This window comes from Orlajensenia leifsoniae (assembly GCF_004570845.1).
Classification (GTDB): domain Bacteria; phylum Actinomycetota; class Actinomycetes; order Actinomycetales; family Microbacteriaceae; genus Orlajensenia; species Orlajensenia leifsoniae.
In genome coordinates this window covers 561974-618270 of record NZ_SPQZ01000001.1, presented here as the reverse complement: position 1 = coordinate 618270, position 56297 = coordinate 561974, and the positions used below count along the sequence as shown (strand labels likewise).

At 67.3% G+C, this 56297-nt stretch carries 55 protein-coding genes (2 of these 55 running past the window's edge); 31 read left to right on the top strand and 24 right to left on the bottom strand.

All coding sequences use genetic code 11. The features are described from left to right. From E4M00_RS03045 to E4M00_RS03010, 8 genes are all read left to right on the top strand, one after another. Window positions 1-177 carry the final stretch of a hypothetical protein gene (locus E4M00_RS03045; protein WP_135119009.1) on the top strand. It extends 252 nt beyond the left edge of the window, so 177 of the gene's 429 nt are visible here — the last part of the coding sequence; its start codon lies off the left edge, out of view; it ends in the stop codon at window positions 175-177. A gap of 32 nt (window positions 178-209) precedes the next feature. Further along, window positions 210-653 (top strand): VOC family protein, encoded by a 444-nt coding sequence (locus E4M00_RS03040; protein ID WP_135119008.1) that lies wholly within the window; start codon window positions 210-212, stop codon window positions 651-653. Between the two features lie 17 nt (window positions 654-670). Then, the gene (locus tag E4M00_RS03035) at window positions 671-1147 is read left to right on the top strand and encodes a hypothetical protein (protein ID WP_135119007.1); all 477 of its coding nucleotides are present in this window, start codon (window positions 671-673) and stop codon (window positions 1145-1147) included. Window positions 1148-1415: 268 nt separating this feature from the next. After that, window positions 1416-2870 (top strand): dihydrolipoyl dehydrogenase family protein, encoded by a 1455-nt coding sequence (locus E4M00_RS03025; protein ID WP_135119005.1) that lies wholly within the window; start codon window positions 1416-1418, stop codon window positions 2868-2870. Continuing rightward, window positions 2863-3600: an alpha/beta fold hydrolase gene (locus E4M00_RS03020; RefSeq protein WP_135119004.1), complete on the top strand. Its 738-nt coding sequence runs from the start codon at window positions 2863-2865 to the stop codon at window positions 3598-3600. Before E4M00_RS03025 ends, E4M00_RS03020 begins: the two co-directional genes overlap by 8 nt. An 894-nt stretch (window positions 3601-4494) precedes the next feature. Next, window positions 4495-4902, top strand: coding sequence for a hypothetical protein (locus tag E4M00_RS17785; RefSeq protein WP_167756799.1), 408 nt, complete (start codon window positions 4495-4497; stop codon window positions 4900-4902). Between the two features lie 161 nt (window positions 4903-5063). Next, a complete protein-coding gene (locus E4M00_RS17780; protein WP_167756798.1) occupies window positions 5064-6242 on the top strand; it encodes a low temperature requirement protein A in 1179 nt (392 codons plus the stop codon). Between the two features lie 14 nt (window positions 6243-6256). After that, on the top strand, window positions 6257-6916 hold the full coding sequence (locus tag E4M00_RS03010; RefSeq protein WP_135119002.1) for a Bax inhibitor-1/YccA family protein: 660 nt from the start codon (window positions 6257-6259) through the stop codon (window positions 6914-6916). 15 nt (window positions 6917-6931) lie between these two features. Here the strand turns inward: E4M00_RS03010 and E4M00_RS03005 are convergent, their stop codons facing one another. The 6 genes from E4M00_RS03005 to E4M00_RS02980 all read right to left on the bottom strand — a co-directional run bounded on the left by E4M00_RS03005 (window position 6932) and on the right by E4M00_RS02980 (window position 16112). Then, window positions 6932-9772 (bottom strand): helix-turn-helix transcriptional regulator, encoded by a 2841-nt coding sequence (locus E4M00_RS03005; RefSeq protein ID WP_167756797.1) that lies wholly within the window; start codon window positions 9770-9772, stop codon window positions 6932-6934. A 30-nt stretch (window positions 9773-9802) separates the two neighbouring features. Continuing rightward, window positions 9803-10240, bottom strand: a complete 438-nt coding sequence (locus tag E4M00_RS03000; RefSeq protein ID WP_275668150.1) for a nuclear transport factor 2 family protein — start codon at window positions 10238-10240, stop codon at window positions 9803-9805. An 8-nt stretch (window positions 10241-10248) separates the two neighbouring features. Further along, on the bottom strand, window positions 10249-11025 hold the full coding sequence (locus E4M00_RS02995; RefSeq protein WP_240036805.1) for a VOC family protein: 777 nt from the start codon (window positions 11023-11025) through the stop codon (window positions 10249-10251). 173 nt (window positions 11026-11198) lie between these two features. Continuing rightward, window positions 11199-12833 carry an ABC-F family ATP-binding cassette domain-containing protein gene (locus E4M00_RS02990; RefSeq protein ID WP_135118999.1) on the bottom strand — a complete coding sequence of 545 codons (1635 nt, stop codon included), beginning with the start codon at window positions 12831-12833 and terminating at the stop codon, window positions 11199-11201. 556 nt (window positions 12834-13389) lie between these two features. After that, window positions 13390-14799 carry an aldehyde dehydrogenase family protein gene (locus E4M00_RS02985; protein ID WP_135118998.1) on the bottom strand — a complete coding sequence of 470 codons (1410 nt, stop codon included), beginning with the start codon at window positions 14797-14799 and terminating at the stop codon, window positions 13390-13392. A 707-nt stretch (window positions 14800-15506) separates the two neighbouring features. Further along, window positions 15507-16112, bottom strand: coding sequence for a GntR family transcriptional regulator (locus tag E4M00_RS02980; RefSeq protein ID WP_338033184.1), 606 nt, complete (start codon window positions 16110-16112; stop codon window positions 15507-15509). 205 nt (window positions 16113-16317) lie between these two features. Here E4M00_RS02980 and E4M00_RS02975 point away from each other — a divergent pair, with 205 nt between their 5' ends. From E4M00_RS02975 to cls, 9 genes are all read left to right on the top strand, one after another. Then, window positions 16318-17022 carry an alpha/beta fold hydrolase gene (locus tag E4M00_RS02975; protein WP_135118997.1) on the top strand — a complete coding sequence of 235 codons (705 nt, stop codon included), beginning with the start codon at window positions 16318-16320 and terminating at the stop codon, window positions 17020-17022. Between the two features lie 90 nt (window positions 17023-17112). Beyond that, window positions 17113-17535, top strand: coding sequence for a hypothetical protein (locus E4M00_RS02970; RefSeq protein WP_135118996.1), 423 nt, complete (start codon window positions 17113-17115; stop codon window positions 17533-17535). Window positions 17536-17678: 143 nt separating this feature from the next. Further along, window positions 17679-18104 (top strand): VOC family protein, encoded by a 426-nt coding sequence (locus tag E4M00_RS02965; protein WP_056165603.1) that lies wholly within the window; start codon window positions 17679-17681, stop codon window positions 18102-18104. Window positions 18105-18115: 11 nt separating this feature from the next. After that, on the top strand, window positions 18116-18757 hold the full coding sequence (locus E4M00_RS02960) for a winged helix-turn-helix transcriptional regulator (RefSeq protein ID WP_135118995.1): 642 nt from the start codon (window positions 18116-18118) through the stop codon (window positions 18755-18757). Between the two features lie 59 nt (window positions 18758-18816). Then, complete coding sequence (locus E4M00_RS02955) at window positions 18817-19227, top strand: TOBE domain-containing protein (protein ID WP_135118994.1); 411 nt, start codon at window positions 18817-18819, stop codon at window positions 19225-19227. A 47-nt stretch (window positions 19228-19274) separates the two neighbouring features. Continuing rightward, the gene (gene modA, locus E4M00_RS02950) at window positions 19275-20075 is read left to right on the top strand and encodes a molybdate ABC transporter substrate-binding protein (protein ID WP_135118993.1); all 801 of its coding nucleotides are present in this window, start codon (window positions 19275-19277) and stop codon (window positions 20073-20075) included. A gap of 5 nt (window positions 20076-20080) precedes the next feature. Continuing rightward, a complete protein-coding gene (locus E4M00_RS02945) occupies window positions 20081-20902 on the top strand; it encodes an ABC transporter permease (protein WP_135118992.1) in 822 nt (273 codons plus the stop codon). Further along, window positions 20899-21981 (top strand): sulfate/molybdate ABC transporter ATP-binding protein, encoded by a 1083-nt coding sequence (locus E4M00_RS02940; protein ID WP_135118991.1) that lies wholly within the window; start codon window positions 20899-20901, stop codon window positions 21979-21981. The genes E4M00_RS02945 and E4M00_RS02940 overlap by 4 nt, the downstream gene beginning before the upstream one ends. A 205-nt stretch (window positions 21982-22186) precedes the next feature. Beyond that, window positions 22187-23659 (top strand): cardiolipin synthase, encoded by a 1473-nt coding sequence (gene cls, locus E4M00_RS02935; protein WP_135118990.1) that lies wholly within the window; start codon window positions 22187-22189, stop codon window positions 23657-23659. On the opposite strand, the gene E4M00_RS02930 is transcribed toward cls, so the two are convergent. Beyond that, window positions 23554-25044, bottom strand: coding sequence for a serine/threonine-protein kinase (locus E4M00_RS02930; protein WP_135118989.1), 1491 nt, complete (start codon window positions 25042-25044; stop codon window positions 23554-23556). The two genes, cls and E4M00_RS02930, sit on opposite strands and share 106 nt — an antisense overlap. Window positions 25045-25167: 123 nt before the next feature. On the opposite strand from E4M00_RS02930, the gene E4M00_RS02925 reads away from it, so the two are divergent. The 3 genes from E4M00_RS02925 (at window position 25168) to E4M00_RS02920 (ending at window position 26261) form a co-directional block, all read left to right on the top strand. Then, complete coding sequence (locus tag E4M00_RS02925) at window positions 25168-25674, top strand: MarR family winged helix-turn-helix transcriptional regulator (protein WP_240036804.1); 507 nt, start codon at window positions 25168-25170, stop codon at window positions 25672-25674. A gap of 115 nt (window positions 25675-25789) precedes the next feature. Continuing rightward, a complete protein-coding gene (locus E4M00_RS17775) occupies window positions 25790-25954 on the top strand; it encodes a hypothetical protein (protein WP_167756795.1) in 165 nt (54 codons plus the stop codon). Between the two features lie 52 nt (window positions 25955-26006). Continuing rightward, complete coding sequence (locus E4M00_RS02920) at window positions 26007-26261, top strand: DUF6458 family protein (RefSeq protein WP_056165619.1); 255 nt, start codon at window positions 26007-26009, stop codon at window positions 26259-26261. 87 nt (window positions 26262-26348) lie between these two features. Here E4M00_RS02920 and E4M00_RS02915 read toward each other — a convergent pair whose 3' ends face one another. Next, window positions 26349-27152, bottom strand: a complete 804-nt coding sequence (locus tag E4M00_RS02915) for a DUF1206 domain-containing protein (protein ID WP_240036803.1) — start codon at window positions 27150-27152, stop codon at window positions 26349-26351. Window positions 27153-27465: 313 nt separating this feature from the next. Between E4M00_RS02915 and E4M00_RS02910 the strand changes: the two genes are divergently transcribed. Beyond that, window positions 27466-27669 carry a cold-shock protein gene (locus E4M00_RS02910; protein ID WP_055821513.1) on the top strand — a complete coding sequence of 68 codons (204 nt, stop codon included), beginning with the start codon at window positions 27466-27468 and terminating at the stop codon, window positions 27667-27669. A gap of 103 nt (window positions 27670-27772) precedes the next feature. Here the strand turns inward: E4M00_RS02910 and E4M00_RS02905 are convergent, their stop codons facing one another. Together E4M00_RS02905 and E4M00_RS02900 are read right to left on the bottom strand one after the other, a co-directional pair. Next, the gene (locus tag E4M00_RS02905) at window positions 27773-28495 is read right to left on the bottom strand and encodes a glutamine amidotransferase (RefSeq protein WP_135118987.1); all 723 of its coding nucleotides are present in this window, start codon (window positions 28493-28495) and stop codon (window positions 27773-27775) included. Window positions 28496-28499: 4 nt separating this feature from the next. Further along, window positions 28500-29201, bottom strand: a complete 702-nt coding sequence (locus E4M00_RS02900) for a LysR family transcriptional regulator substrate-binding protein (protein ID WP_135118986.1) — start codon at window positions 29199-29201, stop codon at window positions 28500-28502. Window positions 29202-29397: 196 nt separating this feature from the next. Here E4M00_RS02900 and E4M00_RS02895 point away from each other — a divergent pair, with 196 nt between their 5' ends. Then, on the top strand, window positions 29398-29778 hold the full coding sequence (locus E4M00_RS02895) for a DUF5997 family protein (RefSeq protein WP_135119211.1): 381 nt from the start codon (window positions 29398-29400) through the stop codon (window positions 29776-29778). Window positions 29779-29818: 40 nt separating this feature from the next. On the opposite strand, the gene E4M00_RS02890 is transcribed toward E4M00_RS02895, so the two are convergent. Next, window positions 29819-30484, bottom strand: coding sequence for an alpha/beta hydrolase (locus E4M00_RS02890; RefSeq protein WP_135118985.1), 666 nt, complete (start codon window positions 30482-30484; stop codon window positions 29819-29821). A 121-nt stretch (window positions 30485-30605) separates the two neighbouring features. Between E4M00_RS02890 and E4M00_RS02885 the strand changes: the two genes are divergently transcribed. Next, window positions 30606-31145, top strand: coding sequence for an NUDIX hydrolase family protein (locus tag E4M00_RS02885; RefSeq protein ID WP_055908706.1), 540 nt, complete (start codon window positions 30606-30608; stop codon window positions 31143-31145). A 36-nt stretch (window positions 31146-31181) separates the two neighbouring features. On the opposite strand, the gene E4M00_RS02880 is transcribed toward E4M00_RS02885, so the two are convergent. The 5 genes from E4M00_RS02880 to E4M00_RS02860 all read right to left on the bottom strand — a co-directional run bounded on the left by E4M00_RS02880 (window position 31182) and on the right by E4M00_RS02860 (window position 36943). Then, window positions 31182-32474, bottom strand: a complete 1293-nt coding sequence (locus tag E4M00_RS02880) for a hypothetical protein (RefSeq protein ID WP_135118984.1) — start codon at window positions 32472-32474, stop codon at window positions 31182-31184. A 150-nt stretch (window positions 32475-32624) separates the two neighbouring features. Beyond that, the gene (locus E4M00_RS02875; protein WP_135118983.1) at window positions 32625-33563 is read right to left on the bottom strand and encodes a nucleoside hydrolase; all 939 of its coding nucleotides are present in this window, start codon (window positions 33561-33563) and stop codon (window positions 32625-32627) included. A gap of 3 nt (window positions 33564-33566) precedes the next feature. Beyond that, the gene (locus E4M00_RS02870) at window positions 33567-34058 is read right to left on the bottom strand and encodes a GNAT family N-acetyltransferase (protein WP_056165637.1); all 492 of its coding nucleotides are present in this window, start codon (window positions 34056-34058) and stop codon (window positions 33567-33569) included. Window positions 34059-34185: 127 nt separating this feature from the next. Then, window positions 34186-35739, bottom strand: a complete 1554-nt coding sequence (locus E4M00_RS02865; protein ID WP_135118982.1) for a DEAD/DEAH box helicase — start codon at window positions 35737-35739, stop codon at window positions 34186-34188. A 574-nt stretch (window positions 35740-36313) separates the two neighbouring features. Further along, window positions 36314-36943: a DUF1684 domain-containing protein gene (locus E4M00_RS02860; protein WP_135118981.1), complete on the bottom strand. Its 630-nt coding sequence runs from the start codon at window positions 36941-36943 to the stop codon at window positions 36314-36316. A 60-nt stretch (window positions 36944-37003) separates the two neighbouring features. Here E4M00_RS02860 and E4M00_RS02855 point away from each other — a divergent pair, with 60 nt between their 5' ends. Then, window positions 37004-37459 carry an EVE domain-containing protein gene (locus E4M00_RS02855; RefSeq protein ID WP_240036802.1) on the top strand — a complete coding sequence of 152 codons (456 nt, stop codon included), beginning with the start codon at window positions 37004-37006 and terminating at the stop codon, window positions 37457-37459. Window positions 37460-37481: 22 nt separating this feature from the next. On the opposite strand, the gene E4M00_RS02850 is transcribed toward E4M00_RS02855, so the two are convergent. Then, a complete protein-coding gene (locus E4M00_RS02850; protein ID WP_135118980.1) occupies window positions 37482-37991 on the bottom strand; it encodes a hypothetical protein in 510 nt (169 codons plus the stop codon). 65 nt (window positions 37992-38056) lie between these two features. Between E4M00_RS02850 and E4M00_RS02845 the strand changes: the two genes are divergently transcribed. Next, complete coding sequence (locus tag E4M00_RS02845; RefSeq protein ID WP_135118979.1) at window positions 38057-38653, top strand: hypothetical protein; 597 nt, start codon at window positions 38057-38059, stop codon at window positions 38651-38653. Here E4M00_RS02845 and E4M00_RS02840 read toward each other — a convergent pair. From E4M00_RS02840 to E4M00_RS02830, 3 genes are all read right to left on the bottom strand, one after another. Then, entirely contained in the window at window positions 38641-39261 is a 621-nt protein-coding gene (locus E4M00_RS02840) for a CGNR zinc finger domain-containing protein (RefSeq protein WP_135118978.1), read from the bottom strand. The genes E4M00_RS02845 and E4M00_RS02840 overlap by 13 nt on opposite strands. An 85-nt stretch (window positions 39262-39346) precedes the next feature. Further along, window positions 39347-39844, bottom strand: a complete 498-nt coding sequence (locus E4M00_RS02835; RefSeq protein ID WP_135118977.1) for a SprT-like domain-containing protein — start codon at window positions 39842-39844, stop codon at window positions 39347-39349. A 50-nt stretch (window positions 39845-39894) separates the two neighbouring features. Then, window positions 39895-41061: a PQQ-dependent sugar dehydrogenase gene (locus E4M00_RS02830; protein WP_135118976.1), complete on the bottom strand. Its 1167-nt coding sequence runs from the start codon at window positions 41059-41061 to the stop codon at window positions 39895-39897. Window positions 41062-41116: 55 nt separating this feature from the next. Here E4M00_RS02830 and E4M00_RS02825 point away from each other — a divergent pair, with 55 nt between their 5' ends. The 3 genes from E4M00_RS02825 to E4M00_RS02815 are packed head-to-tail and all read left to right on the top strand — an operon-like array spanning window position 41117 to window position 43403. After that, a complete protein-coding gene (locus E4M00_RS02825; protein WP_135118975.1) occupies window positions 41117-41881 on the top strand; it encodes a LamB/YcsF family protein in 765 nt (254 codons plus the stop codon). A 53-nt stretch (window positions 41882-41934) separates the two neighbouring features. Then, window positions 41935-42540, top strand: coding sequence for a 5-oxoprolinase subunit B family protein (locus E4M00_RS02820; protein ID WP_240036799.1), 606 nt, complete (start codon window positions 41935-41937; stop codon window positions 42538-42540). Continuing rightward, window positions 42537-43403, top strand: coding sequence for a 5-oxoprolinase subunit C family protein (locus E4M00_RS02815; protein WP_135118973.1), 867 nt, complete (start codon window positions 42537-42539; stop codon window positions 43401-43403). Before E4M00_RS02820 ends, E4M00_RS02815 begins: the two co-directional genes overlap by 4 nt. 4 nt (window positions 43404-43407) lie before the next feature. Here E4M00_RS02815 and E4M00_RS02810 read toward each other — a convergent pair whose 3' ends face one another. Continuing rightward, a complete protein-coding gene (locus E4M00_RS02810; protein WP_240036797.1) occupies window positions 43408-44292 on the bottom strand; it encodes a hypothetical protein in 885 nt (294 codons plus the stop codon). Continuing rightward, window positions 44289-46889 carry an ATP-binding protein gene (locus E4M00_RS02805; protein ID WP_135118972.1) on the bottom strand — a complete coding sequence of 867 codons (2601 nt, stop codon included), beginning with the start codon at window positions 46887-46889 and terminating at the stop codon, window positions 44289-44291. Before E4M00_RS02805 ends, E4M00_RS02810 begins: the two co-directional genes overlap by 4 nt. 117 nt (window positions 46890-47006) lie before the next feature. Here E4M00_RS02805 and E4M00_RS02800 point away from each other — a divergent pair, with 117 nt between their 5' ends. Further along, entirely contained in the window at window positions 47007-48701 is a 1695-nt protein-coding gene (locus tag E4M00_RS02800; protein WP_135118971.1) for an NAD(P)/FAD-dependent oxidoreductase, read from the top strand. A gap of 28 nt (window positions 48702-48729) precedes the next feature. On the opposite strand, the gene E4M00_RS02795 is transcribed toward E4M00_RS02800, so the two are convergent. Both E4M00_RS02795 and E4M00_RS02790 read right to left on the bottom strand, forming a co-directional pair. Continuing rightward, window positions 48730-49614: a spermidine synthase gene (locus E4M00_RS02795; protein WP_135118970.1), complete on the bottom strand. Its 885-nt coding sequence runs from the start codon at window positions 49612-49614 to the stop codon at window positions 48730-48732. 92 nt (window positions 49615-49706) lie between these two features. Further along, on the bottom strand, window positions 49707-50432 hold the full coding sequence (locus E4M00_RS02790; protein ID WP_135118969.1) for a spermidine synthase: 726 nt from the start codon (window positions 50430-50432) through the stop codon (window positions 49707-49709). 286 nt (window positions 50433-50718) lie between these two features. Between E4M00_RS02790 and rpoB the strand changes: the two genes are divergently transcribed. Next, window positions 50719-54210, top strand: a complete 3492-nt coding sequence (gene rpoB / locus E4M00_RS02785) for a DNA-directed RNA polymerase subunit beta (RefSeq protein ID WP_056165667.1) — start codon at window positions 50719-50721, stop codon at window positions 54208-54210. 46 nt (window positions 54211-54256) lie between these two features. After that, on the top strand, window positions 54257-56297 hold the 5' portion of the coding sequence (locus E4M00_RS02780) for a DNA-directed RNA polymerase subunit beta' (RefSeq protein ID WP_056165669.1). It continues 1877 nt past the right edge of the window; 2041 of the gene's 3918 nt are visible here — the first part of the coding sequence; the start codon lies at window positions 54257-54259; the stop codon falls past the right edge of the window.

Genomic DNA, 56297 nt, shown 5'->3' with positions numbered 1-56297 from the left:
GGCCCCGGTGGCGGCTGGGTCTTCCAGCTCACCCCAATCGTCGGCGGCACCCAGATCGACGTGGAACTGACCCGCACCCCCACGGCCTTCTCCGGCAAACTGCTCGCCGCACTGCTGCCGATCGTGGGTCCATCCACATTGGCGAAGTCCTTCCGCCAGCCTCTGAAAACCAAGTAGCCGGCCACCGCCGCCACGAGATCGGAAAAAGCATGGAACTGAAACTCGAAGTCGTCGTCATCCCTGTCGCGAACGCGGACCGCTCCAAAGCGTTCTACAAGCAGCTCGGGTTCCGACTCGATGCGGACTTCGTGTCCGCGAAAGGATTGCGAGTCGTCCAGGCCACGCCCCCGGGCTCCGAGGCGTCGATCATCTTCGGAGCGCATCTCACCGACGCTGCGCCGGGGACCGCGGACGGTCTTCACCTCATCACCGACGACATCGTCGAGGCGAGAGACGAGCTGCTTCGCCGGGGTGTAGCAGTCAGCGACCTCTGGCACGACGCTGATGGTGTCTTCCACTGGGCTGGGGAGACGAATCGTATCCCCGGACCGCACCCAGACAGGGACAGTTACGGTACCTACGCGTCTTTCGCCGACCCCGACGGCAACCGATGGACGCTTCAGCAGATCGTCACCCGGGCGCCCGGGCGCTGAACGAGACGAGCGACGACATGAACCTCATCGACCGCATCCTCGGACGTAAAGCAGACCTGGTACAAGAGCAGCCGCCGGAAGGCCCGACCCGCCAAGACGCGCTGGCGGTCCAGCAATACGAACGAATGCTGCGCACCGCCCCAACGTCCACCATCGAGCAGGTCCACATTGACGCCTTCGAAAAGCTCACCCCCGCCCAGCTGGACCTGCTGTTCGACCGCTTCACCGCAGCCGCACCTAGCAGGACCGAACGACCCGCCGACGCCCACCCGCGCAGCCTCGCACGCTCTGCAGCCCAAACGGAGGTGCGTAAGCCCGGCACGCTCAGACGCATACTCGGCGGCAACCCGGACAACCCCGGCGCGGACGCCTGGATGCAATCCTCACTCCTCTACACAATCGCCGAATACTCACTCGCGTCGGCTATCTGGGTCGATTGGGACGCCGGGAGCTCCGGCCTCGGTGGCTGGGGCGACCTGGGGGACTGGTGGTGAGGCGCGCGAACCTGCCGGAGCCACTCCCGGCACGCCCCGAAATCGATCCAAGAAGGATGACGGCGCCCAGAACGCAGATGACGAACCTGACCGAAGAACAAATCGGGGCGCTGCTTCAGAGCCTTCTCACCCACGCTGCCACCGCGCACGGCACGTACGAAGCCGAGCAACTCGCCGGCCGATACGACGAACAGTGGGCTGCGTGGTACGCCGACCACATGACTCATGGGCTCGCTGCAAGGGATTACACAATCGGAAAGGCTGACTCATGAGACACCTCCACGTGGACGTTGTCGTGATCGGTGGCGGCCCTGTCGGTGAGAACGTCGCCGACAGGGCCGTGCAAGGCGGGCTCGAGACCGTCATCGTTGAGCAAGACCTGGTCGGAGGAGAATGCTCCTACTGGGCGTGCATGCCGTCCAAGGCGCTTCTTCGTCCTGGCCAAGCGCTGCGCGCCGCCCAGGCGGTGCCCGGCGCCGCCGAAGCCGTCACGGGCACGTTGAACGTGCCCGAAGTGCTGCGGAGGCGTGACGCATTCGCCCACAACTGGTCCGACACCGGCCAAGTGCGGTGGCTTCAGGGTGCGGGCATCGGACTCGTTCGCGGCCGCGGACGCATAAGCGGAGAGCGCGAAGTGACCGTCACCGCCGACGGCGAAGCCGTGGTCATCAGCGCTCGTCATGCTATAGCGATCGCAACCGGATCCATCGCGAGCATGCCCGACATTCCAGGGCTCAGTGCCGCACGACCCTGGACGAGTAGAGAAGCAACAAGCACACACAGCATCCCCGCAAGCCTCGCCATCATCGGAGGTGGCGTGATCGCCACCGAAATAGCGACAGCGTATTCATCCCTCGGGGCAGATGTGACGATCATCGCGCGAGGCAACCTCCTAGAAAGTCTCGAACCCTTCGTCGGCGATCGCGTCGCGGAATCGCTGCGCTCCAGCGGCGTCCGCGTTCAGACCGGTACGGGCACCATCCGGCTGGACCGCACCGCGGACGGTGTCGTGATCGAAACCACCAGGGGCACCGTCACCGCCGCCGAGGTTCTCATCGCTACCGGCCGAGCGCCTGCGACCCACGACCTCGGCCTCGAAACTGTCGGCCTTTCACCCGGTCACTGGCTCGCCACCGACGACACCTTGCGGGTCCCTGGATACGACTGGCTCTATGCAGTCGGGGATGTCAACGGTCGGGCGCTCCTGACCCACCAGGGCAAATACCAAGCACGAGCTGCGGGAGATGTGATCGCCGCACGCGCCAAGGGGCTGCTGATCTCCGACACGGCATGGGGAACGCATGTCGCAACCGCCGACCACGTTGCCGTGCCTCAGGTCGTGTTCACCGACCCGGAGATCGCCGCAGTCGGTCTAACCGCTGACCAAGCTCGAGCAGCAGGCATGGAGATTCGCGTCCTCGACTACAACCTGGGTTTCGTCGCGGGCGCCAGCCTCTCCCGAGACGACTACAACGGCACCGCTCGAATGATCGTCGACACCAAACACAACGTCGTGGTCGGCGCCACCTTCGTGGGGCCAGACGTCGCCGAACTCTTGCACGCAGCCACCACTGCGATCGTCGCCCAAGTTCCGATCGACCGGCTGTGGCATGTTGTCCCCGCCTACCCAACCATCAGTGAGATCTGGCTGCGTCTGCTGGAGCAATACGGCCGACCTGCCGCCCGATCCGTAGCGAGCAGAGAAGAGATGACCCATGCCTGAGACCATCACCGTTGTCCTCGTGCATGGCGCCTTCGCCGAGTCCGCGAGCTGGAATGGTGTGCTCACACACTTGCACAGCACCGGGATCGCCGCCGTTGCAGCGCCGAACCACTTGCGCAGCGTGACCACCGACGCTGAGAACGTGCGGCGCATTGTGGATTCGCTCGGAGGGCCGGTGCTTTTGGTCGGCCACTCCTACGGAGGAACGGTCATCACCGAGGCGGCCGCCGACGACCGCAACGTCAAGGGCCTCGTGTTCGTGGCCGGTTTCGCACCCGATCACGGCGAGACATCTCTGGGTCTGACGAACAAGTTCCCCGGCAGCACCCTCGGCGACACAATTCGTGCTATTCCGCTCGACGACGGCACGAACGATCTCGTCGTCGACAGAGATCTCTTCCCGGAACAGTTCGCCGCCGACATTCCACCGGCGGAGGCTCAGATCGCTGCCATCACGCAACGCCCGATCCGCGACTTCGCCCTGAATGAGCCGCAACCAGCGCCGCACGCATCTTGGAAGACCCTGCCGACCTGGTTCATCTACGGGTCGGCAGACAAAAACATCCCGCCGGCAGGCTTACGGTTCATGGCTGAGCGCGCCGGGTCGTTGAGCACCGTCGAAATCGGCGGAGCATCCCATTCCGTCATGGTCTCCCACCCGGACGCAGTGGCGAGCCTCATCGCCGCCGCGGTGACACACCTCACCGGACCGGTTTCAGGCGAGTTCTGACACAAGAGGTCTCACTGATGCTCGCGGCAGTGCCGCCGAGCTGGCGTGCAACGGCGGCCGGCGTGGAGGTTGGCGCGGTGTGGATTGTCGCCGCTCGCGCCGTTCCCCGCGCAGCCGTATCGCCACGCCGACAAACTCTGGCCGATTTCTGCACAGCATCTCGCGTGGCCGAGTGATGGCCGGTGACAGACCCTGGAGCGGACGCTGGACCAGTGCGCGCACCGGGGTATCACCCGGGTTCGACGGCGGTGGCTGCCGAGAGACGCTAAGTGGGCGCTACCACAGGCAGAGACCAAGTGGACGGTCCCATGCTCCGCTCGGTCGGCGGCAAATGAGTCCAGCTTCGCGGATCCAAACGCGGCGCAGAAGAGAGAAGACCATGCGACGGTTTGATCGCATCCTGAGCACGAGGTCGCATCGTTCGGTTGAACCCCGGAAGGGAACCGTGCCACTCGAGGACGCCCGCGCGGTCGATGAGTACGAGTCCATGCTGCGAGAAAGCAGGAGTCCAACAATCGAACGCGCCCACGTGGAGGCGTTCGAGAAACTCACCACCGCTCAACTTGACGAGCTGTACCGGCGATACGTGTCAGCGACCGAATCATCCGAAGCGCGCCCAAGTGGCCGGAAGAGCTCAGGCATCCTCGCTCGAATGCTCCGTGGAGTCGTCACCGGCCTGTCGTGGTGGGGGGCTGCAGCCGGCGCCCATGCATTCGTTTTCTCACCCTACGGAACCCCGTCGGTCCTGTGGGACATGTGGCGCGCTCCGGATGGCTCACTCGGGGAGCCGGGACGTCCATCACCGTAACCCCATTGAGCCAACACCAACCCACACAACTGTCCGGAGGCCCGGGTCGGGGAGCGGCAGCAATACGAGCGCAAGGAGCGAAAACAATGAGCCTTCTCGACTGGATTCTGGGGCGAAAGAGAGACCTCCCCGTGGAGTCGATACCGGACGGAGTTGCCCGTGCCGACGCCGTGGCGGTGGACCGTTACGAACGGATGCTCCGCTTCGCGCCGTCATCGACCATCGAAGCTTACGGAGTGGAGGCGTTCGCGAAGCTGACCCCGGCGCAGTTGGACATTCTCTTCGAACGATTCGCCGCGGCAGCCGAGAACGACTCCGACCCGCCGACGGACAGCCGCCCGCGGAACCTCAACCGGTCAGCCGCTCAGTCCGACGCGCTCGATCCGAGCGCGATCGACCGTGGGCGGGCAAGAGAGAACGCCAACGACCGAAAAGTGCAGGGTCGCATCGAGACGATCAACGGCCACCCAAGGCAAGCATGGCCAGTCTCGTGAAACGGCGCACAAGTCACCCTGGCCCGGAAGGCGCAGGGCTGAGCACGCCTGCAGGGATGAGCTCGTCGGGGCAATGTGAAGACTCGCCAAGGCCGACTGGATACAGCGAGCCGCAACCTCGAAGCGTCAACAATGCAACGGCCCGCTACGACAGAACGACGATGTTCGAGGTCTTCTTCGATCTTGTGTTCGTCTTCGCCCTCACCCGCGTGATCGATCTCATGGAAGAGGACCCGGGCGTCGAATCCCTGGCCCACGGACTGCTGATATTGGTTCTGTTGTGGTGGGTGTGGACCGCCTTCATCTGGCTGGGCAACCGTGTCAGGCTCGACTGCGGCCACTACCTCGTCGGCATGCTGGTCGTGATGACGGCAATCTTTGTCGCTGCTCTGGTGATACCCGTGGGATGGGATCCGCGTGAAGACGCGCCGAATCCCGCGATCATCCTGGCGCTCGCATTCACGGTGGTCCGATGCAGCTACCTGGTGATGTTCATCAGGGCGTCTCGGGAGGACGACCGGCTGCGCACCCAGATTCTGATCGACTCGGTCATTCAGGTGCTTTCCACTGCGCTCCTCCTCGTGGGTGCCGCACTCGGAGGGAGCATCCAGACGATCCTCTGGGCGAGCGCCTTCCTCATCGACTTCGGCATCGGAAGGCTCGTGTCGCGGTACAACGGATGGCGGGTCGGCAGGCCAGGACACTTCGTCGAACGACACGCCCTCGTCCTCCTCATCGCGCTCGGAGAGACCCTGCTCTCAGCGGGGACCAAAATCAGCGCAGCAACCTCGAACGCGCTCACTTTGAGTGCAGCAGTGCTTGCGTTTCTACTCGTCGTCGGTTTGTGGTGGTGCTATTTCGGAGGGCTCTCGGATGCGGCGGAGCGCGTGCTCTCCCAGGCGACACCTTCGCAACGGCCCGCGTTAGCGCGCGACGCCTACACCTTGTCGAACTTTCCGTTGATCTGCGGAGTCGTGTTCGCAGCCTTGGGTATCAGCTTGATTGTCGACGAGATCGCCGTTGAGCCACTGCGACCAGCTCAGCCGGTTGCCGTCGTCGCACTCGCTGGCGGTGTGGCTGTCTACCTGGTCGGCATCCAGCTATTCCGACGAAGCGCGCTAGGAACGTGGGCACGCTCTCCAATACTCGGCGCACTGGCCAGCTTCATCGCTGGTGCTGCGACGACGGCAATTCCAGCAGCCGCAACATTAGGTCTCGTCACCGCAATCGCCCTCGTGACGGCAGCTTTCAACAACCGGTCGATTACTGCATCGAAAGTTCAGCTTCTCAGCCACACGGCTACGACGACCGACAACGCACTCGCTCCCCACCAAGATTGAAAGGACGGTTCACCATGACCAACCCACAAACCCGCTCCGAGTCACCAAGTCTTGCCCACGATCGAACGCGATCGGTTTTCGCACAGACGATGGGGTTCGTGGCCCTCACCGCGGCGCTGTTCGCCGGTGGCGCGTACCTCGGGCAGAACCTGACAGGCGGTGTCGGCATTCTGGCGTTCATCGCCTCGTTGGCTTGCCTGATCGGGATGCAATTCAGTACGCAAAAAGCCAACATGCGCACAACCGTCGCTCTGCTTGCCGCCTTCGGTCTGACTCTCGGGTTGGCTGTGGCTCCCACTCTGGCCGACTACGCGCGGGCCGATCCGACCGCCCTATGGCAGGCGGGCTGGGCCACAGCCCTCTTGATCGCCGGATTCGGCATCGCAGGCTGGAACACTCGCGTGGACCTCACTGCGCTCGCCCGGGTGCTCTCATGGGCACTGCTGGGGCTGATCGTCTTCGGAATCGTCGTCCTCTTCTTCGCCATCCCGGGTGGCTCGATCATCTACTCCGTCGTCGGGCTGGTCATCTTCGCGGGCTACACACTGTTCGACTTCCAACGTCTCAGGCGCTCATCGGACGTCGAGTCGGCTCCGCTCCTCGCCGCATCGATCTTCTTGGACATCCTGAATGTCTTCCTCCTGTTCGTCGGGCTGTTCTCGCGCGACAAGTAAGAGAGGCAACGACATTCACGCGCCCGGGAGAGGCGCCTCCCTCAGCGCGCTCGCCAACTGCCGGCGTGAGGTGATGCCCATTTTGGTGAACACCTTCCGCAGGTGCCATTCCACGGTTCGGGGGCTGAGATACAGCTGCGCGCCGATCTCGGGGTTTGTGCTTCCGCCGGCGGCCAGCAGAACGATCTGACGCTCCTGGGCTGTCAGCTCGTCAGCAGCTCCGGGCGTTCTCTTCGGCACGACCTCTCCGGTGGCCGCCAGCTCCCGTCCTGCTCGATCCGCCAGCGCGTGTGCGCCCATCTCAATGAACATGGCGTGGGCCAGTCGCAGCTGCTCTCTCGCGTCCACGCGTCGATTCTGGCGTCGTAACCACTCGCCGAACAAGACGCGGGCGTGCCCGAGTCGCGTCTGCACGCGTGTTCGGGTCAATCGCTCCAGCGCCTCCCGGTAGAGCGTCTCAGCAGCATCATCTTCGGCGAGAAGAGCGGCCGAGAGTGCCGCTTCGCCGCACGCCCAGTCTGTGCCAGAAGCCTGCGCAAGCTCCTTCAAGCGCTTGAGGGGTGCATATGCGCGTTCCGTCTCTCCGGAGCGGACAGCCGCCTCGATGTGCTGTGGCAACGCCCAACCCGCTACCCCGATATCAAACGGGTGCCCGGCCGCCGCGTCCATCGCGGAGAGGGCCTCCGAGTACCGGCCGAGCGAGTTGAACAAGAATGCGTCCAGCCATGCCGCAGCGATGAACCATTGCCCTTCGCCGCTATCGAGGATCTCGCCTTGCAGCTGCTTTGTGAGGTCGGACTTCGCTTCAGCGTCGCCTCTGAAGGCGGCGATCCACCACCCTCGTGTCATCGAAGCAGGGGCGGAAGTCGCGGCGATAACCAGCCGGCCGTCACCGACCTGCGCCTCCGCGTCACTGATCCGTCCGCTCAGGAGAAGTATTGACGTGCGCTCAGCGGTCGCCAGTGGAAGGAACGAGAAGACGCCTTCGCGACGGCCGAGCCGCATGAACTCCTGACTGAGTCTCTCGTGGGCCTCATCGTCCAGGAGGATGCGGGCGATCAGACAGGCAAGCGGCATCCAGCGCGGAGCTCTGTCGGTCGAACTCAGGTCGGTGCCGAGACCGCGTCCGGGTTCGCGAGGGTAGACGGAGTTCGTCTCTCCCTGATGGTGGAGCTGTGCGAGCAGCTTGTCGAGCGCATCGCGAAGATCCGGTGCCGCCCGTGTGTATCCCTCGGTGACCAGCAGTCCAAGTCCGCGGAGGCCGGCTGCGGTGGACTGCGACCAGGAATCCGCCAAATCGATGTGCTGTCGGTTCAAGATCGCTTCCGCGACATCCTCGATGCCGATCCCTGCCGCGAAGGTGCCGGCGCTCAGCGCGGCAATGAAAGCGTCGACATAGGTCGCCAGAGCCGCCTCGCTGTCGTGTGCTTCGAGGCTGCGCGCAGCAGCCAAGAGAAGTGAAGGCGCCTCCCGGCCCCGTGTGGTGTTGTAGATCACATGAGCTCGGACCAGCTGGGTGCGGGCGCGCTCATGGTCGTCCAGCAGGCGTGAATCTGCCAGTTCGAGCAGGCGCAGGGCGTCGTGCATCGCACCGGCACGGAACGCGTCCTCGGCTGCCATGAGCGCCCGACGGGATCGCAGCTGCGGTTCGGGAGTCAGTTCTGCTCCCCGGGCTTGAAAGATCGAGGCCGCAGTCAATCCACCGCGACTCTGCGCCCGTTCAGCTGAGCGAATCAGGTCCGCCGCGACGTCTTCATCGAAGCCGATGGTGGCTTCACCGCGATGCCACGCACGCCGATCGGGATCAGCAGCGGGGTCCGTCGCCTCAGCCAGTGCGCGGTGTGCTGCCCGACGTTCCTCGAGCGAGCCGGACCTGGCCGCGGCCGAACGCATCAGCGGGTGCCGGAACCTCAGCTTCGCACCGAGCTCAACCAAGCCTCCTTCGAGTGCGGGGATGATCGCATCGGGGTTGAGCTTGAGGGAGCTGCCTGCCGTCATCACCAGGTCCGGGTCGCCGACCGGCTCCACCGCGGCGACCAGCAGGATGAGCCGGGTATCCGCGGGGAGTGCCGCGATTCGGCGCACGAAGCTGTTCTCGATGCGGCTTGTCAGCGCCGGACGTGTGGAGAGTCCGTATCCGCCCGCGATCTCGACGAGATTCATTCCTCGATGTAGTTCGATCAGTGCAAGCGGATTGCCGCGGGACTCCCCGATGACGCGCTCCCTCACCGCCGCGTCCATGGGCCCCGTGACCATCTGGTAGAGCAGAACGCGCGCGTCCGCATCATCCAACGGGCCGACGATGAGGTCCTCGATGCCGAAGAAGTCCTCAGGGACGGGTTCCCGCACGGCGAAGACGAGCCCGATCGACTCCGCAACCAATCGACGTGCAACGAACGCGAGCACGCTGGCCGATGCCTGATCCAGCCAATGCGCGTCATCGACCAGGCATAACAGCGGCTTCGACTCGGCCGCGATCGCAAGCAGACTCAAAACGGCCAGACCCACAAGAAAGCGGTCGGGCGCTTCCCCAGAACGCAAACCGAAAGCGACACTCAGAGCCTCAGCTTGTGGTGGCGGCAGCGCGTCGAGACCCTGCAGAACAGGAGCGCACAAACTCTGCAGTCCTGCATACGGGAGCTCCATCTCGGATTCCATTCCCGTTGCCCGCAGCACCTCGCATCCGCTGGCCCTGTCGGCCGCCCAGGCGAGAATGGCGCTCTTACCAACGCCCGCGTCCGCTCTGATAACGAGCGCACGGCTCTGGCCACCTCGCAGACTCGCGATCACTCGTTCGATCGCGTCGCACTCGCGGCTACGCCCGACGAGTGTCAGACGCGGTTCGATATGCGCCATGGGCGCCATGGTACCTCCTGTATTCGCCGATCACGTAGGCAATATCCTCGCCTCGAGAATCGGATGCGTAAGGTCAACGGAGCGGATTAACCACCTCCCAGAGTGTTGCTCATAGGTCTGGTGCAGTTCGGCGATCCCGTGTAGTCCACCCCGCTTTCCGGACGGTGGCACGAAATATTCCACTGCCCAGATGCCCTCCGCACGGGTGGCCGAGAGCACGGTGAGTTCCTCGCAGCCCGCTCGGACGGTCAACTGACCGGATCCCAGACGTGCGTTGATCACATGGCCAATCTCAGAGCCGAAGGCGAAGCAATCCAATGCACCGTTGACACCGTAGACACGCAACTGGGCGTTTTCGGTAAAGCGACCATTGAACTCGTCCCATGCGCGTCGGGCGGCAGAACGGCAGAGGCGTGCCTGCAACATCCGGAGAGATTCAATCGCGATGAGCCTTTCGAGTGGTGCCACATCAGCTGTCACTCCGGCACCTCTTGACCGGCCGCGGCACGCACCATGTACTCGGCGTACCACTCGGGCCAGTTCGCGTCCTCATGGCCGATGCGCGCTTCATGTACACCGTGCGCGGCAGCAGCTGCACGGAGTGCAACAGCAAGTTCCTCCGGTGAATCGAACCGGGTCTGCACGATGCGACCAGGGATGCGCGTGGTGACCTCCTGCACAATCCACTCGTTCCCGTCGGGGTCCTGGAACGAGATGAAGGAACCGTACGAGCGTCGTTGTGGTGCTGGCCCCGGCTCGCGAGCTGTCACTCCAGCATGGTGGAATACGCCGGTGGTGTCGTGGAAGATCTCGCTCACCTCGACGCCTCTTGCGACGAGTTCAGTCCGGGCCGTCTCAATGTCGGAGACGACCAATTGGAGTCCGCGAGCCGACCCCGCCGCAGCGTCGGTGACTCCTGATCCGAAGATGATCGAGGTCGGCGACCCGGGGGGAGTGAGCTCGACGACCCGATAGCCCGCTGAGACCGGCAGGTCGACATCCAACGTCCAGCCCAGATCTTCGTAGAAGGCCTTGGCACGATCAACGTCGGAGACCGGGAGAACGACGACTTCCAGCTTCATGACAACCCGTGCGGCCTCCGCTGCGCCCGTTCTCTTCGAATCCGTCTCAGTATTCATTGGACAATCCCTTCGCATCAGGTGATGCCTCAACACTGTCGCGTTGAGAGACGCGTGGCGCCCGTCAGAGTCCCTAGGCCATACACGGGGATCGAGACGTGCGTCAGCGCTCACTTGGGATGCGACCCGTCATGTGGACTTCAGCAGTCTGGAGAACCATCGGGGGCAGCGCATTGGCGACGGTCAGAGATTTGGTCTCGAGTTGTGTCAGCGCTGTCGCTGCGACAAGCCCCGGGACCGTGGCTGTGCTCCACGGTCCCGGCGCTACGCGTCTTGTATGGACTCGGTCAGGCGGCACCGGCACCGGCACCGGCACCGGCACCGGCCGCGATCTCATCCAGGCGACCGGCGGCGTCGAGCGTGAGCATCACGGTGAGACCGAGTCGCGCGAGGAACCGGTCGTCGTGGCTGATGAGGACGAGGGCACCTTGGTAGCTGTTCAGTGCGTCGACGAGCTGGTGGACGCTCACGACATCCAAGTTGTTCGTAGGTTCGTCCAGCACGAGCAACTGGGCCGGTGGATCAGCAAGCAGCAGACGTGCGAGGCAGATACGGAAGCGTTCGCCGCCGGAGAGCGTCGATACGGGTCGATTGACGTTGTCGCCCTTGATGAGCAGGCGCCCCAGTTGGTTGCGTATCTGCGCATCACTGATCCCAGGTGCGACCAGACGGATATTCTCCAGCGCAGTCGCGCCTTCGTCGAGGCCGTCCAAGCGCTGGCTGAGGTAGCCGACACGGTCTGTGTGAAGGGTCGCGGACGCGCGGCCCGGCTCCGCCGAACGCAGGCCGAGAAGGGTCTCGATGAGGGTGGTCTTCCCGACTCCATTTGGGCCCACCAGAGCGATGCGTTCTGGGCCTTGGATGGCGAACGAGCGGTTGACGCCGCGGAGTTCGGCGATACGCCTGCTCGCCGGAACCTGCGGGTCAGGGAGGTTGAGACTGATGCGCTGGTCAGGTCGCACACGCGCGGCCGCTGCCGCCTTCGCGTCGCGTGCAGCGTCCAGCCGGTCATCGAGACCTGAACGGAGCTTGCCCGCCGAGTTCTCCGCGCGTGAAGCCAGTCCGTTCATCAAGATCTTGGACCCGCGCTTGTTCTCGTTCGCCGTTTTGGCCGAACGGGCACGCTTGGCGAGCTTGCTTTCGGCTTCGTCGCGCTGGCGTCGTTCGGCTTTCACCGCGTTCTCTGCCGCCTGACTGGCCAGCACGGCCGCGGCCTGCTGCCGATCCAGGTTCTCTTTCCACTCCGTGTATGGGCCGCCGAAGACAGTGAGGTGGCCGTCGTACAACTCGGCCGTTTGATCCATCAGATCGAGGAGATCGAGATCGTGGCTGACGACTACGAGCGTGCCGGGCCACGTCTCGAGCATGTCAGCCAGCATCGCTTTTCCGGCTCGATCGAGGTTGTTGCTCGGTTCGTCGAGCAGTGTGATCGGCAATCGCCGAACCCGAAGCCCGGTGATCGCGATGAGCATCACTTCGCCCCCAGAAAGCTCGCTCACGCTCCGGTCGAGATCATGGGCGGAGAAGCCGACCCGGCGAAGCTGCTCGTCGGCCCGTGATTCGATGTCCCAGTCGTCGCCGATCGTGTCGAAATGACGTTCATCGACGTCCCCACTCTCAACCGCCCTGATCGCCGCAACGATCGGCGCGATACCAAGAAGATCGGCCATCGTGGTCGAGTCGTGCCAAGTCAGCGACTGCGAAAGGTAGCCGACCTCACCAGTCGCGCTGAACGCTCCGGACGTCGGGACGATTTCTCCGGCGATAAGCCTCAGGAGGGTGGATTTACCGGCGCCGTTAGATCCGACGAGACCGGTTCGCCCGGCGGTGAAACTCCCCGTGATGCCTGCGATCGCTGGCACCCCATCCGGCCAGGTGAACGAGAGATTCGACAGCACGATGGCTGCGTTGTTGGATGACATGACTACCCTTTGCTTGCGTGCGCTCAACCGCAATGGCGGGAGCGAAAACGATCAGAAACCAGCCGCCAATGGCGGCCACGCGGCAGCACAGACAACGGCGCCGCTCAAAAGGAGCAAGGCGCAGAGATGTCGCGGAGCCGCCACCGAGAGTTCGGTGGCTAGGCTTTGTCGATTTCTAGGGTAAGCACGAAGGGATGCTACCAGTTACTCCCTGAGTGTGAACTGTCCACGTCGAGACCGCTTCGCCCGTTCGGCGGCGGTGTCCGTCGGGGATAGGTGCAAGGCGTAAGCGGAGAGGATTCTGGACACTCCAAAACGGTTCTGAGAGGCGGGATTGTCCACCCAGATACCTCGTCCAAGAGATGCGTTGCGTCGAGGGCAACGGTTGCGCAGCGGGTGCGGACGATGCGCGGTGCCAAAGTAATGCTGCTGCCGGATCGCACCAGACCAGAGAGGGAAACGGGATCGGCGTGAACGGCACCCCGTGGACCAGGCAGGAAGGAGCTCGCTGATTGCAGCGCGACGGCGGAGGATCGGCGACCCGCAAGGCCCACATTCAGCTGTTGATCACCTGCGGAAGCGCGACCGACTTGAGCCCTGCCACGCCGCACGCGAGGCCGTACCCGGAACCCTTCACCCCGCCGAACGGGATCATCGGATGCACCCCGCCGTGCGAGTTGATCCACACCGTTCCCGCCTGGATGCGCGCCGCAACGGAACGGGCAGCACTCGTATCGGCCGACCAGACCGAGGCACCGAGCCCGACGTCGAGCCCATTCGCCAGGGCGATGGCTTCGTCGAGATCGGTGTAGCGCACGATCGGCAGGGCCGGTCCGAACTGCTCTTCGATCACCAGCGGATTCTGCGGGTCGATGTCGGCAACGAGAGTTGTCGGGTAAAAGTTGCCGACAGCCCCGCGATCAGGGTCTCCTCCCACCAGCACCCGTCCGCCTCCAACCTTCGCCGCCTCCACCAGGCGGTCGACCACGTTCCACTGCATGCGGTTCTGCAGCGGTCCGAGCACGTTCGCCTCGTCAAGCCCGATCCCCATCGGCGTGGCGGCGGCGACCGCGACGAGGGCGTCACAGACCGCGTCGTAGACGTCGGCGTGCACATAGAGCCTCTTCAGGGCTGCGCAGGTCTGGCCGGTGTTGATGAAGGCGCCCCAGAAGAGGTCGTGAGCGATGGCCTGCGGATCGACGTCGGGCAGCACGATGCCGGCGTCGTTGCCACCGAGCTCGAGGGTGAGCCGGGTGATGTTGCCCGCCGAAGCCTCGATGATGCGACGACCGGTTCCCGTCGATCCGGTGAACATGATCTTTCCGAACGCTGGATGGGTCGACAATGCGGCTCCCACGTCTCCCGCGCCCGCGACTACGCCGAGGACGCCAGCGGGGAGCACCTCGTTCATCACGGAAACCAAGGCCAGACCGCTGAGGGTGGTGTACTCCGAGGGCTTGGCCACCACAGCGTTGCCCATCCGCAACGCAGGGGCGATCTGCCCGATCGCGATCATCATCGGAAAGTTCCACGGCGAGATGACACCAATCAGGCCTATCGGGCGGTAATGCAGTTCCGCGTAGCTCTCGCCATCGTCGATGACGACCTCGACCGGCAGCGACATCGCGGCCGTGGCGCGCAGCCACGCGGAGCAGGCTCCCACCTCGACGCGTGCGTTGGGGCCGTTCAGGGGCTTTCCCTGCTCGCGCGAGAGTAGTTCGGCCAGAGCCTCGGACGAGGCGTCGATCGCATCGGCGACCCGGCAGAGGACGACGCCGCGCTCCTCGTGGCTGAGGGCGGCCCACGCGGGCTGGGCCGCGACAGCGCGCTCGATGGCGGCCTCGAGTTCGGCAACGCCCTGTTGCGGGGCGGAACCGATGAGCCCGCCCGTCGCGGGGTCGAGCACCGTCCGCGCGGGTCCCGTCGTGGACGTGACGTGCTCCAACAGCGTCCGATAGGTTTTCATCGATCCTCCTCGGGATTGCACGTCCAAGCCTCACAGCTGCGGAGCGTTTGACCCGGCGCGCACACCCCGCAGGACCCCGACCCAGACCATTCGCGCCTCTGTCTCATGGGCCGATCATCCCACCAAGACGATTGCGGTGGGCAAGGGTATGAGCCCCGTTTTCGGCGCCAAGAACACCATCGCCACTGCGGCATCCGCGGCGCTGCAAGTGGCGCTCGCGCTCCTATGGCTCTTGATAGTTCGGGACGACTGGGTGCGAGAACAGGCGAATCAATACTCGGATCGGTTGTTCGCAGTCGCGGCGGCAGCAGCTCTGAAGCGGAAGAAGACGACGTCCCGGTGAAAGCCGCGCCGCCTACTTCGCCACCCTGGACGGTCTTGCCCACTTAACGGCTGAAGTAAGCCGGCTGAAGACAGCCGCGGTGCCCTGTCGTGGACCGGTGCCGGCGCAGAACCACATGCGCCATGTGATCCTAACGCCTCGTGCCATGGTGCAACTTCCGCGCGATTCCGGCCAATTCCAGTGACTCGGCAGGCTGCGCGGAGGAAAAAAATGAGTATGGCGAGGGGAAAAGATTCCAAGCCTCTTCCTCCTCGGCCTACTCCACGGCCAACACGGACGCGCCGCCATGGCCATGGAAAGGCCCTCGCATGCGAGGGCCTTTCCTGCTTCTGGCCGTGATCTCGGTGCGAGCCAGTTGGGCGAGCTATTTCTCGTCGGCGCCATCCTCAGCGGGAAGGCTGTGCCAGATATCGAACGCGACCGCCGCTGCTCGCTCCGCGTCTCCTGACTCGAGTAGATCGATCAGTTGTTCGTGAGCCTCCCCGGAGGTGCTGCCGTCGCCGCTGAAGCGAGTCCGTTCCGCTCGGCGCACCAGCGGACCGAAATGCTCGATCACTGATGCCAGGGCGCCGTTGCCGAGCGCGGCCACCGGGATGTTGTGCAGTTCTTCATCGGCATCCAGAGCGGCTGCGACGTCGCCTGCCTTCGTTGCCTCGACGAACCGCCTGTTCGCCTCCCGCATCCGCTTCACGTCGTCGTCGAGAAGCCGCCCGGCCATCTCGCGCACCGCCAGCGAGTGCATCGCCGCTATCACGTCGCGTGCATCTCGAACGGCCGCAGCGTTGATGGCGCTCACGGTCGTCGACCGGCCCGGCAGTGCAACGACCAGTCCACTGTTGCCAAGACGCAGCAGGGCCTCCCGGATGGGCGTGCGGCTCACCCCGAGCCAGGCGGCCAGTTCACCATCCTTCAACTGCTCGCCCGGCGTGAAAGTTCCATCGACGATCGCATCACGGAGTCGTCTGTACACGTCGTCTCGCAGAAGCGAGCGACCCACTCCGGCGGTGTCAGATGGGATTGGCATGCAATATGTTGCGCACACCGCGGCCTCCCAAGCAAATTGCGGACGCTTGGAATAGCGCATGGTATGCAATATGTTACACATCACAAGGCGAAATGCGCTGATGAAGCAGCCTCGACCGCGATCGGGCGGGAGGCCGGACAAGGAGGACATGATGACCCAGGACGGAATCGAGAATGTTGTGCTCGTTCACGGAGCTTTCGCGGACGGGTCAGGCTGGCGAGGGGTCTACGACAACCTGACGAACCGCGGGTACAAGGTGACGATCGTGCAGAATCCGCTCACGTCATTCGACGACGACGTGGCCGCGACCAACCGGGTCCTCGACAAGCTCGATGGACCTGCCATCCTGGTCGGACACTCCTGGGGTGGCACGGTCATCAGCGAGGCCGGCTCGCATAAGAATGTGGCCGGCTTGGTCTATGTGGCCGCCCTCATCCCCGACACGGGCGAGACGTCGGGGCAGCAGTACGAGGGGTTCGCTGCCACGCCGGACTTCGTCATCAACATCGGTGACGACGGGTTCGGTGTCCTCGATCAGGAGAAGTTCAAGGTCGGCTTCGCCGCCGACGCCAGTGATGCCGACGCCGAGTTCCTGCGTGATTCGCAAGTTCCGGTGAACATGTCCGTCTTCGGGGTCGCCGTCACGAGGGCGGCATGGCACGACAAGCCCAGCTGGGCCGTGATCGCCACCGAGGACAAGGCCTTCGACCAGGCGATGCTCCAGCACATGGCGCAGCGCTCAGGCGCGAAGATCACCACCACGCCGGGTAGCCACGCGGTGTACCTGACCCAAGCCGGGGTCGTCTCCGACGTCATCGACGATGCCGCCGAGAGCGCCCTCAGTGTCGAAGGCTGACGATCGTCATCTGGGCCGGCTCGCGTACGTGGCGCAAGTCGGCCCTATGGCGCCGGAGAGTCACCGCATGTCGCCGATTGCGCTGAGCAGGTGAAGATTCCCCCGTGGGTCGTCGTCATCGCCGCGTCGTCACTCCTGCTTGCCGGATGCACGACCGCCCCGTCGTGGCAGTCGGAGTTGAACACCGCACTCAGGGAGTCGGACGGCACCGTCGCGCTGTCCAGCCTGAGTGAGATCGAGGGATCGACCTTCTTGGTCGTCTGCCCCTACGAGTCGGTCGGGTCCATCTCTGATCGCCTGGGCTTCACGTGGGCCGGCGCTCCCGACTATTCGAACCGTGATGATCGACAGACCGTCGCCGTTGTCGGCGATGGTGAGGTCACCTCCCACGCGGAGATCCCGCGCGACGAGGTCGACTTCTGTTCGGACACGGAATGGAAAGTCCTGCCCTTGGACACGTCCTTGACGGTCACGAGGTCCGCTGACGCCATCCTTGTGAGGCCGCCGAGCTGAACATGCCGATAGCCCGAATGCCTGCGATCGGGCTATCGGCGGCCCGGAGTGGCGATGGGCCGGGACGATCTCTTGACGAATCACTTGTTTTTTGCAAGTGTTGGTTTCTGTTCCCACACGGGACCTTGACAAGGGAGTCCACCATGACCGCGATGTTTGTCAACCTGCCGGTGACCGACCTGGAGCGTTCGAAGGCGTTCTACTCGGCGGTCGGCTTCACCCTCAATCCGGCGATGTCGGATCACAACGGTGCCTGCTTCGTGGTCGAAGACGGCCACAGCTACGTCATGGTCCTGACTCGCGACTACTTCCAGACCTTCACCGATCTCCCGATCGGCGACCCTGCCGCGAATCCGTCGGTATCGACGGCGATCTTCCTCGACAGTCGCAACGCTGTCGACGAGACTCTCGCAGTCGGCATCGCCGCGGGGGGCGTGGAGCCGCACGACGCCACCGACTTCGGCTTCATGTACCAGCGCCAGCTCAACGACCCCGACGGCAACATCCTCGAGTTCGGATGGTTCGACCCGGCCGCCGCCCAGGGCGCCGAGGCCGCCGCGAACGCGTAGGTCCGAGGCCCATGGCTGCACGCGACTACGGCCAGTACGGCGGCCTCTCCCAAGCCCTCGAGCTGGTCGGCGAACGCTGGGCGCTGCTCATCGTGCGCGACCTCCTCGTCGGGCCGCGCCGCTACGGCGAACTCGCAGCAGGGCTCGCGCGCATCCCGACCAACATCCTCGCTGCGAGACTCAAGGAGTTGCAGGCTGCCGGCGTCATCCGCCGAGCACCCCGCTCGCGGATCATCGTCTACGAGTTGACCCCGTATGGGCGCGAGCTCGAACCCGTCGTGCTTGCTCTGGGAGCCTGGGGCTACAAGGCGCTGAGTGACCCGCGGGACGAACAGGTCATCACCCCAGACTCGATGACGATGGATCTGCGCACGGCCTTCCGACCACAGGTGGCGGATACTCTGCCGCCGACCGCGTATGCGGCACGCTTCAGTCAGACCGAGCTGCTCATCCGAGTGGACGGCTCGAATCTCGACGTGACGCGCGGCGATGGGCCGGCTGATCTCGCCTTCGTCACTGACTCCGGCATCCGTCGCCTCATCTCAGGCGAGATGGCCGCGGACCTCGCCATCGCGTCCGGCGTCGTCGAGGTGGTGCGTGGGCGCGTCGCCCTCCTCGACCGCTTCGCGACTACGTTTCATCTGGCGGCTTGATCTCGGCATCGGGACAACTAGCGCTCTAATTCCGCGTTCGCGGATATAGAGTTGCTCTCATGTCGCAGATTCGGATCAAGGATGCCGCCAGCTTTCTCGGCGTCAGTGATGACACCGTGCGCCGCTGGATCGACAACGGGCTGCTGGAGAGCACGAAGGATGCCTCGGGCCGGAGCGTCGTCGATGGCCTGACACTCGCGCACCTCGCACGCAGGAACGCCGTGCTGCCGGCCGACCCCTCGGAGATCGGTCGGTCGGCGCGCAACCACCTCGTGGGTCTCGTGACCGAGATCACGATGGACAAGGTCATGGCCCAGGTCGAACTTCAGTGCGGTCCGCATCGCATCGTCTCGCTGATGAGCAGCGAGGCCGTGCGCGACCTCGGCCTCGAGTTGGGCTCCGTCGCCATCGCCGTCGTGAAGGCCACCACGGTCATCATCGAGACCCCGGCCGGGAAGGCCCACGAGTGAGCGTCCGCAACCGCACGAACGAAAGTAGCCGCAACCGCAGGCGTTCCGTGGGCGTCCTGGCCATCGCCGCCGTGGCCGCCGTGGCAGCCGTCGCGCTCGCCGCCTGCTCGAGCCCGACCGCCGAGGAGCCTGGGGCGACCAGCGCGTCGTCGACAGCGGCATCCGGCCTCGAGGGCTCCATCACGGTCTTCGCCGCGGCGTCCCTCAAGTCGACCTTCACCGAGTTGGCTGCCGAGTTCGAGACGGCCAACCCCGACGCGACCATCGCGCTGAACTTCGCCGGCTCGTCCGACCTCGTCACCCAGATCACGGAGGGCGCGCCCGTCGACGTCTTCGCCTCGGCCGACGAGAAGAACATGGCCGAACTCACCGACGGCGGGCTGGTCGACGCCGATGCACCCGTCGACTTCGCGACGAACGTGCTGCAGATCGCCGTGCCGCCGACGAACCCCGCCGGCATCGCCACCTTCGCCGACTTGGCGAAGCCCGAGGTGAAGACCGTCGTCTGCGCACCCCAGGTGCCCTGCGGATCGGCCGCAGTCACCGTCGAGCAGGCCACGGGCGTCACGCTCGCACCAGTGAGCGAGGAGTCGTCGGTGACGGATGTGCTCGGCAAGGTCACCTCAGGCGAGGCCGATGCCGGGCTCGTCTACGTGACCGACGTGATCGCCGCCGGCGACGCCGTGACGGGCATCCCCTTCCCCGAATCGAGCGAGGCGGTCAACACCTACCCGATCGCCGTGGTGAAGGCGTCGAAGTCCGCCGACGTCGCGCAGGCCTTCGTCGACTACGTCAGCGGCGACGTCGGCCGGTACGTGCTCGAGTCCGCCGGATTCGGGAAGCCCTAGCCCTCATGCCTGGACGACGCAGCAGTTCCTACGCCGGCATCCCCGGCTGGGTCGTGATCGTGGCCGTCATCGGTGCGGCGTTCGTGGTGCTGCCGTTGGCCGCCATGATCCTGCGCGTGAACTGGGCCGAGTTCATCCCGCTGATCACCTCGGAGTCCTCTGTCGCCGCTCTGCTGCTGAGCCTGCGCACCTCGGTGGCGGCTACGGCGCTCTGCATCGTGCTCGGCATTCCGATGGCCGTCGTCCTCGCCCGGGCCGAGTTCTGGGGCCAGAAGGTGCTGCGTTCCCTCGTGCTGCTGCCTCTCGTGCTGCCGCCGGTCGTCGGCGGCATCGCCCTGCTCTACACTTTCGGTCGGCGGGGCCTCCTCGGCCAGTCGTTCGAGATGCTCGGCGTCACGATCGCGTTCTCCACGACGGCCGTCGTGCTCGCCCAGACCTTCGTCGCCCTGCCGTTCCTGGTGCTGAGCCTCGAGGGCGCACTCCGCACCGTGGGCACGCGCTACGAAGCCGTCGGAGCAACGCTCGGCGCCCGCCCCACCACGGTGCTCCGCCGCATCACCATGCCCTTGGTGCTCCCGGCGCTCATCTCCGGCGCCGTGCTCTCCTTCGCGAGGGCGCTGGGAGAGTTCGGCGCCACCCTCACCTTCGCGGGCAGCCTGCAGGGCGTGACGCGCACCCTTCCCCTCGAGATCTACCTGCAACGCGAGACCGATCCGGATGCCGCCGTCGCCCTGTCGCTCGTTCTGGTGATCGTCGCGGTGGTCGTCGTGGGCCTCGCCCATCAGGCTGGGGAGTTCACCGGATTCCGACGAGGGGCGAGCTCGTGACCTTCACCTTCGCCGCAACGCTCGCCGAGCGCGGCTTCGACGTCGAGCTCACGATCGCGGAGGGGGAGACCGTCGCGCTGCTCGGGCCGAACGGCGCAGGCAAGTCCACCCTGCTGAACCTCATCGCCGGACTCATCAGGCCGGACTCCGGGCGGGCGGTGCTCGATGACAGGGTGCTGTTCGACGTGCCCGCCGACGCACAGGGCGCCAGAGCGGCGAGCAACGCCATCCGGAGCCGATGGATGCCGCCGCACGCGCGCGGCGTCTCCCTGCTCGCGCAGGACGCCCTGCTGTTCCCGCACCTCACCGTGCTCGACAACGTCGCCTTCGGTCCGCGCAGCGCTGGAGTCCACCGCGCCGAAGCCGATGCCCGAGCGCACGGCTGGCTGCGCAGGGTCGATGCCGCCGAGCTGAGCGCGCGCAAGCCGGGCCAGCTGTCGGGCGGCCAGGGCCAGCGCATCGCCGTCGCACGAGCACTGGCATCCGATCCCGGCCTCCTGCTTCTCGACGAGCCGTTGGCCGCTCTCGACGTCTCGGTCGCGCCCGCCATCCGTCGCATGCTGCGCGACGTCCTCGCCGATCGCACCGCCGTCATCGTCACCCACGACGTGCTCGATGCCTTCACGCTCGCCGACCGCGTCGTCGTGCTCGAGGCCGGCCGCATCGTCGACATCGGTCCCACGCGTCAGGTGCTCGACAGGCCGTCGACCCAGTTCGCCGCCGGGCTCGCCGCCTTGAACCTGCTCCTGGGAACAGCATCCGCCTACGGCATTCGAACGGATGCCGGCAGCCACGTCGCCGTGCCCGTCGGCCAGTCGCTCCCCGAGGGTGCCCGCGTCGGCGTCGCGATCCGGCCGGCTCTCGTCTCCGTCAGTGCCACCGAGCCGTTCGACCCCGCCCTCAACATCCTGCCCGGCGTGATCATCGACCTCGAGACGAGGGGTGACCTCATCCGCGTGCGCACAGACCACCTGGCCGCCGACGTAACACCTGGCGTCGTCGCCGATCTCGATCTGAGCTCCGGCGCGAGGGTGTGGCTCGCGTTCAGGCCCACGGATGCCGTCGCCTACCTTCTCTGAGGCCGGACACCGACCGCGACGCGGGCCGAATTCTTCGCCGCGACACGCGTGCCGACTGCCATACTCGTTTCCACCATCCCGACTGCGGCGACGAAGCCCGTGAGGCGGGCCGACACCAGGGAGATGGACGCATGCTCCACGCCAGTGCACCGGGATCGTCGAAGGCTGCGCCTCCTGCCAGCCACCACAGCCATGGACGCACGCGATGAACGGTGAGCTCGCATCCGTCATCGGCTGGGTGCTGGTCATCCTCGACTTCGCCATCCGCATCGCGGCCCTCATCATCGTGCCGCGCGATCGCAAGCCGACGGCGGCCATGGCCTGGCTCCTGGCCATCTTCCTCATCCCGTTCGTCGGCATCATCCTCTTCCTCGTCATCGGCAACTCGAAGCTGCCGAAGAAGCGCCGCGCCAAGCAGGACGAGCTCGATCGCATGATCGCTGACCGTGCGAAGTCCATCGATCTCGTCGACGACCGCTCGACGTGGCCGGACTGGTTTGCCTCGCTCGTGCGGCAGAACCAACAACTCGGCGCCCTCCCCGCCGTCGGCGGCAACTCCGCGACACTCATCGGCGACTACACGACCTCGATCGATGCGATGGCGGCTGAGATCGACACGGCCACGCGTTTCGTGCACGTGGAGTTCTTCATCGTCTCCTTCGACGCCACGACGAAGGGATTCTTCGCCGCGATGGAGCGAGCGGTCCAGCGTGGCGTCACTGTGCGACTCCTCGCCGACTACGTGGCCTCGAAGAAGGCCGTGGCCAGCACGGAGACCTTCGCGGAACTCGACCGCATCGGAGTGACGTGGAGTTGGATGCTGCCGGTGCGCCCTCTGAAGGGCGAGTACCAGCGGCCCGATCTCCGCAACCACCGCAAGCTCGTCGTCGTCGACGGCCTGGTGGGCTTCATGGGCTCGCAGAACCTCATCGACCGGAGTTACAACACTCCGAAGAACCTGAAGCGCGGACTGCAGTGGCAGGAGCTGATGACCCGCGTCACGGGCCCGATCGTCGCCGCGACGAACGCCGTGTTCATCTCCGACTGGTACCTGGAGACGGATGAACTCCTCGGCGACGACGCGAACGTGCGTGCCGTCGACATCCCGGCCGACACGTCGGCGGATGCCGTGGTGTGCCAGGTCGTGCCCAGCGGGCCGGGCTATGCGGGTGAGAACAACCTCCGCCAGTTCCTCACCCTGGTCACGTCCGCGCAGCGGAAGGTCATCATCACGAGCCCGTACTTCGTGCCGGACGAGGCGATGATGTACGCCATCACCTCGGCGTGCGAGCGTGGCCTCGACGTGCAGCTGTTCGTCTCCGAGATCGGCGACCAGGGTTCGGTCTGGCACGCGCAGCGGTCCTATTACGGCCCGTTGCTGCGGGCGGGCGTTCAGATCTGGCTGTACCCGGCGCCGTACATCCTGCACTCCAAGCACCTCTCGATCGACGAGGACGTCGCCGTCATCGGCTCGAGCAACATGGACATCCGCTCGTTCGCCCTCAACTCCGAGGTGACGCTGCTGGTGCGCGGCCTCCCGTTCGTCGATCAGATGCGCGCCGTCGAGCAGGGTTACCGCGACGCCGGTCGCCGGCTCACCCTCGAGGAGTGGGAGAAGGAGCCGGCATCCGCCACCTTCCTCGATGGCGTGGCCAGGCTTACTTCAGCCCTGCAGTAGAACGGATGCCGCCGGTCCGCCGCCGCGAGCACTGAGACGTGGTCCGGCAGGCAGTCGGGCTGCTTCTTGCCGTTGCCCTTGTCGTCCTTGTCCTTCTTGTCCTTTTCGGGTCCGGGTCCGGGGCCGGGGCCGGGGTTGCCGTTCCCGTTCCCCTTGCCTGGATTACCGGTCTCCGGCTCCGTCGGCTCCTCGACCACCGGGTCGACGGTCGCGGGCGGCTGCGGGGCATCGGTGGTCGGAACCGGCGAGGGTTCGGATGTGGCGGCAGGCGTGTCCGCAGGCTCCTTCGGCGAGCCGGCACCTGACGCGATGAAGACGGTGCCTGCTACGACGGCACCAGCCAGCACGACGACGCCCGCAGCCACAGCCAGACCTCGGCGCGGGCGTTCGACCGCCGGAGAGGCCGCGACCGGCACCGGAGACGGCGAAGCCAGGTCGACCGTGGCCGCGGTGGCCGGTGGCAGCAATCGCGTGGGCGCGGGCATCGCGGCCGTCGCTTCAGTGCCGTCGGCACCGTTCTGGGCGGCGACGGAGCTCCAGCCGTCGAGTGCCGGCGCATCCTTACGGGCCTTGATCGCGACGTCCATCGCCGAGGGGCGCAGACTCGGGTCCCGCGACGTCATCTGCGTCAACAGGCTCGCCCACTCCACCGGGAGGCCGTCGGGAATGGCAGGGTCGCGTGCGGCCCGCGCACTCATCGCCTCGATGACGGTTCCCGAATACACGCGAACACCCGTCAGGCACTCCAGAAGGAGCAGGCCAAGGGCGTAGATGTCGGACTGCGGTCCGGGGTCGGCTCCCGCTGCCTGCTCGGGGCTGAGGTAGGCGGCCGTGCCGATGACGGTGCCCGCTGTCGTGACCCTGTCGGCTCCGACGAGGTGGGCGATGCCGAAGTCCGTGAGCCGAGCGTGGTACTTGGGCGAGGGGAGGCCCGTCGGCGCGAGCAGGATGTTGGCGGGTTTCAGATCGCGGTGCACGATGCCCTGGGCGTGGACGACAGCGAGCGCCTCGGCGATCTCCGCAGCCAGCAGAGCCGTGGCCGGGCCCGAGAGCGGCCCGGCATCGAGCACAGCGCGAAGATCGGGGCCCTCGACCAGCTCCATGACGATGTAGCTCGGGTCCTCCGAGTCGGCCGGGGCGAGTTGAGCGTCATGGAGGGCGACGAGGTTCGGGTGATTCACGCGAGCCAGCAGATCGACCTCGGCGCGTCGGCGGGCATCGTCGAGTGCGGTGCCGGGAGCGAAGAACTTCACGGCGACGAAGCGCCCGAGATTCCTGTCGCGAGCGCGATAGACGGTGGCCATGCCCCCGCGACCGACGACATCCGTCAGTTCGTACCGATCAGCGAGGACCTGGCCGATGCGTTGATGGTCGCCGGCGCTCATTCCACCGACCCTAAGCGCAGTGGTCGCCCGATCCAACCCGAGACCACGTCGACTACCCGTGAGTTGGCTCACAGCGTTCCCGGTTCGCTAGAGAATCTAACGAATATGCGTTTCAGTTGACGGGTGACGATTTCCGACGAGCCCGCTCAGGCAGGCGTCGATGCGCCCCAGGGCGATGGCCCGAACGTGCTCGAGGCGCTCCAGGTCTACCGCGCGGCAGAGGCCGCCATGCGGCGTCGCACCGGCGCTGCGATGGGGCTGGGGGAGAGCGACATCCTCGCCCTCCGCTTCGTACTCGACAACCACGCCGCCGGGCGCGTGACGGCGCCGAAGGACATCACCGAGTACCTCGGCATCTCGAGCGCATCGACTAGCGTGCTGCTGACGAGACTGGAGCGCGGCGGGTTCGTCGAGCGTCGCCCGAGCACCGTCGACCGGCGGTCCATCGAGGTCGTGCCGACGCCGGCGGCCGAAGGCGACACCGGCCCCATGCTCGCCGTCGCCAATGCCCAGATGGCAGATGCCACCCAGGAACTCACCCCTGAGGAGGCCGTCGTCGTGACGAGCTTCCTCTCACGGATGCGGGAGACCGTCGACCGAATCGGCCACCGGGGCAAGGACCCGTCCTAAGCACGTTTCGCAGTCGTTTGTCAACGCATTGCTAGACAAATGAACTAGCGGTCATGATGATCAGCACGACGGGGTCGGTACGACGCCGTCCTCCACCACCACTGAATGGATCATCATGAACCTCCTCGTCATCATCATCGCGATCATCGCCGTCATCCTCCTCCTCACCGGCGGATTCGTGTCGTCGCTCAACTTCCTCCTCTGGGTGGGCATCGTGCTGCTCGTCATCGCTGCAGTCGTCTTCCTGCTGCGCTTCATCACCGGCAACCGCCGCGTCTGAGCGCCCCAGCACTGAACGCCTGCACGATCACATTCGACAGTAAGGAACCTCTATGAGCCTCGGATCAGGCATCGTCCTCTTCATCATCGGCGCGATCCTCGCGTTCGCCGTCAACATCCAGGTGGACTGGGTCGACCTCCACCTCATCGGCTACATCCTGATGATCGCCGGCGTCGTCGGCATCATCCTCGGAATCGTGCTCATCACGCGTCGCCGCACCTCGGTCTCCACGACTCGTTCGGCCGTCGACCCGGCCAGCGGCGAGGCCGTCACCAAGCGGACCTCCGAGAGCGACCCGCTCGTCTGAGCTCGTCTCCACCTCGACAGAAGCCGATGTCCCCGCGCTCAGCGGGGACATCGGCTTCTGTCGTTCCTGTGTGGAGCGGAGCCGGCGTCAGAGCTTGGCGTACCGCGCGCGGAAGAACAGGTACACCGCGTAGAAGATGAGCCCGACGCCAGCTGCGACGAGCACGGCGACGCCGAACGGCAGCTCCACCAGCGACTTGAGCGCGCCATCCAAGCCCGTCGCCTTGCTGGCGTCATGGGTCACAGCGGCGACACCGAAGAGGACGCCGACGATGGCGAGCGCGATTCCCTTGGCGATGTAGCCGACCCGTCCGACGATCAGCGTCACCTTCCCGAGAGTGCCAGCCGGCGGGACGATGTCTTCGGTGAACTTGGCGGTGATGCCCTTGTAGACGAAGTAGCCGCCGATCCCGACGATGACGACTCCGATGAGGAGGATGAGGAAGACGCCACCGGGAGCGGCCAGGATCTTGGCGCTGAACTGCTGATTCGACTGGGAACTGCTCGAGCTTCCGCCGAGAGCGAAGGTCAACGCCGTTCCGGCGAGGGCGAGGTAGACGATGCCCTTGCCGAGTTCCTTCACCACGTGGACGGCGCGCTTGGTGTTCCTGTCGCGCGGCGGAAGCACCGCCGTGACAACCTGCCACGCGCCGAGGGCGACGAAGCCCAGCACGACGAACCACAGCAGGAATACTCCCCCGGGCGCGCCGGAGAGCTGCTGCAGCGCTCCTGACTGGTCGGCCTCCCCACTGTTGCCGACGGCCACACCGATGGCTATCAGGCCGATGAGCAGGTGCAGCACGCCGTTCACGACGAAGCCCAGCCTGGCGAGCACCTTCAGTACGGTGGAGTCCTTCGCGGAGCGGGCCGCGTCCTTCGCTGTCGAGGTCACGGCCTCACTGTACTCAGAGCGAGGCGGATGCCGCCGATTGCGGCATCCACCTTGACACAGCCGTCATTGGGCTACGTGATGCGAGCAACGGACGAGCGCTCCGCAGAGCGTCCACAGACGCGGAAAATGCGTAACGAATTGACCCGATCTCAAACTCGTACAGCCGCATACCATGTAAATGCGATAGATTGATTGAAGTTGTTGTGTTGCGCATTTCTTGTGACCCAAGTCGCGAGCGTGAAAGCGAACTGTGGACACTATGACTTTGAACCCCGAAAGGCGGGGTTCATTGAAGAAGAATGCGAGAAAGACTGTGGCAACTGGCACCGTCAAATGGTTCAACGCGGAAAAGGGCTTTGGTTTCATTGCTCCTGACGACGGCTCTGCCGACGTCTTCGCCCACTACTCGGCCATCGCGTCGAGCGGGTTCCGCTCCCTCGAGGAGAACCAGCGGGTTGAGTTCGAGACGGCACGTGGCCCCAAGGGTCTGCAGGCGGAGAACATCCGTCCCGTCTAATTACGAGACTTCATGAATGAACCCCCTTCGGCCTTCGGATCGGAGGGGGTTCTTCGTTGTCCGAGAAGCGCCACCGTCAGCCGGATCGGCCCGCGGCATCCGTCTAGCCGTGGAGGTCGACGAATGCCTTCAGGAGCCGCCGGGGCACCGTGACGGATGTCTGCGCCAGACGGGCCTGCACCACGTGCAACTCGTGCGCATCGAAGTAGCCGTGGTGCTGGTAGATGGCGGCGCGTGCGGCGAGGTCGTCAGCCGTCACCTCCGGGTGGAATTGCACGGCGTGGAGGTGGGTGCCGAGTCTGAAGGCCTGCACCGGACACGAGGGGGAGCCGGCCAACAGCACGGCACCCGTGGGAAGGGTGTTCACGGCCTCCTTGTGCGCCACGAGGGCGTCGAAGGTGGTCGGCAGGGTCCCGAGCAGCGGGTCGGAGACGCCCGCTGCGGTGAGGGTGATCGGCACGGCCGAGGTCGGTTCGCCGTGCTCGCGTCCGACGGATCCGCCGTAGGCCTGGGCGACCACGCCGATTCCGTAGCAGGTGAACAGCACAGGGAGGCCGTGGTCGACGGATGCCGCCGCGATGACTCGCAGCCCGGATTCGGCACGCCGCTGCGATGAGGTCTTGGCGGCATCCGTCACGCTGAATGGACTGCCACCGACGATCACCCCGGCCACGCCGTCGAGGGCGTCGCCGAGCGGCTCGTCGGCGAGGAGATGCTGCGAGAGAGCGGATGCCGGCAGACCGGTGGCGGCCAGCATGGACTCGTACTCGTCGCGCGCGGCATCGAGCTCTGGCCTGATCGTGACCAGGAGGAATCGGGCTGTCATCGTGCTAGTTCCGACGCTTCTTCCCACGGGAGTTGCGCGCTGCGGCCACCCGGATCTCGGCCGCGGTGCGCTGCTTCTTCGCCGGTTGCGCGGCCTTCTTCTTCGCCTTCGCGGCCTTCGCCTTCGCCTCGGCGGCCTTCTTGGCTTCGGCCGCCTGCTCCCCACTGGAGCCGCGCGAGCTGTTCGAGGTCCGTCCGCGCACGATGCCGATGAATTCCTCGACGTCGGGCGTCGTCGCCGCAGTCGGCCAGACGAGCGCGATCTGCGTGACAGGCGCATCCGTCACGGTGCGGGAGATGACGTCCTTGCGGGCGTAGAGCCTGGCGATGGAGTGCGGCACCACGACGATGCCGACACCGGCGGCGACGAGCTCCATCACCATGTCGCCGTCCATGGCGTCGATGTCATCGACGCGCTTCTCGTCGGCGATGTCGGCGAGGGTGAGCTCGTCGGCTGCTGCGATGGCATGGTCCTTCGGGGCGACCGCGACCGCCACCTCGTCGTAGAGGCGGATGACGCTGAGCCCGGTGTCGTCATCGACGGGCAGACGAGCGATGGCGAGGTCTGCGCGCTGGTCGCGAAGCACGGCGGTCTGCTCGGCCGGCTCGGTGCGGAAGGCCTCCAGCGGGTCACGGGGGTGTCGATCGTTCCAGGCCCTGAGCCACTTCGTGGGCGTGACTCCGGCGACGAAGGCCAGCTTCAGCATGCGAGCGCCTTCCGTTCCGCCGGTGACGGATGCCCCTCCGCCGGTCTCAGGCTATACGCTGGGCACTGTGAGTACCGCACCCGAGACCCCGCAAGACCAGCCGTCCGAGAACGCCCCAGAGCCCGAGACGGAAGCGGCGACTCCGCAGTACGAGTTCCCCGAGCCCAAGCCGAAGCGCCCGAAGAAGACGCAGACGATGAAGCCCGAGACGGCGGCCAAGAAGCTCGGCATCCTGCTGGCGGCGGCTCCCGCCGAGTTCACCGACGTCGAGATCTCGCGCGAGCAGCTCGACGAGTGGGCGGCGAACCCGCCTGCCTGGCTCGAGGAGCTGCGCAAGAACGGACCGCACCCCCGCCCCGTCATGGCCGGAAAGCTCGGCGTCTCGACGTCGGGACTCGCCCGCGCCGGCATCACCGAGGCCCTCACCACGGCCGAGATCAGCGCACTGCTGCAGCAGCCGCCCGCGTGGCTCGTCACCGAGCGTGCGACGCAGGCCGAGGTGCGTGCCGAGCAGGTGCGCGTGAAGGAGCGCGACGCGGAGCGCGCTGCGCGCCGCGCCGCCGACACCTCCCGCTGACGGGCTGACGGCCTGACGGAGCCCGAGCGGCAGCGAGCCGTCAGGCGTACTGCTCCCGCAGGAACCGCGTCAGGTCGCCGAGTTCGGCCTCGGACACCGAGTGGCCCAGCCCCTCGTAGATCCGTTCGGTGAGCGTGGAGTGCGTGGGCAGCCACGCTTGCGTGCGGTCGATGCGGTCGCGTGCGATCACGGCGTCGGCTGTGCCGCGGCCCCAGAACACCGGCGGCGCGACCTCGGCCAGAGCGGCGTCGTTCCCGTTGGGCAGATCAGCGACGAAGCCGGCGAGAACGGCCGCGTAGGCGAAGTCCCCCGGTCGCGCACGCAGCAGCTCGAGCGCCATGGCGCCGCCCTGCGAGAAGCCGAGCAGGCCGACGGATGACGGCGCCACCTCGAGGTCGTCGATCCACGTGAGCAGCGCATCCGTCGCCGCGGTGATGTCGGCCGGAGTGGACGTGAACCCCGACGGAGAGTCGTGGAGGGGGAACCAGGCATTGCCCGGTCCCATCGCGATGGGAGCGCGCAGGGACGCGAGAACGGGTTCGAGCGGCAGATAGGGCGCCAATCCGAAGAGGTCGCCCTCGTGCGAGCCGTAGCCGTGCAGCAGCACGAGCAGAGGCCGGCCAGCGCGGTCGGCCGTACTCGCCGACCAGAGCACCGCACGATCGTCGACCTGGAGCGGGCCTCGTTCGGCTGATTCTTCTGTCATCTCGGTGCCCGTCGTCGGGTCGACGCGGGGAGTGCATCGACGACGTCAATCCTTCCATTGCCGCGGGGTGTTCGGCCCCGTCGACGAGCCGCGTGCAGGCAGCGGTGCCAGAATGGCTGGCATGAGCGTGCGCACCCCCGACCCCAATCCCGGCTGGCTGACGGATGTGGAGCTCGCCGAGACGCGGCGTCGCCTCCCTCTCCTCTACGTCGAGGCCGTGCCCGTGCGCGTCGACGGGATGGGCCAGGTGACGGAGGTCGGAGCGCTGCTGCGGGCCAACTCCGTGGGCGAGATCACGCGCACGCTCGTCACGGGACGCGTCATGTACGGCGAGACCCTGCGGGACGCCCTCTTCAGGCACCTCGAGAAGGACCTCGGCCCGATGGCCTTCCCCCAGCTGCCTCTCAGCCCGGTGCCGTTCACCGTCGCGGAGTACTTCCCCCTGCCGGGGATCTCGGCGTTCACCGATGAGCGCCAGCATGCCGTCTCGCTGGCCTACGTCGTTCCGGTCACGGGTACCTGCGATCCTCGACAGGATGCGCTCGAGATCACCTGGATGACTCCCGTCGAAGCGGCATCCGACGCCATCGTGTCGGAGATGGAGGGAGGGCGCGGCGTGCTGCTCCGCCAGGCGCTCGCCTCGGTCGGTGCCCTGCGCTGACCTCGCCTGACGCTACGGAGTGGCCAGCGGTCGGGTCTACGCCCGGGATTCGGGTCGCAGGCTCTTCAGCACGCTGAACAGTCCCAGGCCGGCGAACAGCACGGCCACGGCGAGATTGATGGCGTAGGTCTGCCACAGCTCGGCAGTCGACAGCGCCGACAGGAACGCCGACCAGAACTCGGATGAGGTGGCGGCGACGAGAGGGTCGAGGCCCATCGTCGTGACGACGTCGGCGGCGACGGCGCCGACGAAGGCCAGCGCCAGGGTCACCAGGATCACGCTGGTGAGCGCCCAGAACGCACCGGTCGTCACGCGGGCGCGCGAGCCCAGCCTGTAGAGCCCGACGGCGCCCCAGGAGATGCCGAAGGCGAGGACCGAGGTGATGAAGCCGTAGCTCCAGAGCAGAACCCATGCGGCGATTCCCACGGGGATGATCAGCAGCGACAGCAGCACGCCACGAGCGACGCGTCCGCGACGTCTCCGTTGCGCGGCGGTCGGGGCGGTGGTCGGGGCGGCGATCGCCGCGGCCGGCTCGGACGGACCGTCGATGGGCGCATCGGCTGACGGGGCGGTGATCGGGTCGGCGACGATGGTCGCCGTCTCGGCATTGGCGGCCGCACCGGCCGCAGGGGTGGGTGCCAGGCCGAAGAAGACGGGCGAGGGGGTGCCCGAGACCGCGGGTACCGGGGCGGGGAGCGGTGCCACCTCCGGCGATGGGCCGTCGAGCACGGCGGTGGCCACAGGCGGTGCGAACGAGCTGAAGCCCGGCGCCTCGGCCGAGTCGATGGGCGTGTGGGCGGCCTCGGCGGCAGGTGCGCTTGCGGCCTCGGCGGCAGGCGCGCTGACCGGCGCTGCGGGAGCGTCCCACGGCGGCGGTGCCCAGGCGGAGGGCGTCGGCTGTGCGGCCTCGGTGGCGGTGTCTGCGACGACGACGGATGCCTGCTCCTCGGGGGCGGCATCCGGCACGGTGACGGTCTTCTCGACAGTGGCCTCGCCAGCGGTGGCCTCGTCGGCGACCTCGTCGGCCCCGACCTCCGGAGCTGCAGGTGCGTCGTCGATGAGCTCGGCGTCGGTGGTTTCGGCGTCGATGGTGTCGGTTACCTCGGCGTCGTCGCGGTCTGCGTCGGCCTCGGAATCGTGGGGCCCAGTCGGTTCGGGCTGCACGGTCTCGGGCATCGCGACCACAACCGGCTCTGCGACCGGCGTGGCGAGGGTGATGGGTTCGGAGACCGGTGCAGACGCGACCGATGATGCACTCGGAGCGTCGACGGCGACGTCGGGATTCGCGTGCCGGCCGCGGGGGCGCACAGCGGGGAGCAGCTCACTCACGTCGGACTCCTTCAGTCGGTCTCGCGTCGACGATGGCGCGGCGGCCGGGTCCGCCGCGGCCATGCTCCCATGAACTCAGGGGGAGGGGGGAGGTCGCGACACGCGGAACGTCCCCGTTCGGGGGGTGCTTTCGGCCGTTCTGGCGGGTGTCTACGGTGCGACAGTCGCGAGGAAGAGCCGAAGCATCCGTTCGGCGTCCACGGCGAGGGCGACCTCGACGCCGACGGTCGACGCCGCCGAGCCGTGCAGCACGTCCTCTCCGGCGGCCTCGCGCCGGTCCACGACGGTCTGCCCGCGAGAGTATCCGGAGAGCTCGACGCGCACCGGGCGCACCTGCGTGCCGACGGCCTCCGGATCGACGATCGCGCACACGGCGCCGGCATCGCCGATGAGCCCCGAGTAGTCGCCGGCGGCCTTGACACGATTGCCGAGAAGCTCGCCGACGACCCGGCCGCCGATGTCAGCGCGGGCAGCGAGGGCCCTGGCGGTCTCGAACGGCACGGAGACGTGGTTGAACACGTCGAGGCCGTACATGTAGCAGGGCACTCCGGAGTCGAGCACGATGGCTGCCGCCTCCGGATCGTGCCAGACGTTGAACTCGGCCACCGCGGTGGCGTTCCCCACGCTCGCCGAGCCGCCCATGAAGACGATGCGCTCGATGTGCGGGATGACCTCGGGGTGGGTCCGCAGCAGGAGGGCGAGGTTGGTCTGCGGCGCGAGCGCGACGAGCGTCAGCGGCACGGTGCTCTCGAGCAGCAGTCGCCGCATCAGGCCGACCGCCCCCTCGGGCGTCGGCTGGCGGGCGGATGCCGCGAGCTCGACACCGCCCAGACCATCGGCGCCGTGCACCTGCGTCGCCGAGCGCGCGGCCTCGATCAGCGGGCGCCGTGCGCCAGCCGCCACGGGAATGTCGGGCGCACCCGCGGCGTCGAGGATCCGCAGGGTGTTCGCGACGACCTGCTCGAGTCCGGCGTTGCCCGCGACGCAGGTGATGCCGCGTACGTCGATGTCGGGGTGGGCGACGGCGAACAGGATGGCGAGGGCGTCATCGACTCCGGTGTCGACGTCGAGGATGACGGCGGTGCCCATGCTCTAGCGGACGAGCCGGATCTCGTGGATGATCTCGCCGAGGAACGGCTCGTCATGCGAAGCGCCGTCGGCGGTGAAGCCGTTGCGCTCGTAGAAGTGGATGGCGTGCGTGTTCGCCTCGGGCACCCACAGGTAGGCAGGGCCCTCGGGGATGACGGCGTCGAAGAGCTGCTGCCCGATCCCGTGACCGTGCCAGGCGTCGAGGAGGTGGATGAAGAACAGCTCGCGCTCTCGCGGGGCGTCATCGTCGCGGGCCGGACCGGAGCCGGCGAAGCCGACGATCTCGTGGTCGACGAGGGCGGCGACGTGCGTGTACGACTCGCCCTGGTTCATCCAGTGCGTCCACAGTTCGGCCATGCGACGCGGCGACAGGTTCTCGAGCACGGCGGTGCTCACGAGGGTGTCGTAATCCTCGTGCCAGCAGGTCGCGTGAACTCGCCCCAGCATCTCGGCGTCGACGTCGCGGACGGGGCGAACAACTACTTCGGTGCTCATGGAATGAGACTAGAGCGGCGTCCAGCCAACACGAAATCGGCCCCCTCCGTCCTGAGGTCAGCGACCGACCACGAAGAACGCGCGGCCCCTCCCGAGGGAGGAACCGCGCGTTCGTGGGAGAGAAGGACTAGCCCTGGGCGCGACGCGGGCCGCGGCCCTGCGAGTTCGACCGCACGACGCTGCCGACGGTCAGGCCGCCGGAGCGACCCGAACCGGAGCGTCCGCCGCCGGAGCCGCCGGTGCCGCCCGAGCGACCGGAGCCGCCGGTCGCAGCGCCGGAGCGCGAGCGCCCCTGGCCCTGCTCGGAGGAACGCGAACGGCCGGCGCCGGAGCCCTGCTCGGCCGGGCGACCGGAACGGTCGCGGCGCGGACGAGCCGCTGCATCCGTTCCGCCCGTGCGCTCATCGCGGTTGGCGCGCTTTCGCTGGGCGTTGGCGCCCTGCGAGCGACCGCCGCCACCCTGCTGCTGGGCAGCGGCGCGGGGAGCGGGCTTGACGTAGGCGGCGACGTCGCCGACGAGGGCGGAGACGGCTGCCGACTCGTGGGTGACCTGCTGCGGCTTCACCTGGATGGCGGCCTTGCGCATGAGCTGCTCGACGTCGCGCTTCTGTCCGGGGGTGATGACGGTGACGACGTCACCCTCGCTGCCGGCGCGGGCGGTACGGCCCGAGCGGTGCAGGTACGCCTTGTGCTCCATGGGCGGGTCGACGTGCACAACCAGCTCCACGTTGTCGACGTGCACGCCGCGCGCTGCGACATCCGTCGCCACGAGAACCCGGGCCGAGCCCTCGGAGAACGCGGCGAGGTTGCGGTCGCGCTGCGGCTGCGACAGGTTGCCGTGCAGGTCGACCGAGGGGATGCCGGAGTCGGTGAGCTGCTTGGCCAGCTTCTTGGCGTGGTGCTTGGTGCGCATGAAGAGGATGCGGCGACCGGTGCCGCTGGCGAGGGTCTCGACGAGGCGCTTCTTGGCGTCGAGGTCGCTGACCTCGAAGACGTGGTGGGTCATGGCGGCGACGGGGGAGTTGGCCTCGTCGACGGAGTGCATGATCTCGTTGTGCAGGTAGCGCTTGACGAGCTTGTCCACGCCGTTGTCGAGAGTCGCGGAGAACAGCATGCGCTGTCCGCTCTGCGGCGTCTTGTCCATGATGCGGGTGACGACGGGCAGGAAGCCGAGGTCGGCCATGTGGTCGGCCTCGTCGAGGACGGTGATCTCGACGGCATCGAGGGTGATGAAGCCCTGCTTCATGAGGTCCTCGAGGCGGCCGGGGCAGGCCACGACGATGTCGACGCCGGCGTTCAGCGCGTCGACCTGGCGCTTCTGGTTGATGCCACCGTAGATGGTGGTGCTCTTCAGTCCGTACGCGTCGGCGAGGGGCTCGATGACCGCGGTGATCTGGGTGGCGAGCTCACGGGTCGGAGCGAGCACGAGGGCGAGCGGGCGCCCGGCACGGCGACGGCCGCCGGAGAGCTCTCCGCCGAGGCGGGCGACGAGCGGGAGCGAGAACGCGAGCGTCTTGCCCGAGCCGGTCTTTCCGCGGCCGAGCACATCGCGGCCCTTCAGGGTGTCGGGCAGGGTGTCGACCTGGATGGGGAAGGCGGTGGCCTTCTCCTGCTTGGCGAGCACGGCGACGAGCGGTGCGGGAACGCCGAGCGAGGCGAACGTTGTGGTGTTGTCAGTCAAGGGAGGTGCCTTTCAGGCTGCTCTGAACGCGATCGATCGCATCGAAAGCGACGGCGCTTCGTTCAGAAGTGTGGCGAAGGTGCCAGTGGGCACATCCGTTCGCCGTATGAATTGTCGATCGCTGGATGCAGCGGGGCGGATGGGCCCGGCGCGCATCGCAAAGAAAGCGTTCTACGACGCAGGGAACGCAGCAATACGTTCGCAAGTTGTTCCACTCTAGCGGATCCGTCCTGACGACGCGCTGGGAGCGCCGGGGCTCCCCGTTCGCGACCGTCACCCGAACGCGGGTGACCCGGCTCTGCACGCGCTCGAAAGTGCGCGTAGCTCGGCAGAAAGAGGCGAGGATCCCTCAATACTGCATAAGTACGGCCGTGGCGCGCCGTAATTCAGCGTTCTCCCCGGCGCGTCGAATCGCATTTGTGGCGTCGGGAGTTCGATTCGTGGCAGCATCTAACTGCGCTCATCACCCTTACGGGTGTAGCGGGGGCTCCCCTGTCCGTTCGGGTCGGACCAGGGTGAGCCCCATTTTTCTGCCCGCGACAGGCCGCGCTTTCTGCCCGCGAGACGCCATCGTCTAGCGGGAGTAGAGCTCGCCCACCGGGATGGGTGTGGTGACGGTGTTGCCCGGCTGGGCGAGCGGGCATTCCCACGACGGGTCGTAGGCGCACGACGGGTTGTACGCGAAGTTGAAGTCGAGCACGAGGGTGTCGTCGCCTGCACCCGGGCCGAGGTCGGCACCCTTGATGGTGTCGAGGAGATACCGCCCGCCGCCGTAGGTTCCGCCGGGCTGGCCGGCGAGGCCGTCGCGGACGGGGAGGAACAGGCCGCCGCCGTAGCCCGTGTGCCGCCAGACGTCGAGCGTGCCGACATAGGGCAGGCGCACGGTGCCGACCAGCGCGAACGTGACGACGCCGTCGGTGCCGGTCTCGACCGAGAGCCGATGCGGCTCCTCGGTTCGGCGCACCTCCAACTCGAATCGCCAGTCGGGGTCGTATGGCGCGACAGGGAGTCCGGTGAAGGCGGATCGGTCATCGGGAAGCAGCGGGGACGACGGATGCCCCGCGAAGAGTTCGTCGCGGCCCGAGCGCCACAGCTCGTGACCGGCAGCCGGGTCGTGCACGCTCAACTGCCGCACACCGGCGTAGAGACCGAAGACGCGACGACGCCAGTCGGTCACCTGAAGAGCACCCAGAGTCGACCCCATGCCGCCACGCTAACCCTCGACGTGGCGAGAGTGTCGGATGCGTGCACCAGAATCGGAGTCGTGGCGATCAGATTCTGGCTCGGAGTGGTGCAGCGCGATCACGTGCTGCACGGTGTCGCGCAGGGCATCGCCCAGTTCAATCACGGCTCGAAGGCCGACGTGTCGCGCCTCAGGGAGGCCGACGGCCTCATCTACTACTCGCCGAGGGTCAGCTTTCCCGACGGTGATGTGCTGCGCGAGTTCACGGCTCTCGGCCGGGTCGCCGACGACAGCGTCTATCAGGCGGCCGACGGCCAGATGACCACCGCCACGGGTGACACGTTCCGGCCCTGGCGCCGACGCATCGACTACGACCGCGAGGCGCATGCCGTGTCGATCCGCCCCTTGGTCGGAACGCTCGACTTCACCACGTCATCGCCGAACTGGGGTTATCAGCTCCGGCGCGGCCTCATCGAACTGAGCCGCCACGACTTCGACGTCATCAGGGCGCAGATGCGAGCGCCGTCGTACCGCTGACCGCCCAGGGGTCAGCTGACGCTCAGTGGACGATCTCGGCGTCCACTCCGATGTCGTACGCCCACGTCGGGGCGAGCTGCCTCAGCCGAAGTCCCCGCCACTGCCAGAACACCCAGGTCGGGTACCAGGCCACTGCCGACAACGCGCCGGCGCTGAACTCCAGCCGATCCCTGTAGAGCGTCCCGCCCGAACCGGCCGGATCGGGCGAGATCGCCATCCGGTGGTTCCAGTGAGTGATGCCTGCCATCACGCCGCTCCGCCCGCCTCCGCCGTCCTTCAGCATCCGCACGCCGTCGGGCAGGCCGCCCGGGAAGCTGAGGTCGATGACCTCCTCGCCCACAGGAATCGCGCCGAGCGCCAGCGCGTCGACTCGATGGGGTCCGGCAGGCCACACGGTCGGAAAGCCGCCGTCCTCGAGGGAGTCGAAGCCCAGCCAGGGAGCCGCGACCTCGCGCAGCACGGCGGGGCTGCGGATCGCCCGCCACGCTGCGTCGGGGTCGCAGTCCAGTACGAGCTTCAGCATCACCTTCATGGCCGCAAGCGTAGGCCGCCGTCATCCGGCATGCGAGGGCTTGCGCCGTTGCCTACGATGGCGGAGTGACCGACGCCGCACCCAGCCCCCTCTCCCAGTCCAAGTACCAGGTGCGGTTCGATTGGGGCCGCTCCGGCGCCGTGCGCATCGGGGCTGATGCCGACATCATCGTCTGGGTCGACGTGCTGGGCGGAGCCGATGACGGCGCCCCCACATCCCTCTTCGCCGAGCTCCCGCAGGCCGAGTTCGTCGAGGGTGGGCTGACGGATGCCGCCGTCGTCGCCGCACGGGTGCTCGAGCTGCAGGTCCAGCTCGGCCGCCGTGTGTTCATCGGCGTCGTCGCAGCCGGAGCGCGGCAGGACGGGAGAACGACCGACGAGGTCGCGGCATCCGACGCCCTCCGCTTCAGCGTCGAGGACCTCCTCGGTGCCGGGGCCGTCATCGACGCTCTCGCCGCAGTCGGGCTCGACTACTGCTCACCCGAGGCCGCAGCGGCCTGTGCCGCCTTCACAGGCCTGCGCGGAGCGGTCGCGCACCTCGCCACGGCCTCGGCCGGCGCCCAGGAACTCATCGCGGCCGGAGTCGCCACCGCCGACATCAGGCGCGCAGCGGCGCTCGGTTCTTCGGACGAGCTGCGGATGCTGCGGACCTACCCGGCCTGAGCCGCCCGGAACTTGCGCACTTTGGCGCGGTTTCCGCAGCGCTGCATCGAGCACCAGCGGCGGGTTCCGGCCCGGGACGTGTCGACGTAGACGAGAGCGCAGTCCTCGGCCGCGCACTCGCGCACGCGCCCGACGGCATCGGCGGAGAAGACCGAGACGGCATCGCGGGCGAGGGTGGCGAAGGCCTGGTTGGTGCTCGTGGTCTGTCGGCCGGCCCGGCGTGACCCGCCCTCGAGCGCCGGGGGGATGTCGGGTGTCGCGGCGAACAGGTTGACGGCGTCGACGTCGCGCGGATCGAAGGCCTCGCGCCGACTGGCCCGCACGGTGAGGCGGCCGATGGCGTCGCGCAGCATTATGCCGTCGGTGAGGTGACGCGGGTGCACGATGCCGTCGCTGTCGGGGAAGCGCGTGAGGATCCAGGCGGCCAGATCCTCGGGGGAGTGCAGCTGCTCCCACTCGGGATGCCCGAGGCCCAGGTCGCCGGTGTAGGCGAAGTCGAGCGACGGAGCGCCGGAGTCGAACCACCACGGCTTGCCGTCGCGGGTCGTGAACCACTGCCCCGTGGGAACGCTGGGTGAGGCAGGGGCGGCGGCTGTGGTCGATGGCACGAAACCACGGTAGTCGGTTACGGAGCCTGTTCCGGTCGCCGAGGTCCGGACGAAGTCCGCGACCGAGCTGCAGCCGGAGGGAACCCTACTCGGCCGCTGCCGCGGCCGCGCGTCGTCGGGCGGCAGCGCTGATGTCGCGGCGAGACCAGCTGATCACGTTGGCCTGGTTGAACCCGCGCGAGCACAGTCCGCACGACAGTTGGCGCGCGGGCTCCCGATAGCGGAAGTGCGCGTGACCGGCCGGGCAGACCCCCACCCACGGCGCGAGCTCGTGTGCGATCTCACCGTCGTGGGTGCGACGGCCCTCATAGCCCAGGTCGCGCGCGATCGAGAGCCACCGGGCGCCGTGGGCGGCGCGGGCCCCGGCGATGGCGTGGGCCACCTCGTGCAGCAGCACCTGGTGGATCTCGTCGTCGTCGTAGCGTGCGGCCAGATAGCGGGAGACCGTGATGCGCTTCTCCGTGAAGTTGCAGAGGCCGGCTCGCTTCTTCGCGTTGTCGAAGCCGAATGACCACACAGTGGGGTCGAGGTGCAGCGCGATGAGCGCGTTCGCCCACACCTTCACCCGATCGAGTTCGGCCATGGGATGAGGATAAACCCGCCGACCGACACGATCGACGCCGTCTCCACAGGTCAGGAGACCGGACCGAGGCCCACCTGCAGCAGCCGATCGTCTCCGTCGCGGGCGTCGCCCCGGCCGTCGGTGTTGTTGGTGATGAACCAGAGAGTCCCGTCCGGACCGGGCACCACGTCGCGGATGCGCCCGTAGGCACCCTCGAACGCAGCCGCGGGCGCACGTCCGGAGTCCGGCCAGACGGTCCACAGGCGCTCGCCGCGGAGGGAGGCCAGGAAGAGCGTGTCACTCACGATGGCGAGACCGCTGGGGCTCGCATCCGTCGTCGCCCACTGCTGCACGGGATCGACGAAGGCCGGGTCGCCTGCAGCCCCCTCGACGACGGGCCAGCCGTAGTTCGACCCCGGGGTGATCAGGTTGAGCTCGTCCCACGTGTTCTGACCGAACTCACTGGCCCACATCCGCCCTCGGGAGTCCCAGGCGATGCCCTGCGGATTGCGGTGCCCGAGACTCCACACCAGGGTGCCGAAGGGGTTGCCGTCAGGCACGCCGCCTGTCGGAGTCATCCGCAGGATCTTGCCGTTCAGCGACCCCGGGTCCTGAGATCTGCCTCCGTCGCCGGCGTCTCCGGCCGTGGCGTAGAGCATGCCGTCCGGGCCGAACGCGATGCGGCCGCCGTCGTGATTGCCCGCCTTCGCGATGCCGTCGAGCACGGGCTCGGGGGCGCCGAGGCCGAGCGATCCCGCCGCGCCCGAGAGCGGCATCCGTACGATCCTGTTGTCGTCTGCAGCGGTGAAGTACGCATAGATCCAGACGGATGCCGCATCCTCCAGCGCGGCCAGCCCGAGCAGTCCGCCCTCGCCGTTCGGCACGACATCGGCCACCTGGCCGACCAGACGGGTGCTGCCGTCGGAGAGGAGCTCGAGCACGTTCGCCGTATCCCGTTCGCTGATGAGCGTCGCACCGTTCGCCAGTCTGAGGATCGACCACGGGGCGTCGAGCCCGGAGGCGAGTTCGACGGGCTCGCCGGTCACCTGCACGGGCTGCAGCACCGGATCCGGTGTCGAGGTGCCCGTCGGTCGCGGGGCGGCCGACGAGGCAGGGGGCGATGGACTGGGCGCGCGCGACGGACCTCCTCCGGGACTGCACGCCGCGAGGGTGGCGGCCAGGACCGCGGCCGTGCCGAGGGCGAGAGCGACCGCGGCGCCGTGCGTCCGTGTCGTCATCGCTGCCTCCCACCTCCAGTCTGCGGGTCGCGCCCCCGCAACGCGAGTGGCCAGAATGGAAGGCGTGAGCGACATCATCGATCTCAACTGCGATCTCGGCGAGGGCGTCGGCGATGACGCCGCGCTGTTCCCGCTCATCACCAGCGCCAACATCGCCTGCGGATTCCACGCGGGAGATGCCGAGACGATCGCCGAGAGCTGCCGCCTCGCCGTGCTGAACGGCGTGGCCATCGGGGCGCATCCGTCGTACAACGACCGGGAGGGTTTCGGGCGCCGGGCGCTGGAGGTCGACGATGCCACGCTTCTCGTCGAGTGGTCGGTTCAGATCGACGCCGTCCGAGTCGCCGCGGCCGAGGCAGGCGGAGTACTGGCCTACGTGAAGCCGCACGGCGCGCTCTACAACCGCCTGCAGGTCGACGATCACCTGGCCCGGCTGTTCAGCTCGAAGATGGCCCGCGCGAACAGCGGCGACATCGATGTCGCCCTCCTCGGCCTGCCCGACAGCGCTCTCGAGCGGGCGTCCACCCGTGAGGGCATCGACTACGTCCCCGAGGCTTTCGCCGACCGCGCGTATCTCCCCGACGGTTCACTCGCGCCGCGCTCGCTTCCGGGAGCGCTCATCGCCGACGTCGATCTCGTCGCCGAGCGCGCCGTTGCGATCGCCACCGGTCGCGGCATCCGGGCCATCGACGGCAGTCGCATCGCGATCCGTGCCTCGTCGCTGTGTCTGCACGGCGACACCCCCGGAGCGCCGGCGCTCGCCGCAGCCGTGCGCGAGGCACTCGCCGACGCGAACGTCGACATCAGGTCGTTCGCATGAGCCCCGCGGATGCCTCGACCCGTGTGGCCCCGATCGTCCCTCGCTTCCTGCCTATGGGCGATCGCGCGCTCCTCATCGAACTCGACTCGCTCGACGCCGTCCTCGCGCTGCACGCGGCGCTGCAGCACGGGCGACCGAGCGGAGTCATCGACCTGGTTCCGGCGGCCCGCACCGTGCTCGTCACCGTCGATCCCGCGCAGCTGTCCCTCTCCGAGGCGAGGCGCTGGGTCGACCGGGCGGCGGAGGCACCACCCGCCGACGTCGCCGTGGAGCGGACGGAGCCCGTCGTCATCCCCGTGCGCTACGACGGCCCCGACCTGGTTTCGCTGGCCGCCGTGCTGGGCCTGCAGCCCGCCGAGCTCGTCGCCCGCCATCAGGCCGCCACCTGGCGCGTCGCGTTCAGCGGCTTCGCCCCGGGCTTCGGCTATCTCGTGAGCGCCGACTGGCCTCACGACGTGCCGCGGCTCGCCAGCCCCCGCACGCGCGTTCCGGCCGGGTCGGTCGGCCTCGCCGGCGAGTTCGGCGGTATCTATCCGCGCAGCAGCCCGGGTGGCTGGCAGCTCATCGGAACCACCGAGACCGTGCTGTGGGACACCGCTGCCGCGCCACCGGCTCTTCTCGTCCCGGGTGGCACCGTGCGCTTCGAGGCCGTGCCATGACGACGAGCATCACCGTCGTCGACGCCGGACCCCTCAGCCTCGTGCAGGATCTCGGGCGGCCCGGTTTCGCCCACCTCGGCGTGGGAGCGTCGGGGGCCCTCGATCGCGGTGCCCTCAGGCTCGCCAATCGCCTGGTCGGCAATCCCGAGGGTGCTCCCGGCATCGAGGTCACCCTGGGCGGCCTCAGGCTGCGCGTCGGGGACCCGATCTGGTTCGCCGTGACAGGCGCGTGGGGGCCGGTGCTGCTCGACGGGCGCCGCATCAGCCTCGACGACGCCCGGCGGGCGGCATCCGGCAGCGTGATCGAATTCGGCACGGCGGAGCACGGCCTGCGTTACTACCTCGCCGTGCGGGGCGGTCTCAAGACGGATGTCGTGCTCGGCTCGTCCTCGACCGACACGCTGTCGGGGCTCGGGCCGGCCGCGCTCGCAGCGGGCGACGTGCTCGGTGTCGGCGACACCGCAACCGCCCCGATTCCCGCGCTCGACCCACTCACCCTCTGGGCGCCCACCGACGGTGCCGTCGACATCCAGGCGCACCCGGCTCCGCGCGCCGACGGCTTCACTCCGGCGGCAGTCGCGGCGTTCTTCGAGGAGGAGTGGTCAGTCTCGGCCGACTCGAATCGCATCGGCCTGCGCCTCACCGGTCCGGTGCTCGCCCGCCGAGGAGACGACGAACTCCCGAGCGAGGGCATGCTCGCGGGATCGGTGCAGGTTCCGCCATCCGGCCAGCCGACGGTGCTGCTCGCCGATCATCCAGTGACGGGCGGCTACCCCGTGATCGCCGTGGTGACGGATGCGTCCCTGGACGCCTTCGCCCAGCTGAGGCCTGGCCAGAAGGTGCGATTCCGGCACGCCCGGTGACCCGTCACAACGCGGCGGTCGGGCGGCGTCGCCGATCCATCAGCACGTAGAACGCCACGTAGGCGACGAGTGAGAACCCGATGCCGATCGTGAACGCCCACGCTGCCGGATGCTCCCACACCAGGTCGTCGCGTCGCACCACGAGCGCGATCACGATGAACACCAGGCTCACGATCTGCGCCTGGAATACCCAGCGGAAGGCGCTCCACCTGCCGTCGGTCAGCATCCAGATGTTGACGGTGCCCGGCAGCGTGAGCACGGCTCCCACCACCCGGGCCGTGAGCGGCGTGACCTCCCACGCCCACGCGCCGATCAGCAGATTCGGGAAGGCGAACAGCACGGCGCCCGTGATGAACGCGAGAACGCCCACGACGACGAGAAGCGCGCGTACCGCACCCGGGATCACCGTGTCGATCTCGTCCGGCGTCTTCGGGTCGGTGCGACGGTTGAGCAGCCCGGCCACGAGCACGAGCACCGGAGTCGTGACGTAGAGCGTCACCCAGGTGATGAACGAGATGTGGCCGAAGTGGAACTTGTCCCAGTGCAGGAAGGTCGCAATGCTCAACAGCGTGGCGAACACGAAGACGGCGGGCAGGCCGTGACTGATGCGGTGCCACTTCTTCACCCGCAGCACCTGGGTGAAGAACCAGATGCCGCCCACATAGGCGGATCCCAGGAACATCGCGGTGATATCGGGGGTGATGGTCCAGGCGAACGTCTGTTCCGTGCTGCCGGGGAGGAGGTACAGCAGCACGCTCGCCACGACCAGGAACGGGATGATCGCGAGCGATAGCCACCACGTGAACGGCAGGATGCGATCGTCGGGAACGGATGCCGAGACCGCGGGCCGCGCGTCGTCGGAGCGTCCGTGGCGCTGGTCGCGTGTCACGACGCGGCCTCCGGCGCGAGCGCGTAGGCGGTGGCCGTCTCGGAGCTCATCCGCTCTCCCTCGGCGACGGCTGCTGCGAGGGTGTCGGCGGCATCCGATCCCCGCAGCGGCGCGAGGTACGCCTCGTGGAAGCTGAATGTGGGCGCGTTGTAGAGACCGCTGCGTTCCCGCAGGGATGTGGCTGCACCGGCGAGCCGACCGGCGCGCTCGACGTCCCCGGCTGCTGCGGCGATGGCCGCAAGGCCCTCGAGTCCGTAGGCCACCCCCTCGTCGTGCCCGAGCCCGGCCGACACCGTCAGGCTCCGCTCGAAGCAGTGCCGGGCATGGTCGATCGCCCCGAGCAGCAGGTGCGCCCATCCGAGGTGATGCAGTGCGATCGCCATGCCGAGGTCGTCGCGCTCGGACTCGGCCAGGGCGAGGCTCTCCTCGAACCTGTTGAGGGCGGCGTGCTCCTTGCGCGCGAGCAGGGCGACGCGACCGAGGGTGACCAGCGCCATGGCCTCTCCCCAGCGGAAATGGGCGTCGCGGAACTGCCCGAGGCTCGTCTCCAGGGCCTCGTCGGCCCTCACAGGGTCGGGTTCCCGAGCTGAGAGCAGGGCGAGAGCGAGCGAGATGAGCGCGAGCGCAGACCCCGACGGGTCGCCGGAGCTGCGGAACAGCTCGGCGCTCTCGGAGAGTCCCGGCACGACGACCTCATCGGGGTCCTGCCAGAACACGATCGCGCGGGTGTAGTACAGCGCAGTCGCCCGGGTCACGTCGGAGATGGCGGCGTCCGTCCGAAGGAGCTCAGCCATCAGTCCGCGCACCTCGCCGAGATGGCCGTCGACCCACCAGAAGATGTACAGGTTCCACGCGAAGCGGGCCGCGGCGTCGAATTCTCCGGCGTCGATCAGGTACCGGATGGCCGCCCTCAGGTTGTCGTACTCTCGAGCGAGCCGGCGCACGCTCTCCGCCTGCAGCCGTCCGGTGAGTGCCGAGCTCATCTCCTCGCTCAGCGAACGGTAGTACTCGGCGTGCGCACGCCGAGCCGCCTCCAGCGTTCCATCGGCCTCGAGCCGTTCCAGCGCGTACTCCCGCACCGTGGTGAGCAGGGAGAACAGCGATACGTCATCGCGCTCGCGCTGTCGCACGAGGCTGCTGTCGACGAGGGCGCCCAACAGCAGCAGCACGTCCGCGTCGCCACCCATCTCGGCGTGCACGGCCTCGGCAGCGTCGAGGGAGAAGTCGCCCGCGAACACGCCGAGCTGAGCCAGCAGGCCGTTCTCCGCCTCGCCGAGCAGTCTCGTGCTCCACTCGATGGTCCCGCGCAGGGTGCGCTGGCGCTCCGGCAGGTCGCGCACCCCCTCCACGAGCAGGGGCAGCTGGCGGTCCAGGCGCTTCAGCATCGCCTTCGGCCCGAGCACCCGCGCGCGGGCGGCCGCGAGTTCGAGGGCGAGCGGCACGCCATCGAGCGCCCTGCAGATTCCGGCGACCGCCGCCGCGTTGCCCGGCGTCAGTTCGAAGTCAGGCTTGACCGCTCGCACCCGCGCGACGAAGAGCGCGACGGACGGCACGGCGAGGAGCCGAGGCAGGTCGTCGACGTCGTCGGCATCCGGAACCGCCAGTGGGGCCAGTTCGACGGCGTGCTCGCCCGAGACCCGCAGCAGTGATCGGCTGGTGACGAGGAAGCTGAGTCCGGGGATCTCGGAGAGGAACGTCGACAGGAGCGGTGCCGCATCGAGCACCTGCTCGAAGTTGTCGAGCACGAGCAGGCTTCGCCGACCTCCGAGGGCCATGGTGACCTTGTCGGCGAGGGGGGCGTCCCCGGTGTCGCGCACCCCCAGCGCCTGGGCCATCGCGGCGATCACGAGTGCCGGTTGGGTGGCCGATGCGAGGTCGACGAACGCGACGTGGCCGTCGAACCGGTCCTGCAGGCGCTCGGCGGCGTCGATCGCGACCCGGCTCTTGCCGATCCCTCCCGGCCCGATGATCGTCACCAGCCGTGCTCCGGCCGTGCCGATGAGGTCCACCAGCTCATCGACCTCGCGTCGACGGCCGATCAGCTCCGTCAGGGGAGACGGAAGCCTGGTGAGGCGTGTCTCGGGAGGCGGCGTCGCGCCACCCGGAGACGGAGCCCTGCTGGCATCGAAGCGCTCGGCGAGCATCGTCGCGAGGTCGCCTCGCAGATACTCGCCGAGCTCGTCGGCGGTGCTGAAGGACTTGTACGAGGCCGTGTCATCGGAACGGATGCGGTCGAGCAGCGCAGTCAGACGCGGTTCCCGTGCCGACGAGTGCCTGATGTAGATGAGCTTGGGCATCGCGGTCGGCGCGAGGTTGTACTCGTCCTCGAGGCCCGACACCTCCTCGTCGGGCGCGACCCAGCCGTACCGCTCCCAGTACAGGCCGACGAAGACGTCGCTCTGCTCGAGGTAGGCCCGGTAGAGGTCACGAGGCGGATGCGGTCGCGCGCCGAGCTCGAACATGACCGGCGCCATCCGCAGCTCCTCGATCGCGGAACGGGCGGCACGGCGCTCGGCCGCCAACTCCTGGAGGGTGGAACTCACGAAGACACGCAGTCGCTGATCGGGTGTGCGGATGCGTCCCGCTCTGGGTGTCATGCAGCACAGTCTGTTCTCGGTGAACCCGTCGCGTCCAGAGTCGAGGGCGCCAGGCGTGCTGAGTACACTCCTGTGTGACAGCGGAACATCCTGATCGGCCACGCCTCAGGAGGCGTCATGGATACGCAACGGAACGCGACACCCGAGCCCGTGATCCTGCTCGGCATCACCGATGCTGCAGCACGCGCCGACGTCGTGCGCGAGATCGAGCGCCGGTACGCGGGTGACTACAGGGTCGTGACGGCGGAGACGACGGATGCCGCTGCCAACGCTCTCCGCGACATCGCAGCGGCGGGCCGGACAGTGGCGCTGCTTCTCAGCGATGCGGTGTCGCCGCCCGCGCCGGGCGAGCCCAGCCTGTTCGCCCTGGCCCGGGCGCTGTTCCCCGAGGTGCGGCGGTGCCTGCTCATCGAGTGGGGCAGCTGGGACGAGCCCGCCGTCGCCGACGCCGTCTACCGCCTGATGTCGGCGCTCGAGATCCACTACTACGTCGTGCGCCCCCTGCGCTCGCCGGAGGAGGCGTTCCACCGGCGCATCACCGAGTTCCTGCTCGAATGGCAACGAGCCGAGGTGGTGGCCTCCACCGCGGCGTCGGTCACGGTGATCGGGGCGTCGGCACAGCCGCGCACGCACCAGGTCGTCGCCCAGCTCGCCCGGTTCGGCATCACCCACACGGTGGAGGAGCCGGATGCCTCATCGACGAGCCCGGCATCCGTCGTCGTGCGGCTGGTCGACGGACGCGCCGTGGTCGACCCGACCGACACCGAGCTCGCCCGGGCGTTCGCCTTCAGCACCGACGTGCCGGCCGAGCAGGTCGACGTCGCCGTCATCGGTGCAGGACCGGGTGGCCTCGCCGCCGCCGTCTATGCGGCATCCGAGGGCCTCAGCACGCTCGTCGTCGAGCGAGGCCCCGTGGGCGGGCAGGCCGGGTCGAGCTCGCTCATCCGCAACTACCTCGGCTTCGAGCGCGGCGTCTCGGGAGCGGACCTCGCCCAGCGTTCGTACCAGCAGGCCTGGGTCTTCGGCGCCCGCTTCGCCTTGACCCGCGAGGCGGTGGGCCTCGAGATCACCGACGACGGGTTCCGGGTCGCCGTCGCTCCCGATGAGACCGTGCTCGCGCGATCCGTCGTGCTCGCGACGGGGGTGACGTACCGACGACTCGACGTGGGATCGCTGTCGCCGTACGTCGGGACGGCCGTCTTCTACGGTGCGGCGGCCGTGGAGGCTCGGGCGCAGACCGGTCGCATCGTGCACGTGGTGGGCGGCGGCAACTCCGCCGGACAGGCCGCGTTGCACCTCGGTCGCTACGCGGAGTCGGTGACCCTGATCATTCGGGGGCGCGAGCTCGCCGACAGCATGTCGGCGTACCTCGTGCAGCAGTTGGAGGAAGCCGGCGTGCGCATCCGCACGCAGGCGCGGGTCGTCGGAGGCGGCAGCTCCGCCGACCGTGCCGACAGGCTCGACCACATCCTGCTGCGCGACGTCGCGACGGGGCGTGACGAGAAGGTGCGCAGCGATGCCCTGTTCATCACGATCGGCGCGAGCCCGCACACGGCCTGGCTTCCCGATGCCGTGCTCCGCGACCGGTGGGGTTTCGTCATTACCGGCGACGAGGTGCTGACCGAGGGCGGCCGGAGGGCGTGGCCGCTCGAGCGACCTCCACGGCAGGGCGAATCCTCGGTGCCGGGGCTGTTCGCCGTCGGCGACGCGCGCCGCGGCTCCGTGAAACGCGTGGCCTCGGCTGTCGGCGAGGGCTCCGTGGTCGTCTCGGCGGTGCACGCCGTGCTCGCCGAGCGCGCATCGGGGCGCTGAGCGCACCCGCGCCCGGTGATGGCTGGCGTCAGCGCCCGCCCGGCTTCGTCAGGAAGATCGAACGTGCCGGCGGAGGCGAGGGGATGGCTGTGGCATCCGTCACGATCGGAGCCCCCGCGATGAAGTTCTCGAGCTCCCGCCCGCTCACCAGCTTGGCGTGGGCCGGATCGGCGGCCAGCAGGCGCGGCATCCGATCGAACGGCAGCTCGGCCTCCGAGGCGAACATCACGACGTTCCCGAACCGCTTGGCCTTGAGCATCTGCGTGTCCGTGGCGATGGCCACATGCGGGAACACGCTCTGCAGCGTCGAGGCCTGCCCGCGGGCGAAGGCGAGGCCGGCGCCGTCGGCCACGTTCACGGCGACGATTCCGGATGCCGACAGCAGGGGAGCGATGAGACCGTAGAACTCGCGGCTGGTCACGTGGGCGGGGGTGCGGGCGCCCGAGAAGATGTCGACCACCACCAGGTCGACCGACCCGTGCAGCCCGCTCGGCAGCTTGGCGAGCACCTCGCGGGCGTCGCCGTGCCGGATGCGCAGCTGGGCGTTCCGCGGCAGCGGCAGGTTCTCCCGCACGAAGTCGACGAGGTCGCTCTCGAGCTCCACGGCCTGCTGACGCGAGCCCGGCCGTGTCGCGGCCACGTAGCGGGGGAGGGTGAGCGCGCCGCCGCCCAGGTGCACGGCCGTGATCGGTTGCCCTTCGGGGGCGACGAGGTCTATGGCGTGACCGATGCGGCGCACGTACTCGAAGTGCAGCACCTCCGGGTGCTCGATGTCGACGCTCGACTGGGGAGTGCCGTCGACGACGAGGGTCCAGACGCCGGGTTCGTGGCGGTCCTCGTCGAGGCGAGCGGTGAAGCCGCTGGCCGAGAGGGTGCGAGTCGGGGCCGAACTGTCATCCCGAGTGGCGCGCATCCCTCAAAACTACCGCTCGCCGAGGCCCTGCCGGAGGCCGCGGCCGACGCGCTTCGGTCGTGGACTCCGTCCGGACCTCTGCGAGCAGATCTCTACCCGAGGTCGACAGCGGCCGGATGCGGCCCGCGCTGCTGCAGCTCCGGAGCCCACTCGGCGATGCGGTCGGCATCGGCCCCCACGAGCACGATGTTGCCGAGCTCCTCGCCGGCGAGCACCCTCGGCGGTGCCGTGGCCAGCGTGGCCTCCACGACGCGACCGAGCTCGAGGCGTTGCGCGCGCGTCTGGATCTGCGAGCGACCATCGGCCACGTTCACGACGATCGCGCCGCCGAGCGCCAGCAGCGGGGCGACCTCGTCGAAGAATCCGCGCAGCCCGACGTACTCCGGCGACTCCAGCGCCAGGTAGATGTCGACGACGATCACGTCGAAGGCGATCTCGCCATCCTCCTCGAGTCGCGCCAGTGCCTGCCTGGCGTCGGAGAACACGATCGTGATCCCGGATGCGTCGGCCAGCGGCATCCGCTCGAGAACGAAGTCGGTCTGCTCCCGGTCGATCTCCACGACGACCTGCTCCGAGTCGGGCCGGGTGGCGGCGACGTAGCGGGCCAGGGTGAGTGCACCGCCGCCGAGGTGAAGCGCCCGGATCGGCTGGCCGGGGTCGGCGACCAGGTCGATGACATGGCCGATGCGCCGGGTGTACTCGAAGAACAGCCGCGTCGGATCGGCGGGGTCGACATGCGACTGACGGATGCCGTCGACGCTCAGGATGAAGCTGCCGGGGACGAACGGATCCTCGTCGAGCCGCATCCGTTGGTCCATCCTCCGACCCTACTCGGGCGGAATCACGGGGGAGCGACGGCGGGAATAGACAGCAGACCTCGCGGTTATACCGGAAGAAGCAAAAGAGGTCAAGAAACCGCTGGACATATCGTGATCCAACGGTTATGCTTTTTCTTTGCGCTCCTAGACATCACTCTGCCTTCATATTGCGGTCGGCTCTGCGTGATCGGGTACATATACCGGTCCCCACGCATCAGAGGGTCTACGAGTACTCCATCATTACCGATCGTAACGAGACCTGACGGGGTCCACGGAGGTTATTTCCTTGGCTGCTGCGCGCAACGCAACCACCAACTCACCCAAGAACGGTCGTAACGCTTCGCGTTTGTCGTTCGCCAAGATCACGGACACGCTGACTGTTCCCGATCTGCTCGCTTTGCAGACGGAGAGCTTCGACTGGCTGGTCGGCAACGACGCGTGGAAGTCACGCGTCGCGGAGGCTCAGGCAGCCGGCCGCAAGGATCTTCCCGAGAAGACCGGTCTGGAGGAGATCTTCGAGGAGATCTCTCCGATCGAGGACCTCGGCGAGACCATGCAGCTCAGCTTCTCGAACCCCGAGCTCGAGCCCGAGAAGTACACGATCGACGAGTGCAAGGAGAAGGGCAAGACCTACTCCGCCCCTCTCTACGTGAACGCCGAGTTCATGAACCACCTCACCGGTGAGATCAAGACCCAGACGGTCTTCATGGGCGACTTCCCGCTCATGACCCCCAAGGGCACGTTCGTCATCAACGGCACCGAGCGTGTCGTCGTGTCGCAGCTCGTCCGCTCGCCGGGCGTCTACTTCGAGCGCACCCCCGAGAAGACCTCCGACAAGGACATCTACTCGGCTCGCGTCATCCCGAGCCGCGGTGCCTGGCTCGAGTTCGAGATCGACAAGCGCGACCAGGTCGGCGTTCGCATCGACCGCAAGCGCAAGCAGAGCGTCACCGTGTTCCTCAAGGCCCTCGGCCTGTCGAGCGAGGAGATCCTGGCCGAGTTCGCCGGCTTCCAGTCCATCGAGCTCACCCTCGAGAAGGACAACATCCTCACGAAGGAAGAAGCCCTCAAGGACATCTACCGCAAGCTCCGTCCGGGCGAGCAGGTTGCCGCCGAGGCCGCGCGTGCGCTCCTCGACAACTTCTACTTCAACCCGAAGCGCTACGACCTGGCGAAGGTCGGTCGGTACAAGATCAACAACAAGCTCGGCCTCGAGGCCCCGCTGACCGACTCGGTGCTGACCGTCCAGGACATCATCGCGACGATCAAGTACATCGTGGCCCTGCACGACGGCCAGACCACCTTCGCAGGCCACCGTGCCGGCAAGGCCGTCGACCTGCGTCTCGACACCGATGACATCGACAACTTCGGCAACCGTCGCATCCGCGCCGTGGGTGAGCTCATCCAGAACCAGGTGCGCACCGGTCTGTCCCGCATGGAGCGCGTCGTCCGCGAGCGCATGACCACGCAGGACATCGAGGCCATCACGCCGCAGACCCTGATCAACGTGCGCCCCGTCGTCGCCGCGATCAAGGAGTTCTTCGGAACCTCGCAGCTGTCGCAGTTCATGGACCAGAACAACCCGCTCGCGGGTCTGACCCACAAGCGTCGTCTCTCGGCGCTCGGCCCCGGTGGCCTCTCGCGCGACCGCGCCGGTGTCGAGGTCCGCGACGTCCACCCGTCGCACTACGGCCGCATGTGCCCGATCGAGACCCCGGAAGGCCCGAACATCGGCCTGATCGGATCGCTCGCATCATTCGCGCGCATCAACTCGTTCGGTTTCATCGAGACCCCGTACCGTCGCGTCGTCGCCGGCCGGGTCACCGAGGACATCGACTACCTCACGGCGATGGAGGAGGACGACTTCATCGTCGCCCAGGCCAACGCTCCGCTGAAGGCAGACGGCCACTTCTCCGAGGACCGCGTCCTCGCCCGTAAGAAGGGTGGCGAGGTCGACCTGATCCCCGCCGACGAGATCGGCTACATGGACGTCTCCCCGCGCCAGATGGTGTCGGTCGCGACCTCGCTCATCCCGTTCCTCGAGCACGACGACGCCAACCGCGCCCTCATGGGTGCGAACATGCAGCGTCAGGCCGTCCCCCTGCTCCGCAGCGACAGCCCGCTCGTCGGAACCGGTATGGAGGGCTACGCAGCCATCGACGCCGGTGACGTGCTCACCTCCGACAAGGCCGGTGTGGTCGCCGAGGTCTCTGCGGACTTCGTCACCATCCAGCTCGACGAGGGTGGAACCCAGACCCACTACCTGCGCAAGTTCGACCGCTCCAACCAGGGCACGTCGTACAACCACCGCGTCGTCGTCAACGCCGGCGACCGCATCGAGGCCGGCGAGGTCATCGCCGACGGACCTGCGACCGACAACGGCGAGCTCGCCCTCGGAAAGAACCTCCTCGTGGCATTCATGCCGTGGGAGGGTCACAACTTCGAGGACGCGATCATCCTGAGCCAGAACCTGGTGAAGGACGACGTCCTCTCCTCGATCCACATCGAGGAGTACGACGTCGACGCGCGCGACACGAAGCTCGGCAAGGAGGAGATCACCCGTGACCTCCCCAACGTCAGCCCCGACCTGCTCGCCGACCTCGACGAGCGCGGCATCATCCGCATCGGTGCCGAGGTCCGCCCCGGCGACATCCTCGTCGGCAAGGTCACGCCCAAGGGCGAGACCGAGCTCAGCGCCGAGGAGCGCCTGCTCCGCGCGATCTTCAACGAGAAGAGCCGCGAGGTGCGCGACACGTCGCTCAAGGTTCCCCACGGTGAGCAGGGCACCATCATCGGTGTCAAGGTGTTCGACTCGCAGGACGGCGACGACGAGCTCGGCTCGGGCGTCAACCAGCGCGTTGTCGTCTACATCGCCCAGAAGCGCAAGATCACCGAGGGTGACAAGCTCGCCGGTCGTCACGGCAACAAGGGCGTCATCTCGAAGATCCTGCCGGTCGAGGACATGCCGTTCCTCGCCGACGGAACTCCGGTCGACATCATCCTGAACCCGCTCGGCATCCCCGGTCGAATGAACTTCGGCCAGGTGCTCGAGACCCACCTCGGTTGGGTCGCGAAGCAGGGCTGGAAGGTCGAGGGCAACCCGGCATGGGCCAAGAAGCTCCCCAAGGACGCCCACTCGGCTCCGGCAGGCACCAAGGTCGCCACCCCGGTGTTCGACGGTGCGTCGGAGGAGGAGATCGAGGGTCTGCTCGACTCGACCACGGTCACCCGTGACGGCGATCGCCTGATCGACCGCACCGGTAAGACGCGCCTGTTCGACGGCCGCTCCGGCGAGCCGTTCCCGCAGCCCGTCTCGGTCGGCTACATGTACATCCTGAAGCTGCACCACCTCGTCGATGACAAGATCCACGCACGTTCCACGGGTCCGTACTCGATGATCACCCAGCAGCCGCTCGGTGGTAAGGCGCAGTTCGGTGGACAGCGCTTCGGTGAGATGGAGGTCTGGGCGCTCGAGGCTTATGGAGCCGCGTACGCCCTGCAGGAGCTCCTCACCATCAAGTCCGATGACATCCTCGGCCGCGTGAAGGTCTACGAGGCCATCGTCAAGGGCGAGAACATCCAGGAACCCGGAATCCCCGAGTCCTTCAAGGTGCTCATCAAGGAGATGCAGTCTCTCTGCTTGAACGTCGAGGTCCTCTCGGCCGACGGCAGCGTGTTCAGCCTGCGCGACACGGACGACGAGGTCTTCCGTGCCGCAGAGGAGCTGGGCATCAACATCTCCACGCGCTTCGAGTCGTCGTCTGTCGACGAGATCTAAGCCACCTCACCAATTGAAGACTTCGGAAACTTTCCAAGGAGAGAAATTGCTCGACGCAGCCACTTTTGACGAGCTTCGTATTGGTCTGGCCACTGCTGACGACATCCGTCGTTGGTCGTACGGTGAGGTCAAGAAGCCTGAAACCATCAACTACCGCACCCTCAAGCCCGAGAAGGACGGCCTGTTCGGAGAGCAGATCTTCGGACCGAGCCGTGACTGGGAGTGCTCGTGCGGCAAGTACAAGCGTGTCCGGTTCAAGGGCATCGTGTGCGAGCGCTGCGGCGTGGAGGTCACCAAGTCCTCCGTCCGTCGTGAGCGCATGGGACACATCGAGCTCGCAGCTCCCGTGACCCACATCTGGTACTTCAAGGGCGTCCCCTCGCGCTTGGGCTACCTGCTCGACATGGCACCCAAGGACCTCGAGAAGGTCATCTACTTCGCCGCCTACATGGTGATCGACGTGGATGTCGACGGACGCCACCAGGACATGCCCGGTCTGGAGAACGAGCTCCGTCTCGAGATCAAGACCCTCGGCGACCAGCGCGACTCCCGCATCGCGGGCCGCCTCGCCAAGCTCGAAGAGGACCTCGCGGCCCTCGAGGCCGAGGGCGCCAAGTCCGACGCCAAGAAGCGCACGAAGGACGGCGCCGAGAAGGAGATGGCTCAGACCCGCAAGGCGGCTGACGAGCAGATCGCCCACCTCGAGCGTGTCTGGGAGGACTTCCGCACGCTCAAGGTCGGCGACCTCAAGCCCGAGGACAGCGTCTTCCACGAGCTGCAGGACCGCTTCGGCATGTACTTCGAGGCCTACATGGGCGCCGAGGCCATCAAGAAGCGCCTCCTCGCCTTCGACCTCGCGGCCGAGGCCGAGAGCCTGCACCTGCAGATCACCGAGGGCAAGGGTCAGAAGAAGATCCGCGCCATCAAGCGTCTGCGCGTCGTCAGCTCCTTCCTCGCCACCGGCAACTCGCCGGCAGCGATGGTGCTCGACGTGGTTCCGGTCATCCCGCCGGAGCTGCGCCCGATGGTGCAGCTCGACGGTGGCCGCTTCGCGACCTCCGACCTCAACGACCTCTACCGTCGTGTGATCAACCGCAACAACCGTCTGCGTCGCCTGCTCGACCTCGGTGCTCCCGAGATCATCGTGAACAACGAGAAGCGGATGCTGCAGGAGGCCGTCGACGCACTGTTCGACAACGGCCGCCGTGGTCGCCCCGTCACCGGTACCGGCAACCGCGCCCTCAAGTCCCTGAGCGACATGCTCAAGGGAAAGCAGGGTCGCTTCCGCCAGAACCTGCTCGGAAAGCGCGTCGACTACTCGGGTCGTTCGGTCATCATCGTCGGTCCGCAGCTGAAGCTGCACCAGTGCGGTCTGCCCAAGCAGATGGCTCTGGAGCTCTTCAAGCCGTTCGTCATCAAGCGCCTGATCGACCTGAGCCACGCTCAGAACATCAAGGCGGCCAAGCGCATGGTCGAGCGTTCGCGCCCGCAGGTCTGGGACGTGCTCGAGGAGATCATCCGTGAGCGTCCGGTTCTGCTGAACCGTGCACCCACGCTGCACCGTCTCGGCATCCAGGCATTCGAGCCCCAGCTCGTCGAGGGCAAGGCCATCCAGCTGCACCCGCTCGTCTGCGCCGCGTTCAACGCGGACTTCGACGGCGACCAGATGGCTGTCCACCTGCCGCTGTCGGTCGAGGCCCAGGCCGAGGCCCGCATCCTCATGCTCGCGTCGAACAACATCCTGAAGCCGTCGGACGGCCGCCCGGTGACCCTGCCCACGCAGGACATGATCATCGGTCTGCACCACCTGACGACCATTAAGGAGGGCGTGACTGGTGAGGGCCGTGCGTTCAGCTCGGTCTCCGAGGCGATCCTCGCCTTCGACCAGCACTCGCTCGACCTGAACGCCAAGGTGCGCATCCGTCTGACCGACAAGTTCTTCGCCGAGGGCACGCAGCCCGAGGGCGTCGAGCTGGTCGACGGCAAGGCCGAGGGCACCGTTCTGGTGAACACCTCGCTCGGACGCGCGCTGTTCAACGAGACCCTGCCCGCCGACTACCCGTACTTCGAGGACGTCGTCGACAAGG

Coding starts and splice junctions, on each gene's coding strand:
- E4M00_RS02835 (WP_135118977.1), bottom strand. CDS start 39,844: ATGGCCGAACTCGATCGGGTGAAGGTGTGGGCGAACGCGCTCATCGCG.
- E4M00_RS02955 (WP_135118994.1), top strand. CDS start 18,817: ATGTCGCAGATTCGGATCAAGGATGCCGCCAGCTTTCTCGGCGTCAGT.
- E4M00_RS02795 (WP_135118970.1), bottom strand. CDS start 49,614: ATGCGCGCCACTCGGGATGACAGTTCGGCCCCGACTCGCACCCTCTCG.
- E4M00_RS03040 (WP_135119008.1), top strand. CDS start 210: ATGGAACTGAAACTCGAAGTCGTCGTCATCCCTGTCGCGAACGCGGAC.
- E4M00_RS02830 (WP_135118976.1), bottom strand. CDS start 41,061: ATGACGACACGGACGCACGGCGCCGCGGTCGCTCTCGCCCTCGGCACG.
- E4M00_RS02805 (WP_135118972.1), bottom strand. CDS start 46,889: ATGACACCCAGAGCGGGACGCATCCGCACACCCGATCAGCGACTGCGT.
- E4M00_RS17785 (WP_167756799.1), top strand. CDS start 4,495: ATGAGCCTTCTCGACTGGATTCTGGGGCGAAAGAGAGACCTCCCCGTG.
- E4M00_RS02960 (WP_135118995.1), top strand. CDS start 18,116: ATGGCTGCACGCGACTACGGCCAGTACGGCGGCCTCTCCCAAGCCCTC.
- E4M00_RS02985 (WP_135118998.1), bottom strand. CDS start 14,799: ATGAAAACCTATCGGACGCTGTTGGAGCACGTCACGTCCACGACGGGA.
- E4M00_RS03020 (WP_135119004.1), top strand. CDS start 2,863: ATGCCTGAGACCATCACCGTTGTCCTCGTGCATGGCGCCTTCGCCGAG.
- E4M00_RS02890 (WP_135118985.1), bottom strand. CDS start 30,484: ATGACAGAAGAATCAGCCGAACGAGGCCCGCTCCAGGTCGACGATCGT.
- E4M00_RS02820 (WP_240036799.1), top strand. CDS start 41,935: ATGGGCGATCGCGCGCTCCTCATCGAACTCGACTCGCTCGACGCCGTC.
- E4M00_RS02990 (WP_135118999.1), bottom strand. CDS start 12,833: ATGTCATCCAACAACGCAGCCATCGTGCTGTCGAATCTCTCGTTCACC.
- E4M00_RS02815 (WP_135118973.1), top strand. CDS start 42,537: ATGACGACGAGCATCACCGTCGTCGACGCCGGACCCCTCAGCCTCGTG.
- E4M00_RS03025 (WP_135119005.1), top strand. CDS start 1,416: ATGAGACACCTCCACGTGGACGTTGTCGTGATCGGTGGCGGCCCTGTC.
- E4M00_RS17780 (WP_167756798.1), top strand. CDS start 5,064: ATGTTCGAGGTCTTCTTCGATCTTGTGTTCGTCTTCGCCCTCACCCGC.
- E4M00_RS02800 (WP_135118971.1), top strand. CDS start 47,007: ATGGATACGCAACGGAACGCGACACCCGAGCCCGTGATCCTGCTCGGC.
- E4M00_RS02930 (WP_135118989.1), bottom strand. CDS start 25,044: ATGAGCGCCGGCGACCATCAACGCATCGGCCAGGTCCTCGCTGATCGG.
- E4M00_RS02875 (WP_135118983.1), bottom strand. CDS start 33,563: ATGGGCACCGCCGTCATCCTCGACGTCGACACCGGAGTCGATGACGCC.
- E4M00_RS02850 (WP_135118980.1), bottom strand. CDS start 37,991: ATGAAGGTGATGCTGAAGCTCGTACTGGACTGCGACCCCGACGCAGCG.
- E4M00_RS03005 (WP_167756797.1), bottom strand. CDS start 9,772: ATGGCGCATATCGAACCGCGTCTGACACTCGTCGGGCGTAGCCGCGAG.
- E4M00_RS02900 (WP_135118986.1), bottom strand. CDS start 29,201: ATGCTGAAGCTGGCCTTCGTCGCCGGAGTCACGCCCACGAAGTGGCTC.
- E4M00_RS02895 (WP_135119211.1), top strand. CDS start 29,398: ATGAAGCCCGAGACGGCGGCCAAGAAGCTCGGCATCCTGCTGGCGGCG.
- E4M00_RS02975 (WP_135118997.1), top strand. CDS start 16,318: ATGACCCAGGACGGAATCGAGAATGTTGTGCTCGTTCACGGAGCTTTC.
- E4M00_RS02870 (WP_056165637.1), bottom strand. CDS start 34,058: ATGAGCACCGAAGTAGTTGTTCGCCCCGTCCGCGACGTCGACGCCGAG.
- cls (WP_135118990.1), top strand. CDS start 22,187: ATGAACGGTGAGCTCGCATCCGTCATCGGCTGGGTGCTGGTCATCCTC.
- E4M00_RS02825 (WP_135118975.1), top strand. CDS start 41,117: ATGGAAGGCGTGAGCGACATCATCGATCTCAACTGCGATCTCGGCGAG.
- E4M00_RS02920 (WP_056165619.1), top strand. CDS start 26,007: ATGAGCCTCGGATCAGGCATCGTCCTCTTCATCATCGGCGCGATCCTC.
- E4M00_RS02860 (WP_135118981.1), bottom strand. CDS start 36,943: ATGGGGTCGACTCTGGGTGCTCTTCAGGTGACCGACTGGCGTCGTCGC.
- E4M00_RS02790 (WP_135118969.1), bottom strand. CDS start 50,432: ATGGACCAACGGATGCGGCTCGACGAGGATCCGTTCGTCCCCGGCAGC.
- E4M00_RS03035 (WP_135119007.1), top strand. CDS start 671: ATGAACCTCATCGACCGCATCCTCGGACGTAAAGCAGACCTGGTACAA.
- E4M00_RS02905 (WP_135118987.1), bottom strand. CDS start 28,495: ATGACAGCCCGATTCCTCCTGGTCACGATCAGGCCAGAGCTCGATGCC.
- E4M00_RS02965 (WP_056165603.1), top strand. CDS start 17,679: ATGACCGCGATGTTTGTCAACCTGCCGGTGACCGACCTGGAGCGTTCG.
- E4M00_RS17775 (WP_167756795.1), top strand. CDS start 25,790: ATGAACCTCCTCGTCATCATCATCGCGATCATCGCCGTCATCCTCCTC.
- E4M00_RS02945 (WP_135118992.1), top strand. CDS start 20,081: ATGCCTGGACGACGCAGCAGTTCCTACGCCGGCATCCCCGGCTGGGTC.
- E4M00_RS02885 (WP_055908706.1), top strand. CDS start 30,606: ATGAGCGTGCGCACCCCCGACCCCAATCCCGGCTGGCTGACGGATGTG.
- E4M00_RS03010 (WP_135119002.1), top strand. CDS start 6,257: ATGACCAACCCACAAACCCGCTCCGAGTCACCAAGTCTTGCCCACGAT.